General features: G+C 68.6%; 46 protein-coding genes and 3 pseudogenes (2 of these 49 running past the window's edge). 25 read left to right on the forward strand and 24 right to left on the reverse strand.

Features of this window, described 5'->3' with window-relative positions; all coding sequences use genetic code 11:
* From JRI60_RS05405 to JRI60_RS05430, 6 genes are all read right to left on the reverse strand, one after another.
* On the reverse strand, positions 1-921 hold the 5' portion of the coding sequence (locus tag JRI60_RS05405; protein WP_204224792.1) for an NADP-dependent oxidoreductase. The gene continues 6 nt to the left of window position 1, outside the view; the window shows 921 of its 927 coding nt (coding positions 1-921); it begins with the start codon at positions 919-921; its stop codon lies beyond the left edge, outside the window.
* Between the two features lie 37 nt (positions 922-958).
* A complete protein-coding gene (locus JRI60_RS05410) occupies positions 959-1,258 on the reverse strand; it encodes a superoxide dismutase (protein ID WP_204224793.1) in 300 nt (99 codons plus the stop codon).
* Positions 1,259-1,433: 175 nt separating this feature from the next.
* Positions 1,434-2,429: an aldo/keto reductase gene (locus JRI60_RS05415; RefSeq protein ID WP_204228746.1), complete on the reverse strand. Its 996-nt coding sequence runs from the start codon at positions 2,427-2,429 to the stop codon at positions 1,434-1,436.
* Positions 2,429-2,761 (reverse strand): carboxymuconolactone decarboxylase family protein, encoded by a 333-nt coding sequence (locus JRI60_RS05420; protein WP_204224794.1) that lies wholly within the window; start codon positions 2,759-2,761, stop codon positions 2,429-2,431. Before JRI60_RS05420 ends, JRI60_RS05415 begins: the two co-directional genes overlap by 1 nt.
* Positions 2,758-3,162, reverse strand: coding sequence for a DUF2255 family protein (locus JRI60_RS05425; protein ID WP_204224795.1), 405 nt, complete (start codon positions 3,160-3,162; stop codon positions 2,758-2,760). Before JRI60_RS05425 ends, JRI60_RS05420 begins: the two co-directional genes overlap by 4 nt.
* A 325-nt stretch (positions 3,163-3,487) precedes the next feature.
* Positions 3,488-4,594 carry an aldo/keto reductase gene (locus JRI60_RS05430; protein ID WP_343213396.1) on the reverse strand — a complete coding sequence of 369 codons (1,107 nt, stop codon included), beginning with the start codon at positions 4,592-4,594 and terminating at the stop codon, positions 3,488-3,490.
* Between the two features lie 272 nt (positions 4,595-4,866).
* On the opposite strand from JRI60_RS05430, the gene JRI60_RS05435 reads away from it, so the two are divergent.
* Both JRI60_RS05435 and JRI60_RS05440 read left to right on the forward strand, forming a co-directional pair.
* Positions 4,867-5,772 (forward strand): LysR family transcriptional regulator, encoded by a 906-nt coding sequence (locus tag JRI60_RS05435; RefSeq protein ID WP_204224796.1) that lies wholly within the window; start codon positions 4,867-4,869, stop codon positions 5,770-5,772.
* Between the two features lie 144 nt (positions 5,773-5,916).
* Positions 5,917-6,753 carry a carboxymuconolactone decarboxylase family protein gene (locus JRI60_RS05440; protein WP_204224797.1) on the forward strand — a complete coding sequence of 279 codons (837 nt, stop codon included), beginning with the start codon at positions 5,917-5,919 and terminating at the stop codon, positions 6,751-6,753.
* 894 nt (positions 6,754-7,647) lie between these two features.
* Here JRI60_RS05440 and JRI60_RS53060 read toward each other — a convergent pair.
* Positions 7,648-7,854: pseudogene (locus JRI60_RS53060) on the reverse strand (transposase); the annotation flags it as partial.
* Positions 7,855-8,286: 432 nt separating this feature from the next.
* Between JRI60_RS53060 and JRI60_RS05450 the strand changes: the two are divergent.
* Complete coding sequence (locus tag JRI60_RS05450) at positions 8,287-10,410, forward strand: recombinase family protein (protein ID WP_204221984.1); 2,124 nt, start codon at positions 8,287-8,289, stop codon at positions 10,408-10,410.
* 164 nt (positions 10,411-10,574) lie between these two features.
* Here the strand turns inward: JRI60_RS05450 and JRI60_RS05455 are convergent, their stop codons facing one another.
* On the reverse strand, positions 10,575-11,330 hold the full coding sequence (locus JRI60_RS05455; RefSeq protein ID WP_204224799.1) for a hypothetical protein: 756 nt from the start codon (positions 11,328-11,330) through the stop codon (positions 10,575-10,577).
* A 79-nt stretch (positions 11,331-11,409) separates the two neighbouring features.
* Between JRI60_RS05455 and JRI60_RS05460 the strand changes: the two are divergent.
* Positions 11,410-11,649, forward strand: a pseudogene (locus JRI60_RS05460) (GNAT family N-acetyltransferase); the annotation flags it as partial.
* A gap of 44 nt (positions 11,650-11,693) precedes the next feature.
* On the opposite strand, the gene JRI60_RS05465 reads toward JRI60_RS05460, so the two are convergent.
* Together JRI60_RS05465 and JRI60_RS05470 are read right to left on the reverse strand one after the other, a co-directional pair.
* A complete protein-coding gene (locus JRI60_RS05465) occupies positions 11,694-12,746 on the reverse strand; it encodes an SRPBCC domain-containing protein (protein WP_239470362.1) in 1,053 nt (350 codons plus the stop codon).
* 128 nt (positions 12,747-12,874) lie between these two features.
* Positions 12,875-16,324, reverse strand: coding sequence for a LamG-like jellyroll fold domain-containing protein (locus JRI60_RS05470; RefSeq protein WP_204224800.1), 3,450 nt, complete (start codon positions 16,322-16,324; stop codon positions 12,875-12,877).
* A gap of 225 nt (positions 16,325-16,549) precedes the next feature.
* Between JRI60_RS05470 and JRI60_RS05475 the strand changes: the two genes are divergently transcribed.
* From JRI60_RS05475 to JRI60_RS05485, 3 genes are all read left to right on the forward strand, one after another.
* Positions 16,550-18,034, forward strand: a complete 1,485-nt coding sequence (locus JRI60_RS05475) for a hypothetical protein (protein ID WP_204224801.1) — start codon at positions 16,550-16,552, stop codon at positions 18,032-18,034.
* Between the two features lie 216 nt (positions 18,035-18,250).
* Positions 18,251-21,196, forward strand: coding sequence for a tetratricopeptide repeat protein (locus JRI60_RS05480; RefSeq protein ID WP_204224802.1), 2,946 nt, complete (start codon positions 18,251-18,253; stop codon positions 21,194-21,196).
* A gap of 95 nt (positions 21,197-21,291) precedes the next feature.
* Positions 21,292-22,245, forward strand: coding sequence for a GlxA family transcriptional regulator (locus JRI60_RS05485; RefSeq protein WP_204224803.1), 954 nt, complete (start codon positions 21,292-21,294; stop codon positions 22,243-22,245).
* Positions 22,246-22,360: 115 nt separating this feature from the next.
* On the opposite strand, the gene JRI60_RS05490 is transcribed toward JRI60_RS05485, so the two are convergent.
* Positions 22,361-24,547 (reverse strand): di-heme oxidoredictase family protein, encoded by a 2,187-nt coding sequence (locus JRI60_RS05490; RefSeq protein ID WP_204224804.1) that lies wholly within the window; start codon positions 24,545-24,547, stop codon positions 22,361-22,363.
* Positions 24,548-24,713: 166 nt separating this feature from the next.
* Between JRI60_RS05490 and JRI60_RS05495 the strand changes: the two genes are divergently transcribed.
* The 3 genes from JRI60_RS05495 to JRI60_RS05505 all read left to right on the forward strand — a co-directional run bounded on the left by JRI60_RS05495 (position 24,714) and on the right by JRI60_RS05505 (position 27,243).
* Positions 24,714-25,577 carry a ketopantoate reductase family protein gene (locus tag JRI60_RS05495; protein ID WP_204224805.1) on the forward strand — a complete coding sequence of 288 codons (864 nt, stop codon included), beginning with the start codon at positions 24,714-24,716 and terminating at the stop codon, positions 25,575-25,577.
* A gap of 117 nt (positions 25,578-25,694) precedes the next feature.
* Entirely contained in the window at positions 25,695-26,390 is a 696-nt protein-coding gene (locus tag JRI60_RS05500; RefSeq protein ID WP_204224806.1) for a DUF2306 domain-containing protein, read from the forward strand.
* A 223-nt stretch (positions 26,391-26,613) separates the two neighbouring features.
* The gene (locus JRI60_RS05505) at positions 26,614-27,243 is read left to right on the forward strand and encodes a hypothetical protein (RefSeq protein ID WP_204224807.1); all 630 of its coding nucleotides are present in this window, start codon (positions 26,614-26,616) and stop codon (positions 27,241-27,243) included.
* A gap of 10 nt (positions 27,244-27,253) precedes the next feature.
* Here the strand turns inward: JRI60_RS05505 and JRI60_RS05510 are convergent, their stop codons facing one another.
* A complete protein-coding gene (locus JRI60_RS05510; protein WP_204224808.1) occupies positions 27,254-27,841 on the reverse strand; it encodes a hypothetical protein in 588 nt (195 codons plus the stop codon).
* Positions 27,842-27,938: 97 nt separating this feature from the next.
* Here JRI60_RS05510 and JRI60_RS05515 point away from each other — a divergent pair, with 97 nt between their 5' ends.
* Complete coding sequence (locus JRI60_RS05515) at positions 27,939-28,391, forward strand: tetratricopeptide repeat protein (protein ID WP_204224809.1); 453 nt, start codon at positions 27,939-27,941, stop codon at positions 28,389-28,391.
* Between the two features lie 188 nt (positions 28,392-28,579).
* On the opposite strand, the gene JRI60_RS05520 is transcribed toward JRI60_RS05515, so the two are convergent.
* A complete protein-coding gene (locus JRI60_RS05520; RefSeq protein WP_204224810.1) occupies positions 28,580-28,900 on the reverse strand; it encodes a hypothetical protein in 321 nt (106 codons plus the stop codon).
* A gap of 58 nt (positions 28,901-28,958) precedes the next feature.
* Positions 28,959-29,546: a hypothetical protein gene (locus tag JRI60_RS05525; protein ID WP_204224811.1), complete on the reverse strand. Its 588-nt coding sequence runs from the start codon at positions 29,544-29,546 to the stop codon at positions 28,959-28,961.
* Between the two features lie 78 nt (positions 29,547-29,624).
* On the opposite strand from JRI60_RS05525, the gene JRI60_RS05530 reads away from it, so the two are divergent.
* Positions 29,625-30,317 carry a hypothetical protein gene (locus JRI60_RS05530; RefSeq protein ID WP_204224812.1) on the forward strand — a complete coding sequence of 231 codons (693 nt, stop codon included), beginning with the start codon at positions 29,625-29,627 and terminating at the stop codon, positions 30,315-30,317.
* Here the strand turns inward: JRI60_RS05530 and JRI60_RS05535 are convergent.
* The 3 genes from JRI60_RS05535 to JRI60_RS05545 all read right to left on the reverse strand — a co-directional run bounded on the left by JRI60_RS05535 (position 30,292) and on the right by JRI60_RS05545 (position 32,524).
* Entirely contained in the window at positions 30,292-31,083 is a 792-nt protein-coding gene (locus tag JRI60_RS05535; protein WP_204224813.1) for a hypothetical protein, read from the reverse strand. The genes JRI60_RS05530 and JRI60_RS05535 overlap by 26 nt on opposite strands.
* 149 nt (positions 31,084-31,232) lie before the next feature.
* Positions 31,233-31,808, reverse strand: coding sequence for a hypothetical protein (locus JRI60_RS05540; protein ID WP_204224814.1), 576 nt, complete (start codon positions 31,806-31,808; stop codon positions 31,233-31,235).
* Complete coding sequence (locus tag JRI60_RS05545; protein ID WP_204224815.1) at positions 31,805-32,524, reverse strand: hypothetical protein; 720 nt, start codon at positions 32,522-32,524, stop codon at positions 31,805-31,807. The genes JRI60_RS05540 and JRI60_RS05545 overlap by 4 nt, the downstream gene beginning before the upstream one ends.
* Positions 32,525-32,702: 178 nt before the next feature.
* Here JRI60_RS05545 and JRI60_RS05550 point away from each other — a divergent pair, with 178 nt between their 5' ends.
* From JRI60_RS05550 to JRI60_RS05560, 3 genes are read left to right on the forward strand one after another with little or no spacing between them, the layout of a single operon-like run.
* On the forward strand, positions 32,703-33,224 hold the full coding sequence (locus tag JRI60_RS05550; protein ID WP_239470363.1) for a MarR family winged helix-turn-helix transcriptional regulator: 522 nt from the start codon (positions 32,703-32,705) through the stop codon (positions 33,222-33,224).
* Positions 33,211-35,103 (forward strand): chloride channel protein, encoded by a 1,893-nt coding sequence (locus JRI60_RS05555; protein WP_204224816.1) that lies wholly within the window; start codon positions 33,211-33,213, stop codon positions 35,101-35,103. The genes JRI60_RS05550 and JRI60_RS05555 overlap by 14 nt, the downstream gene beginning before the upstream one ends.
* On the forward strand, positions 35,100-36,470 hold the full coding sequence (locus JRI60_RS05560; protein WP_204224817.1) for a DUF2156 domain-containing protein: 1,371 nt from the start codon (positions 35,100-35,102) through the stop codon (positions 36,468-36,470). The genes JRI60_RS05555 and JRI60_RS05560 overlap by 4 nt, the downstream gene beginning before the upstream one ends.
* A 4-nt stretch (positions 36,471-36,474) precedes the next feature.
* Here JRI60_RS05560 and JRI60_RS05565 read toward each other — a convergent pair whose 3' ends face one another.
* Positions 36,475-36,711: a DUF2171 domain-containing protein gene (locus JRI60_RS05565; protein WP_204224818.1), complete on the reverse strand. Its 237-nt coding sequence runs from the start codon at positions 36,709-36,711 to the stop codon at positions 36,475-36,477.
* Between the two features lie 248 nt (positions 36,712-36,959).
* On the opposite strand from JRI60_RS05565, the gene JRI60_RS05570 reads away from it, so the two are divergent.
* The 4 genes from JRI60_RS05570 to JRI60_RS05585 are packed head-to-tail and all read left to right on the forward strand — an operon-like array spanning position 36,960 to position 41,199.
* The gene (locus JRI60_RS05570; RefSeq protein ID WP_204224819.1) at positions 36,960-38,189 is read left to right on the forward strand and encodes an efflux RND transporter periplasmic adaptor subunit; all 1,230 of its coding nucleotides are present in this window, start codon (positions 36,960-36,962) and stop codon (positions 38,187-38,189) included.
* On the forward strand, positions 38,186-38,881 hold the full coding sequence (locus JRI60_RS05575) for an ABC transporter ATP-binding protein (RefSeq protein ID WP_204224820.1): 696 nt from the start codon (positions 38,186-38,188) through the stop codon (positions 38,879-38,881). The genes JRI60_RS05570 and JRI60_RS05575 overlap by 4 nt, the downstream gene beginning before the upstream one ends.
* Positions 38,878-40,038 (forward strand): ABC transporter permease, encoded by a 1,161-nt coding sequence (locus tag JRI60_RS05580; RefSeq protein WP_204224821.1) that lies wholly within the window; start codon positions 38,878-38,880, stop codon positions 40,036-40,038. The genes JRI60_RS05575 and JRI60_RS05580 overlap by 4 nt, the downstream gene beginning before the upstream one ends.
* 3 nt (positions 40,039-40,041) lie before the next feature.
* Positions 40,042-41,199 carry an ABC transporter permease gene (locus JRI60_RS05585; protein WP_204224822.1) on the forward strand — a complete coding sequence of 386 codons (1,158 nt, stop codon included), beginning with the start codon at positions 40,042-40,044 and terminating at the stop codon, positions 41,197-41,199.
* A gap of 32 nt (positions 41,200-41,231) precedes the next feature.
* Here the strand turns inward: JRI60_RS05585 and JRI60_RS05590 are convergent, their stop codons facing one another.
* The 6 genes from JRI60_RS05590 to JRI60_RS05615 form a co-directional block, all read right to left on the reverse strand.
* Positions 41,232-42,266 (reverse strand): rod shape-determining protein, encoded by a 1,035-nt coding sequence (locus tag JRI60_RS05590; RefSeq protein ID WP_043412497.1) that lies wholly within the window; start codon positions 42,264-42,266, stop codon positions 41,232-41,234.
* A 241-nt stretch (positions 42,267-42,507) separates the two neighbouring features.
* Entirely contained in the window at positions 42,508-43,071 is a 564-nt protein-coding gene (locus tag JRI60_RS05595; RefSeq protein ID WP_204224823.1) for a putative ABC transporter permease, read from the reverse strand.
* Positions 43,072-43,196: 125 nt separating this feature from the next.
* Positions 43,197-43,916 carry a glycosyltransferase family 2 protein gene (locus JRI60_RS05600; protein ID WP_204224824.1) on the reverse strand — a complete coding sequence of 240 codons (720 nt, stop codon included), beginning with the start codon at positions 43,914-43,916 and terminating at the stop codon, positions 43,197-43,199.
* A gap of 80 nt (positions 43,917-43,996) precedes the next feature.
* On the reverse strand, positions 43,997-44,368 hold the full coding sequence (locus JRI60_RS05605) for a hypothetical protein (protein ID WP_204224825.1): 372 nt from the start codon (positions 44,366-44,368) through the stop codon (positions 43,997-43,999).
* On the reverse strand, positions 44,365-45,357 hold the full coding sequence (locus JRI60_RS05610; protein ID WP_239470364.1) for a fatty acid desaturase family protein: 993 nt from the start codon (positions 45,355-45,357) through the stop codon (positions 44,365-44,367). Before JRI60_RS05610 ends, JRI60_RS05605 begins: the two co-directional genes overlap by 4 nt.
* Before the next feature lie 320 nt (positions 45,358-45,677).
* Positions 45,678-47,108, reverse strand: a complete 1,431-nt coding sequence (locus JRI60_RS05615) for a pyridoxal phosphate-dependent decarboxylase family protein (protein ID WP_204224827.1) — start codon at positions 47,106-47,108, stop codon at positions 45,678-45,680.
* A gap of 187 nt (positions 47,109-47,295) precedes the next feature.
* Between JRI60_RS05615 and JRI60_RS05620 the strand changes: the two are divergent.
* From JRI60_RS05620 to JRI60_RS05645, 6 genes and pseudogenes are all read left to right on the forward strand, one after another.
* A pseudogene (locus tag JRI60_RS05620) lies at positions 47,296-47,490 on the forward strand (SelT/SelW/SelH family protein); the annotation flags it as partial.
* A gap of 95 nt (positions 47,491-47,585) precedes the next feature.
* Positions 47,586-47,894, forward strand: a complete 309-nt coding sequence (locus JRI60_RS05625) for a PRC-barrel domain containing protein (protein WP_239470366.1) — start codon at positions 47,586-47,588, stop codon at positions 47,892-47,894.
* A 42-nt stretch (positions 47,895-47,936) separates the two neighbouring features.
* A complete protein-coding gene (locus tag JRI60_RS05630) occupies positions 47,937-48,761 on the forward strand; it encodes a 2,3,4,5-tetrahydropyridine-2,6-dicarboxylate N-succinyltransferase (protein ID WP_204224828.1) in 825 nt (274 codons plus the stop codon).
* Positions 48,762-48,904: 143 nt separating this feature from the next.
* A complete protein-coding gene (locus JRI60_RS05635) occupies positions 48,905-52,873 on the forward strand; it encodes a protein kinase domain-containing protein (protein ID WP_204224829.1) in 3,969 nt (1,322 codons plus the stop codon).
* Between the two features lie 102 nt (positions 52,874-52,975).
* Positions 52,976-56,134, forward strand: coding sequence for an ATP-binding protein (locus JRI60_RS05640; RefSeq protein WP_204224830.1), 3,159 nt, complete (start codon positions 52,976-52,978; stop codon positions 56,132-56,134).
* 28 nt (positions 56,135-56,162) lie between these two features.
* Positions 56,163-56,644: the 5' end (the start) of a N5-glutamine methyltransferase family protein gene (locus JRI60_RS05645; RefSeq protein ID WP_239470367.1), read on the forward strand. Its footprint extends 601 nt past the window's final position; 482 of the gene's 1,083 nt are visible here — the first part of the coding sequence; the start codon lies at positions 56,163-56,165; its stop codon lies off the right edge, out of view.

A 56,644-nucleotide genomic window follows, 5' to 3' on the forward strand; every position in this document is an offset into this window, starting at 1 on the left:
GGTCAGGACGATCTTTCCCGGCGGATGACCGCCTGCATAGAGCGTGTGCGCACGCGCCGCCTCCTCGAGCGGGAACGTCTGCCCGACGTGGACGCGCAGTTTTCCCTCGGCCACGAGCGTGGCGAGACGCTCGAGGCAGACGGAGTCTGGCTCGACGGCGAACCCGATGTATCGGCGGCCGGTCGCCTCGGCGCGCGCGACGAGCTCCGCGTTCGTCCGCGAGATCGTCACGAGCGCGCCGCCTGGTCGCAGGATCTCCAGCGTGCGCGCCGTGTAGTCACGCCCGACGAGATCGAACGCGACGTCCACATCGCGCACGGCCTCGGTGAAATCGGTCTCCCGATAGTCGATCACCTCGTCGGCCCCCAGGGAGCGCACGAAATCGTGCTTCGCGCGACTCGCTGTGCCGACGACATACGCCCCGTGCGCCTTCGCAATCTGCACGGCGAGATGCCCCACGCCGCCGCTGGCCGCGTGGATCAAGACGCGTTGGCCCGGCTGCACGCCCGCCGCATCGACGAGCCCTTGCCACGCGGTCAGCCCGGCTAGCGGCAGCCCAGCGGCCTGAATGTGGCCGAGAGCGGCGGGCTTTCGTGCGAGCTGGCGCGCTGGCGCCGCGACGTACTCCGCGTAAGCCCCAGCGGGACGGGGAAAGAACGGCATCCCGAACACTTCGTCGCCGACGCGAAACCGCGTGACGCCCGGGAAGACCTTCTCGACAATACCCGAGACGTCCCACCCGAGGATGCCGGGCGGCTTCACGAGTGGAAGTGCGCCGGAGCGCACCATCGTGTCGACCGGATTGGTCCCGGCGGCGCGGACGCGCACGAAGACTTCCGTGAGGAGCGGCTCCGGAGGCGCGAGTTCTTCGAGCGCGAGCACCTCCGGTCCACCGTACGAACGCATCACGACAGCGCGCATGACAAGCTCCTTGTTCGATCGTTCGTCGACCAGCCGTTCATCTCTCGGCCTTCGCGAAGAGAAGCTCCCAGTTGATAAAGGGGCCGAGCGGGATGACCTCGAACTCGATGAGCCCGGTCCTGACGAGGGGGAACTCGGCGAGTACGTTCTTCGCGGCGTCGGCGCTCTCGCATTCGAGAAAAATGGCGACGCCGGGCCGGTCCTGACGGAAGTAGATGTCGCGGACGATGCCGCTCTTGTACGACTCCCAGGTGTGACGGACTTCGTTCTCCAGGTGAGGCTGGTACTTCTCGAGCGTGGCTCCGGGCAGTGGGCGGTCGAGGCAAAGAAACTTCATGGTCGTTCTCCAATGGCTGGCCGATCGAACGGCGTCTGGACACAGCATGCGGAGCGGCGCCGCAGCTGGGCAGACACCGTGCCATTCATGGGCTGTGAAGCCATCCTCATCAATCAAGGCGTCCGCGGACGACACACGCTCCGACGTCGGGAGCGCTCGCGGCGCGTTCACCCCTTCAGCGATCGATCAGGCGTTGCTGTTGCGGCGGGTAGCGGTCTCCGCTCGGCTTGATACGCGAGGCGCCGTCCTCGAGCTCGCGGAGGTCGCTTGCCGTGAGCACGATGTCGGCGGCGCCCGCGTTCTCGATCATGCGCTCCTGCTTCGTCGTCCCTGGGATCGGTACGATCCACGGCTTCTGCGCGAGCACCCACGCGAGCGCGATCTGACCGGGGGTGGCGTTCTTCTCCTTGGCGATCCGCGCGAGCAGCTCCACGAATGCCCGGTTCGCCTGAAGGTTCTCGGGCTGGAACCGCGGGATGGTGCTCCGGAAATCGCTCGAATCGAACGTAGTGGTCGGGTCGATCTTGCCGGTCAGAAAGCCTTTGCCTAGCGGGCTGAACGGCACGAAGCCAATGCCAAGCTCCTCGAGCGTCGGCAACACGCTCGTCTCGGGCTCGCGCCACCACAACGAATACTCGCTCTGGAGCGCGGTGACCGGCTGCACCGCGTGCGCGCGACGGATCGTCTGCGCCCCCGCTTCGGAGAGGCCGAAGTGTTTGACCTTCCCTTCGCGAATGAGGTCCTTCACAGCGCCTGCCACGTCTTCGATGGGTACCGCTGGGTCGACGCGGTGTTGGTAATAGAGGTCGATCGCGTCGACCTTCAGCCGCTTCAACGACTTTTCGGCGGCCTGCCTGATGTGCTCCGGGCGGCTATTGATGAGGCTCCATCTCCCTTCCCCTTCATGCGCCGGCGCGAACCCGAATTTCGTCGCAATGACGACGCGCCCGCGGAACGGCGCGAGGGCTTCGCCGAGGAGTTCCTCGTTCGTCAGCGGTCCGTACACTTCCGCCGTGTCGAAGAACGTGACGCCGCGATCGACAGCTGCGCGGATGAGCGCGATCATCTCCTGGGTGTCCTTCGGTGGGCCGTAGCTCCAGCTCATGCCCATGCAGCCGAGGCCGATGGCGGAGACCTCGAGTCCTTGCCGCCCGAGCGTACGTTTGGAGATCATGCTTCCTCCTTCTCAAAGAGCGTCTTTGCGCGGTTCACCGCGGACAGCGCGTTCGGCCAACCGACGTAGAATGCGAGGTGCGTGATCATCTCGACGAGTTCCTCCTCGGTGACGCCGTTCTTGAGCGCGTTCGGGAAGTGGAAGTCCATCTGCTCCGTCTTGCCCGTCGCGATGAGCGCCGCGCAGGTGATCAAGCTGCGGTCGCGCTTCGAGAGCTGCGGTCGTTCCCAGACGTCGCCGAACAGGACGTCCTCGGTGAGGTCGACGAGCTTCGGCGCGAAGCCGCCGAGGGACTTGCGCACCGCGCTCTGTGGCTTGTTGTTGCTCATGGCTGTCTCTCCTCGGTAAGGGTTCGCGTCTCTCGCGGCACGACCTTCACGGTCGCGGCGCGCGCGCGTGCCCCAAGCATCGGGGCAAGATAGGGGCTGCTCTGGTATTTCGTCCGGTACGCCTCGTCGACACGGGCGTTGATCGGGCCCTCCACCGGCTCGAAGGCGACCTCCTTCGCCATCCCGGCGGCGGTGATCCGACCCGCCTTCTGCCGCAGCGCCGCCTGGTACCAGCGCGAGTTCCGCCCGTTGTAGGCGCGCACGTAGAGCGTGTCACCGACCGCGACGGACCAGATCCACGTCGGGGTGCCGTACGTCTTCCCGTCCTCGCGGAACGGTGAGATGTGGAGGTCATCTGCCTCGGCGATCCTGCGGAGTTCGTCATTCAACCAAGTGCTCATGCTTGGGTCCTCCTCGAAAGTGCATTGACAGCAGGACGGAAGAAGGCGCCTCGTCAGCACGCCGTATAGCCGCCATCGACGGCCAGCGCTGCCGTCGGGTTGACCGCGCGGCCCGGATGGCTGTTGGGTCGTCGAACCATGACGACACCCACAGAAGTACGCCCCGGGCCCGCCGAGAACCAGACGCCGGGAAGTAAATGGGCTTTGAAGCCCTGGTTGAGAATAGGCCGTGGCCTTCTTTGACGGCGCTGAAGCCCGCGAGCGGCTGTCCGAACGGCGCTTCCCTTCCTGGGCGGTACTCCTCCTCGAACGCCCGTTGAGCTCCTCAGTGATCGATCTGGCCCTCGCCGAACGGCTCGATCCTGGCGCCTCGAGCATGCAACCGCGCCAATCCTTCGTCGAATGCCCGCAGCTCATCCGGCGTGAGTTCGACAGCGGTGGCGCCCAGGTTCTCCTCAAGGTGCGGGATCCGCGTCGTTCCGGGGATCGGCGCGATCCACGGCCTCTGCGCCATCGCCCAGGCGAGCGCGATCTGTCCGGGTGTGGCGTTCTTGCGTCGGGCCCAGTCGCGCACCAGCGCCAGGAACGGCATGTTCGCCGCGAGGTTCTCCGGTGTGAAGCGGGGAACGGTCGCCCGCCGATCGTTGGCGGCGAACCGGCTGCGCTCGTCGACCGCGCCGGTGAAGTAACCGCGGCCGAGTGGGCAATAGGGAACGAAGCCGATCCCGAGCGCTTCCAGCGTCGGGAAGACCTTCGTCTCGGGTTCCCGCCACCACGGGGAATATTCGCTCTGCAGCGCACTGACCGGCTGCACGGCGTGAGCGCGGCGGATCGACTGCGCGCTGGCTTCCGAAAGCCCGAAGTGCAGGACCTTGCCGGCCTGGATCAACTCCTTCACGGTGCCGGCCACCTCCTCCATGGGCACCTCTGGGTCGACACGATGCTGATACAGCAGGTCGATCCGGTCCGTGCGCAAGCGCTTCAACGAGCCGTCGACCGCCCGGCGGATGTGGTCCGGGCGGCTGTTCAGGCGGGTCGGCTGGTTTTCCTCCACGGCAAAGCCGAACTTGGTGGCGATCACGACCTCGTCACGAACCGGCGCCAGGGCCTCCCCGACGCACTCCTCGCTGAAGTATGGGCCGTACACCTCGGCCGTGTCGAAGAACGTGCAGCCGCGGTCGAAGGCCCAGCGGATCAGCGCAACCGACGCGGTTCGATCCAGCCTTTCACCGTAGTAGCCGACCAGCGGTAAGCACCCCAGGCCGACGGAGGACACCTCCAGCGAACCGAGCCTGCGGCGATTGCCTCGTGCGTGGACGTGGCCTTTCGCCGTCATCCCGGGATCGGGCATTCGCTTCGACAGCCCCGATTGCGCGCAGCCGAAAATGCTCGTCAGCGCCGCGCCGGCCGCGAGGGTCAGCCCCGCTTTCATGAACTGACGCCGAGCCAAGCCGTCGAGAGGGCGCTCGCCACTTTGCTCGTGATGGGGATCGTCGCAGTGACTGCACATGCAAGCGTGCCTTTCTCGGTGATGGGGCGCTGCGTGGGCTCGTCCGGCATGTAGCAAGGGCGGGGGGCGTTACGCCGGGCTTGCCAAGAGAAGTACGCGCCGGGCTCGCCGACGACTAGGCGTCCGGGAGCGAACAGGCTTTGAAGCTCTGCTTGATAATGAGCCCGGGTCTGCTCGATAGACGGGCACTCGCGATGAAGACCGCTCTACTTCCCCAGCTCCAGGTGTTCCTCGTCGTGGCGCGTCTGCGCAGCTTCAGCGGCGCGGCGCGCGAGCTCGGCCTCTCCACGGCAGCGGTGAGTCAGTCCGTGCGCCATCTCGAGGAGCAACTGAGCGTGGTGCTGCTCACCCGCACGACGCGCAGCGTGTCGCTGACGGATGCCGGGCGGCGCCTGATCGAGGGCGCGGGCCCGGGACTGGGCCAGGCGCTCGCCGCCCTCCGCGAGGTGTCCGCGCAGCCGGGGGAGGCGGTGGGCCGGCTGAGGTTGTCGGTGCCGCGGATGGCGGTGCCCTTCCTCATCACCCCGGTCCTCCCCACCTTCCGTGAGCGCCACCCGCGGGTGGAGGTGGATGTCATCATCGAGGATCGCTTCGTGGACATCGTGGCGGAGGGCTACGACGCGGGCGTGCGGCTGAGCGAGGCCATTGAGCGCGACATGGTGCAGGTGCGGCTCACCGACCCGTTCCGCTTCGTGGTGGTTGGAGCTCCCAGCTACCTCGCACGCCACGGCACGCCCCAGCGCCCCGAGGACCTCCTGCGCCACGAGTGCCTCACCTTCCGCTCGGAGACGAACGGCGCGCTCTACGCGTGGGACCTGGAGCGGGGCCGCAGGACGTGGCGCGTGCCGGTGCGCGGCGGCGTGGTCACCAACGACATCCATCTGCCGGTCGCTCTGGCGCAGGAAGGCTTGGGGCTGGCGTACGCCTTCGAGCCGGTGGTGGCGGAGCGGCTGCGTACCGGGCAGCTCGTGAGGGTGCTCGAGCCCTACGCGCCCACCGTCCCCGGCTTCTTTCTCTACTTCCCCAGCCGTGCCCAATGCTCCACGCCTCTGCGCCTCTTCGTCGAGGCTGCCAGGGAGTTGGCCGCCAGGAGGGTGTGATGGGCAGTCGCACACTGTCAATCACCGCTTCAAGGCCTATTTGTCCCTGACACGTAGTCATCCGAGCACCTGGGGCGTATCTATTTGTAGACGGGGAGCAACGCCGAGCTCTGCTGTCACTGTTCATTCAATGGAGGGACGTCGATGAAACGACTCACCACAACCGTCCTGTTGCTCCCGCTGCTACTTTCAGGCTGTTCGCATGCGAACGGAGTAGGAGTTGCTCCAGATCTCAGGACGTCGCCGGCAGTAGCCCCTCAGGCGAAGCAGCCCAACATCGAGGGCCGGAGGCTGTCACCTGACGACGTCCGGCGGGTTGCGCCTGCCCTCGAGCAGTACACCCAGGAGCGCCTTTACGGCGAGGTATGGAAGCGTCCCGGCCTCACGCCGCGCGACCGCAGCATCGTCACGATCGCTACCCTGATCGCGCGCAACCAGGCACCGGCGCTTCCCTACTATTTCAACCAGGCCCTCGATAACGGCGTCAAGCCGAGCGAACTCTCGGAGATCATCACGCATCTCGCGTTCTATTCGGGCTGGGCGAATGCCTTTGCGGCCGTCGGGGCGGCGAAGGACGTCTTTGCTCAGCGCGGCATCGGACCTGATCAGGTCCCGCCGGCCTCTGTTGAGCTTCTTCCCCTGGACGAGGCCGCCGAGGCGCGACGCGCAGCTCAGGTCGAGGCGAGTTTCGGGGCGGTCGCTCCGGGAGTCGTGCAGTACACCACTGACGTGCTCTTCCGTGATCTCTGGTTGCGTCCGGCCCTGGCGCCCCGGGACCGGAGCTTGGTGACGGTGAGCGCCCTGGTTGCTTCAGGCCAGGTCGCGCAGATCCCCTATCACCTGAACAGGGCGATGGATAACGGCCTGACGCGAGCGCAGGCGTCCGAGATGCTCACGCACTTGGCCTTCTATGCAGGTTGGCCGAACGTCTTTTCCGCACTCCCCGTGGCCAAGGACGTGTTTGAGAAGCGTCCAAAATGAGGCGCGTGGCCGGTGTGAGTCCGCCGCCGGGGCGGTCTCGCTGCCCTTCAACCCGGCGAAGCTCAAGGGGCTCTCGGCGAAGCTCCTTCGCAGGCGCCACGAGAACAACTACGGCGGGGCGGTGAAGAACCTCAACAACGCTCGTCGGCGATCAGCACGGGCAGCGAACTGCGGATGCCTTGGCCCATCTCCGAGCGGTGGCAGACGATCGTCACCAGCCCGTCGGGAGCTACGTGCACGAAGACGTTCGGGTTCAGCCCCGGGGCGGAGGACTCCTCGGCCGGGGAGCGTATAGGCAGGATAGAGGCGGTGTGGAGGGGGAGGGCTGGTGCAGAGGGGCGGAGGAGGGCCGCTGACGGGTGCCGGCCGAGCTGAGAGCCGGGCCGGTGGAGAGGCCACGCAGCCTCCTTGGGCATGCCTGCCCAGGCCGCCCTCCCATGAGGGGCGCGGCAGGGGCATCAGGTCTCTTGGCTGTGGCGGCGTAAGCCTCAACACCAAGCGCCCTGGGGTGGCGCTCGCGCCGGGGTCAGGCTCGCACCTGCCGTGGGCAGTCCCAGATGCTCCAAAATCGCGCGCACCCCTCTGGCTTGCTTCACGTACGCCAGCACCCGCCGCCTGCCTCCACACCTGACGCAGGTGAAGCCCGTCCACCGCGAATGTCCTGCGCAGCAGCCCTGCCCAGTCTACTGGCGGCGTCCTCTCCTTCCTCCGCTCCTGCCTCGTTCCTGCCTCAGGCGCCACGCTCGCCTCCTCTGCTCCTACCTGGGGGCGCGTCACGCTCCTCTCCTCCGCTCCTGCTTGGGGGAGCTGAAATGGCCGCACTTTCGCGCCTGGAGCGAAGACGCCATGAAACCTCGTGAGGTTTGCCCGAGGCGGAGGCACCAGGGACGCCACACGTCGTAAGAATTCCAGCCCGGTGAAGAGCAGGTGCGTGGTGCCGTCGGGCAGCGGGCGCTTCATCCGCCAGGCGATGCGGCCGTCCTCCGCTCGTGACAAACGCTCCAGCGCCAGCGCGCCGCGCGCCCCGTAGCGGCACAGCCGCTCCACATCCCATTCGCAGACTACGATACATGCAGGGCCGGTTTCGGGCTGCGTGACCATCACCCTGCCGACTCATCCGCTCCAAGGCGTGCAGTTGCCGTTCATCCGCACCGTCCGCAGCCAGGACGGCAGGCGGTACATCGATGTGGAGCACCCACCTGGCTGGTGCATGAGGCTTCCCATCGAGTGGACAGACCGCTCCCCGCCTCAGCTTCCACCCAGCATCGGCGGTCGTGAGGCTCGCCTCGGCATTTCCGACCTGCTCAAGCTCGCTGATGCTGTTGAGGTGGCACTTCGCCAAGAGCCTGCCCCGCCGCCTGATTATGACTCAGCGGCTGCGCATAGCTTTATCCATGTTGCCTCCTCCAGTCCCTCAACCCGCACTGCCCTGGTCAACACTGCCCGCCGCAATCCGACAAGACCTCCTCAGAGCGTGGACGACCCTCCTGCACAAAATGCTTCGCGCCGAGGCCGCAAGCGCGGAGGAAAGCGATGAACGAGAAGATTCGAGCAACCCATCTGGAGCGGCGCGCGATTGTCTACCTGCGACAGTCCACACTCAAGCAGGTCCACGAACACCATGAATCCACCGCTCGCCAGTATGCCCTGCAACAGCGGGCCTTGGAGCTGGGTTGGCCGACCGAGCGGATAGAGACCTTGGATGAGGACATGGGCCAGAGCGGTGCAAGCGCGAGCTGGCGTGCAGGCTTCCAACGGCTGGCCGAGGACGTTGCACGCGGACGAGTAGGAGCCATCTTCTCCCTGGAAGTTTCGCGCCTGGCCCGCTCTTCAGCGGACTGGCACCGCCTGCTCGAACTGTGTGCCCTGGCCGATGTCCTCATCGCAGACGAGGACTCCGTCTTCAGCCCTCGGGATTACAATGACCGGTTGTTGCTCGGTCTCAAAGGCACCATGAGTGAGGCCGAGCAGTACTGGATGCGCCTGCGCCTGCAAGGGGGCAGACTCTCCAAGGCCAGGCGGGGCGAGCTCTTTCTCCCGCCACCGGTCGGCTACGAATGGGATGAAGCGGCTCAGCGCTTGCGCCTCGACCCTGACGAGCAGGTCCAACGCATGGTGCGCCTGGTCTTCGAGCGCTTTCGTATGGAGGGCAGTGCCTTCGCGGTCATGCGCTACTTCGAAAGGAATGGGCTGAAGATGCCTGTTCGCTCTCAAAGCATGCACCAGGTGCGCTGGGGTCCCGCACGTCACGGAACCATCCTCCAGATACTTCACAATCCCGCATACGCGGGTGCCTACGTCTTCGGCCGCCGCGAGGAGCATCTGGCGCTGGTGAATGGTCAGTTGAAGCGACGGCGCATCATCAAAATGCCACAGGAAGAATGGAAGGTATGTCTGCGAGACCACCACCCGGCATATATTTCCTGGGAGGAATACCTGGCCAACCAGAAGAAGCTCCATGAAAACCGCTCCAACTCCAGGTTGCCGGACCAACGTGGTGCTGCTCGCGAAGGGAATGCGCTGCTGCAAGGCCTCGTGCTGTGTGGGCGGTGTGGCCACCGCATGCAGACGCGCTATCACGGCCTACGACGCCATGCGTACTACGAGTGCCGTAGTCCCACACCAGAAGGTGGCGACAAGAGCATGTGCTGGATGGTCGCGGCAGCAGCGATTGATGAGGCCGTTGCCAGGCTCTTTCTCGAGGTAACTCAGCCCCCAGAAATCGAACTCGGGCTCGCCGTGGCCCGAGAGGTGGAACGCCAGGTGGGCGAGGTCCAGCATCAATGGAAGTTGCGCTTGGAGCGTGTCCGCTATGAGGCTCAACTGGCGGAGCGCCGCTATAAGGCCATTGACCCAGATAACCGTGTCGTGGCCCGGACTCTTGAGCGCGAGTGGGACGACCGTCTTCGCGAACTCGAAGAGGCTGAGCACGAGTACCAGGAGGTCCTCAAGCGCGAGAAGCTCGAACTGACGGACAAGGACCGGGCAAGAATCCTTGCTCTCTCAAAAGACCTGTCTCGCGTCTGGAATGCGAAGAGCACGACCCATGCAGAGCGCAAAAATCTCCTCCGTATCCTTGTGCGAGAGGTAACGCTGAGGCCGCTCGAAGTGCCCGAGCGGATGACGCGTATTCAGGTGGTCTGGCAGACGGGGGCGAGCAGTGACCTCAGCATCCCACGTCGTACTCGATTCGAGGCAAGGAAGACCTCCGCCGAAGCTGTCGAGTGCATTCGCACGCTGTTCGAAGAAAAGAGGAGCGATGACGAGATAGCGGTCGAACTCAATCGGCGCGGCTTGCGCTCCGGTGGCAAACGCCCTTGGGATGCGAAGGCAGTGAGTTGGGTCCGCTGGCGCCACGGTCTCCATCACTTGCCCGTGCCACCGCAGGCGGGGCCGCAACCCACTCGCCGAGCTGATGGCCTCTACTCCGTGCGCGGGGTGGCTGAGTACTTCAACGTCACCAGGTGGATAGTGTACTACTGGATAAAAGAGGGCTGGCTCAAGGGTGTCGAGGGCGGTGGGATGGGGCGCTGCTGGTGGTTCAAGCTGGATAGCCAGACAATCAAGCGCCTGACTGATGCCAGGTCCCGAGGGTACGGGCCAGGCGGGCGTAGTCATTCCCAGAGCCGTCTCCGAGAAGAGGGGCATTATGCATAGCGCACCCAGGCCCTGCCTGTCGTTGGCATGCAGATGCGTGTTGGCGTGCAGGGAGGATTCCTCGGAGGTGTTTGAGCCTGGGCAGGGGTGCGATGGACCTCGTCCACCGCGGAGTGGGCTACCTGCTCCAGGGCGGCAAGGTGCTCCTCGGAGCGCCCGGCGGCTCACCGCCGCAGGAGCTCGTTGCCAATGGCCCGCTGTGCCTCGAACGTTCTGGGAACGGTGGAGGGCGCCTGGTGCGTCCACATGCCGAAGTTGAGCAGGCCGTAGATGCGTGGGTCACTGCGGGCGAGGTCGTAATACTCCCAGTTCGCGCGGGCGAGCGCCGCGTCATCGCTGTACGCGCTGACCAGATAGGATTGCGGCACCAGCCAGAGCTTCTGGGAGGGCGTCAGGGTGGCACGCAGCGTGTTGAGATGGCCCACCACCTCCGACAGAGGGCCGTAGTGGTCGAAGCCCACCCAGTCCGCACGCGCGGGAGTGACGAGTGACGGCGACAGCGAGGGCACCGCATGCACCACCATCACCGGGATGGAGGGGAACGTGTCCTTGATGGTGTTCACGCACGTCTCCAGGTCCCTCACGGATACGCCTACCCAGTAGGGCTCATCGATGACGTAGAACCCCCCCACACTCCCCAGGTACGGGGTGATTTGAGTGACGAGCTGGTTCCATGCCCGCGCATGGTCCGGGCGCAGCGTCGAGCCGTTGAAGAACTGCCAGCGCGTCTCCAGCAGGCACTTCACCCCGCGCGCGGCGCAAGCGGCGAGGTCCTCGGGGCGTTGAACGAAGTTGAGGTTGGTATGGGCCGTCACCTCATCCAGGTGGGGGCCATGACTCCCGGACTGGGCCCAATAGTAGCCATGGTGCTTCAGGTGGTTCACCACCGGGGAGACCGCCACGTCATCGAAGCGGGACACCTGTCCGTTCTCCAGGTACGCCCCCAGGTACAGGTACGCCGAGGAGGGAAGTGCGCCCGGCCCGTTCAGCCGGGCGGTCTACCTCGGCTCGCTGGGCGTCGAGCCGTCGCTGGCCGGGCGCGGACACGGGGGCCGGCTGCTCCAGCAAACCCTCACCGGATTGGCGCGGCGTTGGACGACCTGCGTCCTGCGCACCGAGCAGCCGCGCAACATCGCCTTCTACCGCAAGCACGGCTTCAAGCTGGTGGACGAGAGCGTGGTGCCGGTGAGCGGGCTCCCCGTATGGGTCTTCTCACGCCCGCTCGAGAAGACGCGCTGACGCGGGTAGCCCTCACCGCGGTGGGATGAGGGCTCCTGTCCTTCCTATGCGAGGTTTTCGAGCACCCTGGACCAGTGCTCGCGCATCGCCTCGCGGGCCTTCGCGTCTGGCAGCTTCTCCATATGCACGTGGAGGGAGACGCCTCGCGCCTTCGGTACCAGCGTGAGCTGCAGTGTCGCGGGTTTCCTCCATCCTTCCGGCTGCCAGGTCATGCGGATGCGCTGCCCGGGCTTCACCACCCGGACCTCGCCGCGTACGCCGGGTACTCCACGGCGCTTGGGAACCTCGTAGCCCGCCCCCGGCTCGAGCGTCAGCGTCGCGCCGGCACCGAGCCACCGCTCCGCCTGTGTTGCAACCCGCTCCCACATTTCACGGGCACTCACCGGCAGCGTGCGTACCACTCCCACCTGGAAGCCCGTCGCCGCCGTCTCGCCCACGACCCGCTTGCCGCGGGCCTGCTCGTACGCCACGGCAATGGACTGCTGCCACCACGCGGACTCCACCTCTCGGGCCAGGTGCGCGACGAGCTGCTTGTGGTTCAGCTCGCCTGCTCCCGCGGCGTCCAGCGCACGCATCCACCCCTTCCAGTCCCGCCCGGTCTCCCCCTTCACGGCGCTGTCGGTCACGCGTTCGGTGATGAGCGCCTTCTTCGCGGCCGCCTTCTTCGTGGCCGAGGGCTTCTTCCCGATCGCGGCAATCTCCGCGAGCCGCGCCTGCACCAGCGTCTTCACCAGCTTCGCCGGGAGCGGCTTGTCTGGCGGGAAGGTCACGCCACTCTTCGACGTGGCATAGCCGTCCAACTGCGCCTTCAGCGCCGGCACCACGCTGCCGCTGAACGGGTAGTAGCCGCAGTGGGTCTTGAAGAAGGCGAAGCCGGCCACGGCCTTCCCGTCGACCTTGAAGGTGGGCATCTGGTAGCTGATGGTTTCGACCGCCCCCGGAAGCAGCTTGCGGAGCTGCATGCGCAGCGCCCCCAACGTCTTCTTCGCCGCCGGGTCCTTCAGTCCCGCCAGGTATGCGTCGATGGGCTGCAACCCTCTCGGATTCGTCGCCATGGTCTTCGAGTCCCCGTGGTGTTCTCGGAACGCGGTACGCATCCGCACTCCGTCTTCGTGTGGAGCATAGAGCATGGGACGGATGGGCGCCCGGTTGATGCACGAGGGCCCGTGAGCCGCGCGGCTCCGGGCCGGAGCACCCTGTCTCCGGCCCGGAGCCACTCAGGACCTCAGAACAGCGTCAGCCCGTCCACCCAGATGTCGTACGGGTCCGCGCCCCAGGTGTCCGTGCGGATCTCCACGTAGTCCACCTTCGAGAAGGTGGGCGAGCCGCTGGCGGTGCGCGTCCAGCCGCTGCCCCCGGCGAGCGGAAGCTCCACGTAGACCCACTCGTCCGGCGAGGTGGGCAGCAGATTGGCGCTCGGCGTGTAGACGTACTCGCCGCCGCCGGTGGTGCCCAGCACGACGACCGGGAAGGTGCCCTGCCAGCCGTACTGGTTCGGGTTGCGCGCGCGGAGGAAGACGCCCAGGCGCGTTCGGCTGGAGGCGTTGAGCGCGAGGTTGCGGCCCGCGGGCGTGAAGACGGCCAGCCCGAAGCCCTCGTTGCTCGCCACCTTCACCGAGCCGCTCCCGAACAGCTTGCTCACCGTGTCATCCGTGAGCGTGGTGGTGCACGTCGAGTTGCACCGGAAGCCCCATTGAGAGGCCGTGTCCCCGAGCGCGGTGCCGTTCGGCGCCACCGCGACGAGCCGCGAGGCGAGGCCGCCGGTCGTGCCGTCGTTGACGAACACGTCCACGTCATACAGGCCCGCGGAGGGGAAGGTGACGGACGGCGTGGCGGTGCCAGCGCCCAGCAGCTGGTAGGGCGGGAGCGCATCCGGCACGAAGCTGGCGCCCGCGCGCTGCACCAGCCAGTGGAAGCCGAGCGGATCGTTCTTGTCGGAGGAAGCGGAGGCGTCCAGCGTCACGGGCTGCCCGGCCACGGCGCTCACCGGCGCGAGCTGCGCGTCGGGGCTCCCGTTGTTGGGGTTCAGGCCGCAGCCGCCCACGGTGAAGACCCCCTCCACCTGGCAGCCCAGGCGCGGCGTGGGCATGACGTTGCCGCCCGTGCAGTTGGAGGCCAGCATCACCCCGCGGGTGGCTTCCAGGTACACGTCGCAGTTGCCCGTGCAGCGGCTGGTGTTCGTGCCATTGCTGGCGAAGGTGTTGCGCTGGATGAGCAGGTGGCTGGAGTTGGCCAGGCTGCTGCGCGGCTTGCAGACGTCCAGCACGTCCCACTCCTGGATTTCGCGGCCCGTCAGGAGGATGCCCACCCGCCCGCTGTGGGCGATGCGGTTGTTCTCGATGACGGTGTGGCGGTCCTCGCCAATCTGGATGGAGATGCCATCCACGAGGTTGCGCTCCACCGTGTTGCCGGACACCACCGCGTTGTCATTCCCGCCGAGCCACAGGCCGTAGTTGCTGTCCGACGCGATGTTGCCAATGAACTTGTTTCCATCGCACCAGGACTCGATGGCGTTGTGCGGGCTGAACGAGGTGTCGTTGTTCTGGAGGGTGTTGTTCGGGGCGCAGGCGCCGATGACGGCGCGCAGGAAGATGCCATCTCCGCCGTAGCGCGTGTCGTTGCCATAGAGCAGGTTCCCGCTGCTGCCCGCGTCCACGATGATGCCCGCCGAGTCCCGGGTGTCCACGCCGTACCAGTTGGATGGATACACGAGGTTGTCGCCGCGGATGCCCCAGCTGAAGTCATTCCGCGCCAGCACATTGTTATGCGAGTCCACCAGCGTGGCGCCGGTGTTGGAGCAGTGGCTGGCCACGTTGCCCACCACCTGGTTGTTACGGCTGTTCGAGCGCAGCTCGAAGCCGTTCCAGTTGCGCGACAGGGTGCTGGCATTCACGGTGCTGTCCGTGACGCCATCGAAGCGCACGCCGCCGCCCTGCACCGAGTCCTGCACCCAACCGGCCGCGGGGTCGGTGAAGTTGTCATCGAACGCCGCGTCCTCCACCAGCAGCCGCGCCGCCGAGGAGGCCGTGAGGCCGTAGCGGAACCCCTTCGCGCCACAGCCGCGCACGGTGACGTCGTTGACGCCGCTCACGGAGATGCCCACGGTGGGCGCCGCCGTGGTGCCCGTCCCGGAGCTGCTCCGGAACACGGTGCCGGGCGCGCACTCCAGCGTCACGCCGCTCGCGGTGATGCGCACGGCGGGCGTCCCGGACGAGGACGGCAGGTCATACGTGCCGGCGCACACGCGGGTGGATGCGCCCACGACGAGCTGCTGGCCCGCCACCGGGGTGACGCACGGCGGCTGCAGTCCGGAGGTGAGGTACGCGAGGTTGACGACCTGGGCCTCGCTGAGCGCGACGTTGAAGAGGCGCACGTCATCGATGAACCCCTGGAAGGCATTGCCCGCGGGGTAATTGCCAATCTCCACGGACTTGTTGGAGTTCTGCAGGGTGCCACTGACGCTGGCCTGGGCCACGCGCTGGCCGTTGACGTAGAGCCGCATCGTCTGGCCGTCATACGTCCCGGCCACATGGGCCCACTGACCGGCCGTGGCGGGCGCCGCGATGTCATGGGGCTGGCCCCAGGTGCCACCGGGCAGGACGATGGTGAAGTGGTACTGCCCGCCAGAGACGGACAGCGAATACGAGTCATAGGCGTACCACTTGTTGACGATGACCTGGCTCACGTCCACGCGCGAGGGCTTCACCACGGCGGCCAGCGTGAGGCTGGTGGTGAAGTGGAGCTGCGGCTTGTCCGCCACATCCACCACGCCGCCCGCGAAGGAGATGGCCGATCCGGACAGGCCCGTGGCGCAGGTGGCCGCGCCGCTCTTCTGGCCATCCGCCGGGCTGGCGTTGCCGGAGGTGTCCCGCAGCAGCGTGCTCGTGTCCGAGCAGTCGTCGAAGTCCCACAGCGCGGTGGCCTGGGGAATGCCAAGGAGCGCCGAGGCCAGCCGCTTCACCTGCGTGCCATCCAGCGCGACGTTGAAGAGGCGCACGTCGTCGATGAGGCCGTGGTAGGCGTTGCCGCTCGGGTGGTCACCGATGGCGATGGGCCGGTTGGAGTCCTGCAGCGAGCCGGTGACGCTGGCCTGGGCCACCCGCTGGCCGTTGACATAGAGCCGCATCGTCTGGCCATCGAAGGTGCCGGCCAGGTGCGCCCACTGACCGGCGGTGGCGGGCGCGGACAGGTTGTACGTCACGCCCCACGTGCCCCCGGGCAGCGCGATGTCGAACTGGTAGCGCCCGTTGCGGATGGCCAGCGCGTACGAGTCGTAGAAGTACCACTTGTTCACGATGGCCTGAGAGCCGTCCACGCGCGCGGGCTTCACCAGCGCGGAGAGGGTCATCGCGGTCGTGAAGTGCAGGTTCGGCCGGTCCGCCGTCTCCACCTTTCCCTGCCCCGTGAAGCGCCCCGCGGCGCCCGAGGGCGAGCGGAAGGCACAGCCCACCTTCCCGCTCCAGACTCCGGTCTTGCCCGTCGAATCGGCGATGAGGTCGGACGTGTACGAGCAGTCGTCGAAGCTCCACACCGCCACGGGTGCGGGCAGTCCCGGGATGGTGACGATGGCGGAACGTTGGGATTCGGTCGAGTTCTCGGCGGCGCGCTCTTCCCCCACCACGCCGCAACCGATGGCGAGCCCCAGCGACAGCAGGGCAGCAACAAGCCTTGACATGAACAGCCCCCTCTCGGCTCGCGCACGGCTCCTCCGTGGAACTCGGGGCGCGAGCACAGGCGCCGCGTACCTCCGCCCCGGAAGACTGTCAACGCCATCCAGTCACAGTCGACAGGAAGTTGCATGTGACCGCTATTCCCACGCCCGCATGCTCGATGGCTCTCCTGGGCTCTTCCGGGGTAAGCCGCAAGAATGATCCGAGCCTTTCTTCTTGGAGCAGTGCTCTTGCCGCTGTCCGTGCTCGCCGAGACGCCTGTGCCCACGCGGACGGCCTCGGCGGATCTGGACGCAGATGGAAAGCCTGAGTCCATCACGCTCGACGTGAAGGACTCCACGTTCGTGCTGAGCGCCGGCAAGGCACGGGCGGAGGGACGCTTCGAGGGGCCGGTGAAGGGCTTCACCGTGGTGGATCTCGCGAGCGATGACCCTCGCCGCGAGGTGCTGCTCCAGGGCCAGGGCGCTGGGGGCGTCCCCGCGTACCGTCTCTTTCGCCTGACGGGTGGCGCTCTCCAGGAGCTGGCACTGCCTCCGGGCCAGCCAGGCATCTCCGGAAACCGTATCCTCCTGGCCGATGTCCCCATGGCCTTCTGGGTGCGGCGCGACAAGTACCTCTATGACGCGGCGAAGCCGGGCTTCACCGAGGTGCCCCAGCCGCTGTACTTCGTCGGCAAGGGCGTGGTGCCGGAACAGCCGCTGAAGCTGCTCGTGTCTCGTGAAGGCAACAGCGTGGTGACCGAGGTGGCGGCGAAGACTCCGGTGGTGGTGCTCGCCTTCAGCCCCGCACCGGACGCCGCTCGGGATGACGACTCCCAGGGCTGGTACGTCGTCCTCACGCGCCAGCACCTGCTCGGCTGGGTGCGACGCACGGCCCTGGGAGCCACCCCGCTGGTCCAGGACACGCCCGACTTCCCCTTCATCAAGTCAGGGGCTTTCCACGAGGAAACCGAGCTGAAGGAACTTGTCAGCAGCCTCGAGGCGGACCTGAACGGCGACGGGCAGGCGGAGACCCTCCGCATCGAGAAGCTGCCAGAGAAGGCCCACGCGCCATCCCGCAACTCGGATGAGGCCGCCTGCTGGCAGGACGACAACTCCTTCAAGGTCTCCATCGGAAAGGCGAGCCTGAAGACAGACAGCGGCCCCTGCCTCGCGGTGTCCTATGCCGGCATCGTCGACCTCGACACGCGAGATCCACTCAAGGAGCTGGTGGTGGTCGCGGAGGGACGCCCCTCGTTGGAGAACCAGTACTTCCTGTTTCGCTGGACGGGACAAGCGCTCGAGCCGGCCTTCAGGCCATGGCCGGGCCCGGACCAGCTGGGCGCGTTCCCGGGAAACGGCACGGTGCTCTTCGACGCGGACGGCTTGCGCTGGCGGAGCATGGAGCGCTGGGTCTACGACGCCCAGCAGAACAAACTGCTCTCCCCGCCCCAGGAGTGGACGTACATCGGCTGGAACCACACCGTGAAGCAGTCCTTCGCGCTCTCGTTCGCGCCCGCGAAGGGCAGTGCGGTCGTCGCCAATGTCCGCGTTGGCAGCACCGTCACCCTGCTCGCCCGAGCGGAGGTGGGGGCGACGGAGAAGAAGCCTCACCGGGTCTCCGGGAGCAACGCGGCTCCTCGTGGCGGAGAGATCTGGCTGCTCTTCAAGTCGGAGACTGGCCTGGTGGGATGGGTGCTCGACAAAGGCCTCAAGCTGGAGCCTTCGTTGGGCTGAGCGCGGCGGGCCCCGCGCTTTCTGGGGCTCAGGTGCGGCGGTTGATGCGCTCGGTGCGCAAGCTGAAGGCGTCCCAACTCCGGACGCTGAGCCTCATGGTGGTCGCGCTCAGCGGGAGCGGTGGGCGGTTTGCTCACGCTACAGCCAGGCAGAGTAGAGTCCCCCTTGGAACGGGATGACCGTGACATGTGTCCCATCCGCCGCGAGGGGGTGCATATGAGCGACGAGGTTCCCGAAGGAACGGACGGCCCGGCATCCGGGCTCCAGGACGAAACCTCCACCCTGCTTCGGCTCCCCATCAACCAGGACAAGGCCGCTACCCTGCCCCTGGCGGCGATGACGGAAGAGATGTTCCCCGCGTTGGCGTCGGGACGCCTCCTGGTGGGTCGCTACACCGTGCTCGACATCCTGGGGCAGGGTGGAATGGGTCTGGTCCTGGCCGCCTATGACGCACGGTTGGATCGGCGCGTGGCGCTCAAGGTGTTGCGTTCCCGGAAGGACTGGGAAGATGGCGGCGAAAGGGAAGCGCGGCTGGTGCGTGAGGCCCAGGCCATGGCACGCCTCTCCCACCCTCATGTGGTGTCCGTGTACGACGCGGGCTCATTGGAGGACGGCTCCGTCTTCATCGCGATGGAGTACGTAGAGGGGACGACGCTGCGGCGCTGGGGCGAGCAGCGGTCCCGCTCCTGGCGCGAGGTGTTGGAGGCATTCCTGGCCGCTGGAAGGGGACTGGCGGCGGCGCATGCGGTGGGCCTCGTCCACCGCGACTTCAAGCCGGAGAACGTGCTGGTGGGGAAGGACGGGCGGGTGCGGGTGACGGACTTCGGTCTGGCGCGCGTCGGGGCCGCCTCGCTCCCCACGGGACGGGTCCCCGTCTCCCCTCCCGAGGGCGGGAGTAGCTCCGTTCTCACCCAGCCCGGGACGCTGATGGGCACGCTCCGGTACATGGCCCCCGAGCTGCTCCAGGGGGCGCGAGCCGATGTGCGCAGCGACCTGTTCGCCTTCTGCGTGTCCCTCTACGAAGCCCTGTATGGACAGGCTCCCTTCGCGGGCGACACCCAGTCCGAGCGCGCTCGCGCCCAGGAGGAGGGTCGGGTGACTCCGCCGCCCAAGGGCTCCGAGGTGCCGGCCTGGGTGGAGCGCACGGTGCTTCGAGGTCTGCGTGCGGACCCGGGCGAGCGTCACGCCTCCATGGAGGAGTTGCTGACGGCGCTGGCGGATGACCCCGAGGTGAGGCGCCGGTCCTGGCGGCTCAATGCCGTGATGGGGGGCCTGGTGGCCGTGGTGCTGGTGGGGCTCGCCTCGGGAGGCTGGGTGTTCCTCCAACGCCAGGGGCAGGTGTGCGGCCGGATGGAGACGCGGCTGGCGGGTATCTGGGACGAGGATGTGAGGTCAAAGGTCAGGGAGTCCCTGCTGGGCACGGGACTGACCTACGCGCGGGACACCTCCGAGCGCGTCTCCGTGCTCCTGGACGACTACGCGGGTGAGTGGGTGAAGCAGAGGACGGAGGTGTGCGAGGCGGCGCGTCAGGAGGGCCCGGCACAGCCCCGGAGCCTGACGGTGCTGCGGGAGTACTGTCTGGAACGGAGGCGGGGTCAGCTTCGCGGTTTCACGGAGCTGCTGGGGCGGGGGCCGGACCGGGAGTTGGTGGACAAGGCGGTGCAGGCGGCGTTGGCCCTCCCGTCACTGGACTCTTGCGCGGATGTGAAGGCGCTGACGATGGCGGTGCCACCGCCGGAGGATGCGGTCGTTCGGGCGCGAGCTCAGGTATTGCAGGAGCAGGTGGACCTGCTGGAGACACTGGGCAATGCCGCCAGGTACAAGGAGGGGTTGGCGCTGGGCGAGGAGTTACTGCGCCAGGTGGAATCCGTGGGCCATGCGCCGTTACATGCCCACACCCTGTTCCAGGTTGCCGCATTGCAAAAGGGGGCGGGCGACTACAAAGGCGCCGAGGCGCGGATGCGGCAGTCCATTGCCATGGCCGCGCGGGGGAAGGATTTCGAGTTGTTGGCCAAAGCGTGGAGCCAGCTGCTCTTCATCGTGGGGTATCATCAGGGCCGTCATCAGGAGGCGCTCGAACTGGAGCTGGTGGTCGAGGCTGCCGTCGATGTGGCCGATGACGCTCTGACGCGTGTCTCCTCGCTCCTCGCTCATGGGCACGTGCTCATGCAGATGGGGAGGAGTGAGGAGGCAAGAGCAAGATTCGAGCGCGCACTGGCATTGGGGGAAAAGACATTGGGCCCGGAGCATCGCTCTGTTTTTATCGCGCTCGACAACCTGGGCCTCCTGCTCATGACGATGGGAAGGAACGAGGAAGCAAGAGCGAAACTCGAGCGCGCTCTGGTTTTACGGGAGAAGGCATTGGGGCCGGAACACCCGGATATGGGTTATGCACTTGAATCCCTGAGCACTGTGCTCCTCATCATGAGGAAATACGAGGAGGCAGAAGAGAAGTCCACGCGTGCGCTAGCCTTGAAGGAGAAGGCACTGGGGTCGGAGCATCTCGAGGTCGCTCAGTCGCTCAGTACCCTGGGCAGCGTGCTCATGATGATGGGCCGGTATGAGGAGGCGAGACAGAAGCACGAACGCGCGCTGGCTCTCAGTGAAAAGACGCTGGGGCCGGAGCATCCTCACATCACCATGCCACTCTTCAACCTGGGCGTCGTGCTCGAAAAGATGGGGAGATACGAGGAGGCCCGGGAGACGTTCGAGCGTGCTCTCGCGGTGCACGTGAAGGCCCAAGGGCCAGAGCATCCCAAGACGGCGTACGCGCTCACCCGTCTGGGCAATGTGCTCGTGGCTCTCAAGAGGTATGGAGATGCTCGGGAGAAATTCGAGCGAGCGTTGGCACTACGAAAGAAGGTGCTGGGGCCAGAGCATCCTGAGCTCGCTCTTCCACTCCTGGGGTTGGCCAGACTCGCGCAGCTCCGTGGCAAGCCCTCCGAGGCCATTTCGCTGATCGAGCGCGCCCTGGGTCTGGCCGTAGGCGAGAGTCTCGCCGAAGCACAGCTCGCGCTGGCGCGTGCGCTCTGGGACTCGAAGCAGGACCGCTCACGCGCCGTGCAATTGGCCACCCAGTCACGGGAGTACTGGGAGCGTATCGGCGATGCGTCGAAGCTCGCCGAGTCCTCCCAGTGGCTGGCCATCCATGCCAGTCCCTGACGAGAAAGAGACAAGAATCGACGGCTTCTGGCCAGACGTCCGGCGGCTCACCCGTCCCTCTTGGCAGGAAGTGGAGGCTCGTTCATCTTCGCGCCATGCACGTCGTGGCCATCGTCGCGATGAACGGAGTCGTCCCGTTCGATCTGTCGATCCCCTGTGAAGTGTTCCAGCGTGTCCGGCTGCCTGGCGGCCGGGCCGGTTACCAGGTCCGCGTCTGTGGGGTGACGCCCGAGGTGAGCGCCGGAGCCTTCACCCTCCGGACCCACTCGGGTCTGGAGGAGCTGGCGCGGGCGGACACCCTCGTCCTTCCCGGCGTCGCGGACCTGAATGCTCCCATTCCCGAGGAGCTCCTGCGGGCGGTCCGCTCGGCGGCGGCCAAGGGGGCCCGCGTGGCCTCCATCTGCTCCGGGGCCTTCCTGCTCGCCGCGACCGGGCTGCTCGATGGACGGCGCGCCACGACCCACTGGCTGGCGACGGACGAGCTGGCGCGCCGCCATCCGGAGATCCAGGTCGACCCGGACGTCTTGTATGTCGATGAGGGGCAATTCTTGACGTCGGCGGGCGCCGCGGCGGGGCTGGATCTCTGTCTGCACATGGTGCGGCTCGACCATGGTGCCACGGTGGCGGCGGATGCGGCCCGGCTCGCGGTGATGCCGCTCGAACGCGACGGGGGACAGTCTCAGTTCATCGTGCACGCGCCGCCCGCCCCGGACGGCTCGTCGCTCGAGCCGCTCCTGCGCTGGCTCGAGGAACGCCTCCACGAGCCGCTCAGGCTCGAGGACATCGCGCGCCACGCGGCGCTGAGCGTGCGCACGCTCAACCGCCGCTTCCGTGAGCAGATGGGCACCACACCCCTCCAGTGGCTCCTCCGTGCCCGCGTGCGCCGTGCCCAGCAACTGCTCGAGACGACGGGACACTCCGTGGAAGTCATCGCGGAGCGGGTCGGCTTCGGCTCGGCGACCGCCTTTCGTGAGCACTTCCAGCGGTTCGTGACCACGAGCCCACAAGCCTACCGTCGCTCGTTCCGCTCCGCTCAGGTCAGCCACTGAGCCGCTGGGGGAGCGGAACGATCAATTGAACGGGGCAGCGGGTTTCAACCCGCTGCCCCGACAGGTCCCCCAGTCCCTCCCTCCTACGAGCCGCGAACCGCGCCGCGGGTCCGGCTCAGAGCGACTCGAGGAACGCGAGCACCGCGGTCCGATCGTCCTTGCTCAGCGCCTCGAACCGGGTGCGGCTGTTGGTCGCCTCGCCGCCGTGCCAGGCGATGGCCTCCATGAGCGTGCGCGCACGCCCGTCATGCAGGTAGCGCACGTTCTGTGCTCCCCCTTGGACGAACTTGAGCGAGCCGATTCCCCACAGCGGCGCGGTGCGCCACATGCTCGGTCCGGCCTGTCCCTCGGTCAGCGTATCGGCCAGCCCCGGCCCCATGTCGTGGAGCAGCACGTCGGTGTACGGATGGATGGTCTGATTGCGCAGCTCGGCGAACGGATGATTCGCGCCGGTCTTCATCTGGGGCGTGTGGCAGGTCCCACACTGAGCCTGGACGAACAAGGCACTGCCGCGATTGATCAGCGTGGGGTTCATGTCATGCTCGGGCGAGACGCGCATGCCATCGGGGTAGCCGCTGCGCAGGCTGCGCTGGGCCGGTACCCCCAGCAGCGCGAGGTAGGAGGCGAGTCGCTCCATCTCGGTCTCGGAGATGGCCGTCGCGGCCGTCGTCGCGCTGCAATTGGCCGCGCCACGCTGGCAATCGAGCGTCTTGTAGACGGGCGAGGTGACCCCCATGTCCTTGAGAAGCGCGGTCGCCGACTGCTGGCGAAGGGTTGCCTTGCTCGCCTTCCAGCCGAAACGGCCGAGATGCCGGTTGCCGTTTTCCGGGTTGATGGCCCAGTTCGGCACGCCCCGCACGCCGTCCCCGTTCGCATCATTCGGGTCGGCGAGGTTCAGGATCGTCGACTCGTCCACGGCTTCGAGCAGGCCCAGGCCGATGACCTGGGGCGCCTGCCGGACGGAGAATTGCACGGGCACGGGCCCCTTGAAGGCATAGACGGGTTTCTGCAACTCGATGGTCTCGCCATCGGTCAACGTGCGCACCGTCTTCTCGTACGACTTCACGGAGACCGAGTAGTCGGGTGCGCCCGCGGCCTGGGCCCGTTGCTGCACATTCAATCCGTAGGTGGGATCTGGAGTCAGCTGGGTGCTGGAGCTCGATGCGGCGGTGTCGATGGACAGGGTGTACAGCGGGCCGCCCGGCGTCGGAGCCACGCTGCGCCCATTGAGCGCGTGGCACGCGATGCAGCTGACGTTGTTGTAGCGCGGCCCCAGCTGATTGGCGTGCTTCGTGAACACGGGGTTGATGTCCGGGCTCTCGGAGTGTTTCCCGTCGACGAACGAGGTGTGGAACAGTCTCCGTCCTTCAACGAAGCGCCTGGTGTTGGCGATACCGATGTTGTTGGCCATCTGCTGGAACACCCGATGCGGCTCCTCGGAGTAGTTGTAGGAGACGCTGGCCATGCCACCCAGCAGGGTGCTCTCGGGCAGAGGGGCGGAGTCGAGGGTGGGGGCAATGCCATACCACGGGCGCATGCCCACGCCGACCTGGTACAGCTGCTCGAAGGAGTAGTAACGGATGCCCCCGCCGTCGATCACGGCCTTGTTGTCGGCCGTGTACTGGAGGAACGGCGCGGGGGTCACCTCGATCACATCGCCGAGCTTGAGGGGAGTGCCTGGCTGGGGGGCGCGCCAGTTGTCGGTGATCACGACCATGCAGTCTTCCCGAGCCGAGGTCGCGTGACAGATGTTCTTGCCTCCCTCCAGGGGATTCTCGAAGCCGACATTCATCTTCCAGCCGTAATCGCGGATATCCGGATCCACGCGCCGGAACGCGCTGAAGCCCGACTCGACGAAGGTCCCGTCGTTCACCCGCAGGGAGAACTCGATGCGCGAACGCCCGGCGGGGACCTGGTCACGGACCAGAATGCCGAAGGTCCGGTTCTGGAAGTACCACGTCGGAAAGGTGAAGTAGTTGCCCGGGCCGACGTCGGGCGCATCCCAGGGTTCGCCTCGCTCGCGGGCATGCCGGTTGGTCGGACGGAAGCCAGCGAGGGTGACCAGTGTTCCGTCGGCCTCGGTGTACTGAATCTGTTCGAACACCTGGGTGCCGGCGGTATGGAGCGGGACATAGTCCGTCGCTCCCAGCCCGGGCGTCGTTGCCACGGGGGCGGGCCCCGACGGGGGCGGGGACTCATGGCTGGCCCGCGACGAGCCATCGCTGGCTTTCGAGTCGCCGCCGCACGCGGTGAGGGACAGAATGGCGGCGAACAACCCAGCGGATGCGGTTCGGACCTTCATTGCCTGTTCTCCTCGAATGGAATGCGTCGGAGTCGCTCCTGTCTTTTTAACGACCGGCGATCGAGAGAAACAAGAAGTCTGCCATTTCTCGGTTTGCTGGAAAGCAAGCGGGGTGGGGTACACGTTGGCCATGGCCACCGACCACGCGCTGGTTATAGAGGGCCCCATGAAAATCGCCATCGTTGGTCCCGGCGCCATCGGCAGCACCTTCGCTTTTCATCTCGCCCGAGCGGGCCATGAAGTGACGGTCGTCGCGCGCGGTGCGCGCCTCGCGCAACTCGAGAAGGAGCGCGCCATCGTCACCACGGATGAGCAGCGCGCACCGGTCGAAGTGAGCGCCGCGCTCAAGCCCACCACCCCGTGGGACCTGGTGCTGGTCACGGTCCTCGAATCACAGGTCGATGCGGTATTGCCCGCGTTGCAACGCAGCGCCGCGAAGCAGGTGATGTTCATGTTCAATACCTTCGCGCCGCTCGACCGGTTGCGCGACGCGGTAGGTGCCAACCGTTTCGTCTTCGGTTTTCCAGCCATCCTCGCCGAGCTCAAGGACGGCAAGCTCCAATCCCAAGTCATCCCTCGCGCGCTCTCCGCGCTGCAGATCACGATCGTCACGGATGAGGCGTGGGCCGCGGTCTTCTCGAAGGCTGGCATTGCCACCGATACGCAGGTCGACATGCACAGCTGGTTGCGCACCCACGCCGCACTGGTGGTACCGGTGATGATTACCTCTTTTCGTGCCTACGAGCGCGGCTCCGGGCTCTCGTGGAACGAATCGCGCGAGCTCGCTTCAGGCATGGCCGAAGGGCTCTCGCTCGTTCGCTCGTTGGGTCATCGGCTGACGCCCTCGAACGTGGCGCTCCTCGACAAATTGCCGGCTCCTGTCCTCACGCTTGGGCTGTGGTTGCTCAGTCGAAACCCCGCGATCGTCGCACTCGGAGGAAAGGGGCCCGGTGAGGCGCGCACGCTGATCGACGCCATGGTTGCTTCCGCGCCGACACGGAGCGCGAGGCTTCGGTCGCTGCGGCCGTGATGCCAGAATCGGGCTCGCATGTCCGGTGGAGGGATGATGGGGCTTGGCGGCGGGAAGAGGGTGGGTGTGTACTACGCGGAGGCTGTATTCCTCCCCTCGCTTGCCTCCGGAAGAGACATGTCGCACACGAAAATCGCCAGGATGGGCCGCTACGTTGTCTTCTATCTCGCCTTCCTGGGCATCTTCAGCGCGCTCTCTCCGTACATCATCCCGAAGGCGTTCTACGACCAGATCATGGTGGTGCTCTACGGGAGCCAGATCGCGACCGAGATGATCCCCAAGCAGTTCGAGTGGCCCATCCAGAACATGCTCCACCGGCTGGGTGGCACCCTCTACATGGTGATGGGGGTGTTGCAGTTCAACAAGACCTTCCGGGCCCGCCGCCCGCGGGTGCACCGCTGGGTGGGCCGGGCCTTCATCCTCTTGAGCTTCACCGCCGCCATCTCGGGGGGGACCATGGCGTATACGCACGGCATGGCCGGGACCGTCGAGCTGGTGCCGAGCATCGTCTTCGGCGTGCTGATGATCCTCTTCACGGCCAGGGCATACCTCTCCGCGCGCAAGCGCGAGTTCGCCCAGCACCGCGAGTGGATGATCCGCAGTTTCTCCATCGGCCTGGGCGTCGCGACGATTCGCATCCTCTACGGGGTGGGCATCGCGACCACGTCGCTGACGCCGACCCAGCTCATCGGGGTGACCTTCTGGTCGGGCTGGCTCGTGACGATGGCCGCGGGGGAGTGGTGGATCCACCAGACGCGGCCGGCGCGGCGGCTCGACGTGGAGGCACAGCCCGTTTCGCCGCAGGGCGCATGAAGCGTGTGCACGCGGGCGTTTGCGCTCCAGGGAGAGGGGAGGCGGCGTCCTCCTTGCCGCCTGGTGGGACATGCGCTCCCTCGCGTCCTCGCGCCTTCAACCCACCCTGGCACTGTCCTCACAGGGCGCGATGCTCGGATCGAGGGGCTCCTTCTCATCGCGATGTCCGGCCGAGAGGGTGAGGTGGGGTCGCTGAGCGCTTCCTGTAGAATGCGCCCCGTCCATGCCCCTCGACCTGACGAGCTACGTCCCCCGCCTGCGAGGAGAGTTCCCGCTCTTCCCGTTGGAAGACGCGCCCTGGAACATCGTGGCGAAGCTGCCCCTGGTGCTTCCCCGGTACCTCCAGCAGTTGGACTCGAAGGATTACGAGGACAGGGCGGGCGTCTACATCCACCGCTCCGCCCGGGTAGAAGACGGAGCCATTCTCAAGGCACCGGTGCTGATCCGAGAAGGTTGCTTCATCGCCGCCCATGCCTACCTGCGCGGCGGTGTCATCCTGGGCCCCCAGGTCACGGTAGGCCCGGGGTGTGAGCTCAAGACCAGCATCATCTCGAGCAGCTCCGTGCTGGCCCACTTCAACTTCGTTGGCGACAGCATCATCGGCCGGAGTGTCAACCTGGAAGCCGGCGCGGTGATCGCCAATCACTGGAACGAGCGGACGGACAAGACCATCCGCGTCCGCATCAACGGACAGAAGATCAGCACGGGCTGCACCAAGTTCGGTGCGCTGCTCGGCGATGGGGTGCGCATCGGCGCCAATGCCGTCCTGTCCCCCGGTACCCTCCTCGCAGCCGGCGCGGTGGTGGGCCGGCTGCAACTCGTCGAGCAGGATGGGGCGGAGCCTCGAGGATAGGCTTCCTGGCTTACGGAGGGCCGTAGCCCTGGCGGAGGGAGTTCAGCTCCACCGCGGTGGCGTAGATCTGCGCCCAGCTCCGGTACTTCCAGCGGTCCGCCAGCCCCTTCTGGTCGTTGGCGTAGTGGAAGAGGTCTTCGCGGAAGAGTGCGTCCGCGGCCTTGCGCGCCTCCGGTCCGAGCGGCGTGCCCTTGCGCTCGTAGTACCGCAGCAGGTCGTAGCCGTAATCGTGCGTCTTGGCCGCGGGGTCGAACTCCTTGTCCGGGCCAATCTTTCCAGGAGCGGAAGCGGAGCCGAATGGGTCCTGCATCCGAGTCCCGTGCCGGGTCTGAACGGTGTTGGGCGTGTAGCCCATCACCTTCGCGAAGTCCGCGGGCGGGGGGCGGGCACCGGTGAGGTAGTCCCGCATCAGCTTGCCATGGTCACCCGCGGGCGCCGCCGCGATCTTCGCCGTGCGCTGCACCGTCGGCGCACCCGTGGTGAAGGAATCGCGCAGGTGGCTCGGAGTCTCGGGCGTGGCGGGCTGGGGGGGCGCGGACGGTCCGGGGCGGGAGGTCAGCGGACGGAGGAGGGGGGCGCGATCATTTCGGATGATCATGACGGTCGGGGGCGAGGGCTTTTCTCTATTCTCGTAAAAGGCGGGTGCGCGGTTGCGCGTGGGCGCTCGCCGCACCGCGTAGGAGGGAGGAACCACCATGGGAGAGCGCGAGTACCAGGACGGAATGGCCCGGCTGGAGGCGGGAGACGTGGAGGAGGGGCGCAGGCTGCTGGAGGCGGCCTTGAGGGCCTCGCCCGGGTCGGTGGAGGTGATGCACGGTCTGGCGCGGGCGCTGGATCTGGCGGGGGAGCGCGGTCAGGCACGGGCGTTGTTGGAACGGGCCCATGCCCAGGCGCCGGGCGAGCCGGGGCCCGCGTGTGACCTGGCGATGCTGTACCTGGAGGAGGAGGAGGGGACCCGGGCGGAGCGTGTCCTGGCCCCCGTGCTGGCGGCTCACCCGGAGCACCCGCGCGCCAACCTCTGCATGGCGATGGCCTTGGCGAAGGCGCAACCGGAGCGCGCGCGCGGGCACGTGGTCAAGGCACTCCAGGAGACGGAGCCCGAAGGACGGCGGCAGGCCGAGGCGCTCCGGCGCGTGCTGGGTGCCTGAGGAGGTGGGCGCTCGTGGCGGAAGTGCCTGAGCTTCCTCCTGTTCTACACGAGGGGGTGCAATGACGAGTCGGCCCGGCTGGGCAGCCAGCGGATTTTCTGCCCGCGTTCCTGGGGAAAAGACCCTCACCCCAGCCCTCTCCCAGAGGGAGAGGGAGCGGCCAGTGCTCAACGCCCACTTGCAAGCCATCATTTCCCCGCCGTCTCTTGTCGGTGCGAGGCCAGGAACTCGGCGACGAAATCGAGGTACTTGCGGATGGCCTGCTCGGGATTTCCACCGCAGTCTCGCAGGTATTTAGCTTCCCAGCCTTCCGTAGGGAATTCACCTCTATCCCGTAGCCACTCTCGAAATTGGCTATACTCGACATCATTTACACCCTGGTCGAGCTGGCACATGTGGTAGCCAACGATGAGTCCTTGAAAGCGATCCACATTGGGCTCCCCAATATGCATGCCCAAGCGCCCGGCTTGTGCATCTCGGCGGACTCGCATCAGATAATCGAGCAGCATGCTGGGAACTTTGGAGGCCTTAGGGGCAGAAGTCATGGGAGTTCTGGGGCGCTTGTTCTCAGGGACTCTTGACGATCTGCCAATCAACGCCAGCAATCGCGTGAAGTCTGGCGAGATAGTCCGACAGCTTCATTCCGAGCGGACCTGTGTAGGCATCACGAATCAGGTCCCCCACTTTGACTGCGACGTGGTAGCCAGTTCGCGTTACGGACGTGTTCTTACCGTTCACCAGATCGAACGTCATGTAGTCGATTCCATTCCTGGCCCTGAACGCGATGTACTCGGGCTTCTGGTCGAGCCGGTCGTAGGCCATGTAGATGGTGCGTGCCACCTCCTGGCACTTGCCGACGACCTGGCTTGCCGCGCTGTAGGCCGTCTGTAGATTCGTCAGCCACGTTGGAGCCTGGCGGCCCGTGTCCGCTTCGTACGCGACGATGGCCGCTGAGACGTCACCACGAGCCAGCGCCGCCACCAGTCTGGCGCGTGTGGACTCCATGATGGTGGGCACGGCACGTGCCGCCGTGGACATCACGGGACTGGATGCCTGGGCGAGGAGTACGGGCGGCTCCGCCGTGCTGGGGGCGGCGCACAGGCAGAGCATCAACCAGAAGGCGAGCGGGATATTCGACTCACGAGGACCCTTCATGTGGGCATGATACCGGGCTTCTCCGAAGTGGAAGGCTCAGCACCGGAAGGCGCCAGAATCGCTAGAGTCGTGCCCGCCATGCCTCCTCGCGCACCCCTCGTCCACATCCACGACCATGCCCTGCCCGACGCGGACTTCGCCCGCCTGTGGCGCAAGGTCCGCGCCCTGGGCACCGAGCGTCTGCGCCAGACCTACCAGACGACGTTCTGGTTCGACCTCGGCCAGCCCTCCAACATCGTGGAGCAGGTGATTCTGGAACTGCGCCCGCGTGTGCCCCCGCGCCGAGGCCTCGCCGGCGTCGAGTGGTGGTTCTCCCGCATGCGCACCACGGACGTGCAGGTGGACTTCCACCAGGACCGCGACGAGAAGCTCGCCCTGCGCGGCGGCCCGCTCGTGCACCCACGCTTCACCTCCCTGCTGTTCATGAACAGCGTCCGCGGTGGGGCGCTCGCGGTGACGAAGGCCCTGCCCTGCGAGGACAACCCCTCACTGGCTCCCGACACCAGCGACTTCGACCTCGCGATGCCCAGGCCCAACCGCTTCGTCTACTTCCGGGGCGATCTCACCCACGGCGTGCTCGACGCGGACAACCAGATTCCCAACGGGAAGCTGCCGGGCAGCTCGCGGTTGCGCGTCACCCTGGTGATGAACTGGTGGGCCCAGCGCCCCACGGACATCCCCACCTTCGCCGAGTCCAAGGTGTACCGCTCCCTCGCGCTCGCGCCGCGCGCCCCTGGTGCGCGGCCTACTTCCGCGGGTCGGAGGCGATGAAGAAGACCGAGGCCGCGCCCACCACCAGTGCCGCGCCTCCCGCGTACACCCAGGGGCTCTCGTACCAGGGCTTCTGCTCGATGACGGCGAGCTGCAACGGCGCCAACGGGTTGGCCGCCCGCGCCACCGTGTTGCCCTGGGCGTCGAGCGCCTCGACGAAGTACCACGCGGTGAACGAGGCCTCGCGGCTGGGGGAGGGCAGCTCGCCCTCGCACGTGCCCTCCTGGCACTCCATGGGCGCGGCGCGGTAGGGGCCCCCAGGAACCAGGGCGTGGCGCAGCATCACCTGGCTCGCCCTGCCCTGCGGGTCCCTCAAGGTGGCTCGCACCTGCTTCGGGCGGCTCGCGTCCTCGCGCGGCAGCAGCTCCAGCCGGGGCCGGGCGGCCAACATCGCGCGCACCCGCTCCACCAGATCCTTGTGCTTCTGCGGGGCGTCGGCGGGAGGCCGCACCCAGGCGTCCAGCTCCAGTGCCTCGCTGGTGCGCTGCTCGGCGTTCACCGTGTCGTCCAGCAGCAGGTGGATGAAGCCCAGCTCCAGCAGGGCCTGGGCGCGCTCGGCCGTGGGGCGGTTCGGCTGGCCGAGGTAGCGCTGGTACTCGACGACGGCCTCCTCGTAGCGCAGGGCGCTGGCGAGCGCTCGCGCCTGGGCGAGGTCCGCCTGGGCCTCTCCGGGCGCGGGGGCCTGGGCGAGCACGAGGGAAGACGCGGCGCGCGAGGGCACGCCGGGAGCGGCGGTGGCGAGGGCGAGAATCGTGAGCGAGAGCACCGCCCCCGAGCCTACCCGGGCTCCCGGGACTTGTCAGACCGGTGCGCTAGGAATCTCCCCGCGGGCCGGTCGTCGGGGGGGCCCGAACCGCGTGTCGTCGAGGGGAGCCGGGTCCGGGCGGGTCTCGGGCCCGGCTCCTCCACTTCGCCTCAGAGGCCGCCGGGGCCCAGCGCGCCTTCCAGCCCCTGGAAGGGTTTGGTGACGACGGCGTGCAGGACGACGTCCCGCAGCTCGATGTTCAGCGGCAGCGCCTCGCCGATGGTCGCGCGCGTCACCGTGTTGCTGACGATGACCCAGATGCGCTTCTGGCCGATGGCCTTCACCAGCCCCGGCGTGTCGATGACCACCGGCGTGCTCGTGTTGGGCGCGAAGTTGCGCGGGGCCAGCAGCACCTCGGCGGTGGCGTAGTACGGGGGCAGGTTCTGGTCGGTGTAGGTGATGGGCTCGTCCGGCGTGGCGGTGCCGGTGAAGGACAGCCGCGCGGACGTCTCCAGCGTGAACGCCTTCGAGGGGTTGTGCACCGTGAGCGTGGCGGTGATCTCCTTCACGGTGACGTCCAGCCCCTGCGTCTCGAGGGGCAGGTCGATGGCCACCTCGGCGTAGACGGGTTTGAGCACCGAGGTGATGGGGATGGTCTGCGACATGGGCTCCGTCTCCACGGCGACCTCGGCGGAGCACGCGGAGAGCAGGAGCGGGCAGAGCAGGGCGAGGAGCTGGCGTCTCATCGGAAGGTCCAGGACAGGTCGAAGGCGGGGACGACGGGGATGCGGCCGTCGTTGTAGGGGAGCATGGGCTCGGTCAGGTCCACGTAGGCGGCTCCGAGCGAGAGGCCGAGGTTCTCTCCGGCGTAGCGGATGCCGGCCGCGCCGCGCAGGGGCAGGCCCTCGCGCAGCACGGTGCCGAACTCCCCCACGATGGACCAGTTGCCGGCGACGTTGACCACCACCGCGCCCGTCACCGAGGTGGAGGCGGTCTGGTAGCGGGAGTGACGCGCCTCGGCCTGCACCAGCACCCGGCCGAGCGACACGCCGTACAGCGCGTAGAAGCTGGGCCCGCTGAAGCTGGCGTCGTAGCGCTTCACCGCGGGCTCCTGGGAGGTGACGACGTCGGAGAGGAGCGAGGCGCCCATGAACTTCGCGTAGCGCGCGCCGACGACGAAGCGGTGGGGCCCCGCTTCCAGCCCCCAGCGCAGGCCCAGGTTGGGCGTGAGCGCCAGGTCCGCCAGGACGGAGGTGTCCAGCGCGAAGCCCAGGGCCAGCGGCAGTGCCGAGCGCTGCAGGCCGATGACGGGGTACTTGATGGCGGCGGCCTCGTCGGTGGTGAGCAGCCGCGCGTTGCCGGCGCGAGCCTCCGCCGGCTGGAGGAGGGCGACGAGCGCCCAGAGGACGAGCCCGGCCGCGACGGGACGGCACAGGCGGGGGGATGTGTGTCGAGGTTTCAACCCACTCACTCCTTGAGAGGACGGGGAGGGCTCCGATGTACCGCGCCCGGGCCCGCTTTGTCATACGCACTCCCGGTGTAGGCCCGTGCATGAGGGCGCTTCCCCGCCGGGGAGGCAGCCACTCCCGCCGCACGTTCACCTTGCGAAGTACCCCGGCCGGGCATATTCGGTGAATTGTATGGGCTCCCATACAAATCGCGAGGACGTCCAGACGGTGATGGACGCCATCCGGCGCATCGTGCGTCTGCTGCGCGTGTCGGCTCGCGCCTCCGAGGGGCTCGTCGGCATCAGCGGCGCCCAGCTCTTCGTGCTCCAACAACTCGCCGAGGCGGGCACGTGCTCCATCAACGAGCTGGCCGAGCGCACCTTCACGCACCAGAGCTCGGTCTCGGTGGTGGTGAGCCGGCTCATCGAGCGGGGACTGGTGTCCCGGAAGCCCTCGGAGGTGGACGGGAGGCGGGTGGATATCTCCCTGACGCCCGAGGGCCGGGAGCTGATGCGCAGCGCTCCGCCGATGGCCCAGGCCCGGCTCATCTCCGGGTTGCGGAAGCTGGAGCCCACGAAGCGCGCCGCGCTCGCCGAGGGACTCGCCACGCTGGTGCGCGAGCTCGGCCTGGACGCGGAGGCCGCTCCACTCTTTTTCGAGGACGAGGCGCCCCCGCGGCGCCGTCAGGGGAAACGACACCATGAAGAAACCTGAGCTCACCTCGGTCTCCGAGGGCACTGGCGACCGCGAGTCCCTGCCGGTCGCGCCCTCCATGGGGCCCACGCTGGAGAACGAGCCGCGTGCACCCCTGGCCACGGGGCCGATGGATGGACGCGTGGTGGTCATCAGCGGCCTGTGCATCCTCATCGCCATCGCCGCGGGGCTGGTGGCCCAGTTGCTCGGAGCGCTCATCGCGCTCATCACCAACCTGGCCTTCTACGGCCGGCTCTCCCTCCAGGAGGTGTCCCCGGCGGACCACACGCTGGGGCTCTGGGTACTCGTCATCCCCGTGCTCGGCGCGCTCGTGGTGGGGGTGATGGCGCGTTACGGCTCCAAGGCCATCCGCGGCCACGGCATCCCCGAGGCCATGGAGCAGGTGCTGCTCAACCGCAGCCGGATTCCGCCGCGGGTGACGTTCCTCAAGCCGCTGTCGTCGGCGGTGGCCATCGGCACGGGCGGGCCGTTCGGCGCAGAGGGCCCCATCATCGCCACCGGCGGCGCGATGGGCTCGTTCCTGGGCCAGGTGCTGAAGGTGACGGCGGACGAGCGCAAGGTGCTGCTGGCGGCGGGCGCCGGGGCGGGCATGGCGGCCACCTTCGGCGCGCCCGTGTCGGCGGTGCTGCTCGCCATCGAGCTGCTGCTCTTCGAGTTCCGCCCGCGCTCGGTCATCCCGGTGGCGCTGGCCACCTCCACGGCCACGGCGGTGCGCATGGCCTTCGTCGGAGGGGCGCCGGCCTTCGACATGCCGGACGTGGCGGCGCCGGGTGGAGGCGCGTTGGCCTTCTACATCGGCATGGGCGCGCTCATCGGCGTGGCCTCCGTCATCGCCACGCGGGCCGTGTACCGCATCGAGGACGCCTTCGAGAAGCTGCCCATCCATTGGATGTGGTGGCCGGCGCTCGGCGCCATCGCCGTGGGCGTGGTGGGGTATTTCGAGCCGCGCACGCTGGGCGTGGGCTACTCCAACATCGAGGCCATCATCTCCGGCCGGCTCGTGGGCACGGCGGCGCTCGTCTTCTGCCTGCTGAAGTTCACCTCCTGGTCCATCGCGCTGGGCAGCGGCACGTCGGGCGGTACGCTGGCGCCGCTGTTCACCATCGGAGGCGGGCTGGGCTCGGCGCTGGGCGCGCTGGCGGTGTGGCTGGTGCCGGGGCTGGGCGTGGACGTGCGCATCGCGGCGCTGGTGGGCATGGCGGCCATCTTCGCCGGGGCCTCGCGCGCGCTGCTGACCTCGGTGGTGTTCGCCTTCGAGACGACGCGTCAGCCCCTGGGCCTGCTGCCCCTGCTGGGCGGCTGCGCGGCGGCCTACCTGGTCTCGTCGCTGCTCATGCGCCACTCCATCATGACGGAGAAGCTGGCCCGGCGCGGGGCACGGGTGCCCTTCGAGTACTCGGCGGACGTGCTGGCCAACACGCTGGTGAGCGCGCACGGGCTGCGGCCGGTGGTGACGCTCACGGCGGATGACACCGTGGCCTCGGCGCGGGCGTGGCTCGCCACGGGAGGCGAGGGTACCCGGCACCAGGGCTTCCCGGTGGTGGATGGCACGGGGCGGCTGGTGGGCGTCATCACCCGGCGCGAGCTGTTGGAGGGCGAGCCGGTGGCGGGGCGGCGCGTGCGGGAGCTCATCCGCAAGCCCCCAGCGGTCGTCTTCGAGGACAGCACGCTGCGCGAGGCGGCGGACCACATGGTGCGCGAGGACGTGGGGCGGTTGCCGGTGGTGACGCGGCGGGAGCCGTGGAAGGTGGTGGGCATCCTCACGCGGAGCGATCTGCTGGCCGCGCACCGGCGGCGGCTGGAGGAGGCGCACCAGGCCGAGCAGGGCATCGGAGGTGGCCGTCCGCCCTCGAGGCCCCAGTCCCCCCTGCCGGTATGAGTGGCATCCCCCATGACGCGCACCCGCGGGTGCTGGCGCTGCTGCGGCGATACGGCTGGAACGCGACGTCCTTCCAGGTGCTGGAGCCAGGGTACTCGTACTGGTTCGACGGCGAGGACGCGTGCGTGGCGTACGTGGACACGGGCGGGGCCTGGGTGGTGGCCGGTGCTCCCATCGCCCCCGAGGAGCGCCTCGCCGAGGTGGCGGAGCGCTTCGAGGCGCACGCGGCCGCGTCGGGCCGGCGCCTGTGCTTCTTCGCCACCGAGCAGCGCATGCTGGAGGCCGCCGCGCTGAGGGGACTGTCCATCGGCGAGCAGCCCGTGTGGGACCCGAGGCGGTGGGAGGAGGGCGTGCGCGAGAGCCGGAGCCTGCGCGAGCAGCTGCGCCGCGCGCGGGCCAAGGGCGTGAGGATTCGCGAGGTGACTCCCGCCGAGCTGAAGGACCCCGGCCACCCGATGCGGGCGGGGGTGGACCGGCTGATGGAGCGCTGGCTGCGCTCCCGCCGCATGGCGCCGATGGGCTTCCTGGTGCAGCTCTCCCCGTACGCCTGGGCCGAGGAGCGCCGCTCCTTCGTGGCGGAGCGGGACGGGGAGGTGGTGGCCTTCCTGTCGGCGGTGCCGGTGTACGCGCGCAACGGCTGGTTCGTGCAGCACCTGATGCGGGACAGGAAGGCGCCCAACGGCACCGCGGAGCTGCTGGTGGACGCGGTGATGCGCGCGGCGGCGGAGGAGGGCCGGAGCTATCTGACGCTGGGGCTCGCTCCCCTGGCGGGCGCGGTGGCCGGCTGGCTGCGCGCGGCCCGGGTGGTCGGCACGCCCCTCTATGACTTCGAGGGCCTCCGGTCCTTCAAGGCCCGGCTGCGCCCGCACGCGTGGGACCGCATCCACCTGGCCTGGCCCGCGCGGCGCTCCACGCCCTGGCCCTGGCCGTTGTACGACGCCCTCACCGCCTTCGCCCGGGGCAGCCTCGCGCGCTTCGGCGTGGCCACGCTCCTGCTCCGGCCCCTGCTGCTCGTCTGGCTGCTCGCCGTGCTGCTGGTGCCCTGGACGGTGCTGCTCGCGCTGCCGGCCAACGCGCCCCGCTTCCCCTCACCACTCGTGCAGTGGGGCTGGGTGCTCTTCGACGTGGGGCTGACGGTGGCGCTCTTCTCGCTCGTCCGCCACTGGCGCAAGTGGCTCGCCACGCTGCTGGCCTCGGTCATCACCGGGGATGCGTGCCTCACGCTCCTCGAGGCACTCCTCTACAACGCCCCTCGCGCACGAGGGCCCGGCGACTGGCTCGTCATGTTCGTGGCGGTGCTCGCTCCGGCCACGGCGGCGGTGCTGCTCTTCTGGGCGCGCCGCCACCCGACACTCGAGCACGTCTGAGCCTTCATCTGTTCGGAAGGGATTCGTCCTCGGGCGGCACGGGCGTGGGCGCGGGCGCGAGGTACACGTCCCGGCCCTGCACGCGCGCCACTCCGTGGTAGCGCACCATGTAGTCCCGTCGGGCGGGCCATCCCTGCTCCAGCTCGAAGTGGGTCTCCCCCACGTTCGCCACCGTGCCGAGCTTCCGGCCTTCCAGGTCCCTGACCGTCATGCCTTCCTGGATGTCATCCGGGCTGATCATCGCCGTCCCTCAATCATGGTCGTCCCTCACGGATTCGTTCCCCCTCGTCCCCTACATGTCGTGTCTCCCAGGGGAGAAAACACTCGGGGGCGCGCGCCTCGATCGGTACTCGTCCCCTCCCACGGGGAGGGAGCAGCGCCCGTCCATCTCGGCGGAGGAGGGGACGGGCGGCCAGCGGAGCCGGTCACACCCCGTGGTCTCCCCCTACCTTTCTCACCGAGGTCTCATGACGCACGGGGGTGATGTCCATGGCGCAGGCGCAAGCCCAGAGGTTGGACGCGCTCAGGATTGACCGTTCGGCCCACCCCCGGCGGAGACTGGGACGCCGGTGGCTCTGGTGGGGAGCGCTCGCCGTCGTGCTCGCCCTGGTGGTGGGCGCGCTGGTGGTGGGCCGTGCCCCCAGCGTGCGCGTGGCCGAGGTCCGTGAGGCCCGCCCCGGCGAGCAGCAGACCGAGCTCTCCGCCGCTGGTTTCGTCGCCTCGCGTCGGCGCTCCGTCATCGCGCCCCAGGTGGCGGGCCGCCTCGTGGAGGTGGCGGTGGAGGAGGGCGATGCGGTGAAGAAGGGGCAGGTGCTCGCCCGCCTGGATGACCGGGACGCCCGTGTGACGGCCGCGCGGGCCCGTGCGGAGCTCCAGGCGGCCTACCAGCGGCTCCTCGCCGCGCGGGCCACGGCGACCCGGGCGCGGAGTGACCTGGTCCGGGCCGAGCGGCTGGCGCAGGCGCAGGTCATCACCCGGGCGAGCTTGGAGGAGTCGCAGGCGCTCGCCCAGGCCTCCTCCGCCGAGGAGCTGGCCGCGAGTGCCCAGCTCACCGCGGCCCAGCGCGCGGTGGAGGCCGCGGAGCTGCAGCTGTCCCATACCGTGGTGCGGGCGCCCTTCCAGGGCACGGTGGTGCGCAAGCTGGCGGATGAGGGCGCGGTGCTCGCGCCCGCCGCGCTCGAGCAGGAGAACATCGGCGGCATCGTCGAGCTGGTGGACCTGGGGGCGCTCGAGGTGGAGGCCGAGGTCAGCGAGGAGCAACTGCCGCGCATCGAGGTGGGGCAGCCCGCGCTCATCTTCCTGGATGCGTACCCGGACCAGGCCTTCGCCGGAGAGGTGCGCTCGGTGCGCCCGGCCATCGACCGCTCCAAGGCCACCGCCGACGTGAACGTGGCATTCGACGAGATACCTCCGGGCGCGCTGCCGGACATGGGCTCGCGGGTGGCCTTCCTGAAGGAGGAGCTGTCCCCGGAGGCGCTCACGAAGAAGGACGGGGCGCTGCGAGTGCCGGCCTCGGCGGTGGTGCCGAGCGAGGGGCAGTCCGTGGTGTGGGTTGTGCAGGACGGGCGGCTGAAGCGCCAGCCGGTGCAGGTGGTGGAGAAGGTGGGGGACGAGGTGGCGCTGGCTCAGGGGCCGAAGCCGGGGACGCAGGTGGTGGTGTCGCCGGACGAGCGGTTGCGCACGGGGCGCAAGGTGAAGGTGCTGACGGAGGGCGGATGAGCACCGTGCCACTGGAAGTGACGCCTCCCATCATCCGGCTCCGGGGGGTCTCCAAGTCCTACCGGCGCGGCGACCTCGTCGTGCCCGTGCTGGAGGGGGTGAACCTGGACATCGAGACGGGGGCCTTCGAGGCCTTCATGGGCCCGTCCGGCTCGGGCAAGTCCACGCTGCTCAACCTCATCTCCGGATTGGACCGGCCCACCTCGGGGGTGGTGGAGGTGGGCGGGCACGACCTGGCGCGCATGAGCGACAAGGAGCTGTCCGACTGGCGCGCGGGCCACGTGGGCTTCGTCTTCCAGATGTACAACCTGCTGCCCGTGCTCACGGCGGCGGAGAACGTGGAGCTGCCGCTGCTGCTCTCACCGCTCTCGCGCTCGGAGCGTCGCGAGCACGTGGCCGCCGCGCTGGGGGTGGTGGGCCTGGGGCACCGGATGAGCCACCGCCCGCCGCAGCTGTCCGGAGGCGAGCAGCAGCGGGTGGCGATCGCCCGGGCCATCGTCACGGACCCGGACCTGCTCATCGCGGACGAGCCCACGGGAGACCTGGACCGCAAGTCTGCCGAGCAGGTGTTGGACCTCTTCGCGCTGCTGCACCACGAGCTGCACAAGACGCTGGTGATGGTGACGCACGATCCGCATGCCGCCGAGCGGGCGGACCTGGTGCGGCACCTGGAGAAGGGGCTGCTGCAATGACGTTCGGGCGGCTCGTCTGGAAGGACCTGCTGCGCAACCCCTTGAGGCTGGGCCTCACGGTGCTGGCGGGGGCGGTGGGGGTGATGGCCTTCATCTTCCTGCGCACGGTGGTGGACCTGTTCTACGTGGGGGCGGCGGCGGCGCAGGCGGACCGCCTCTTCACCCGTAGCAAGGCGTCCATCACGGAGGACCTGCCGCTGTCCTATCTGCCGCGCATCGCCGCGGTGCCCGGCGTGAGCGACATCACCTTCTATGGCTTCTTCGGCGGGAGGTATGGCGAGTCGCAGAAGGACTTCTTCGGCTCGGCCTTCGTGGACCCGCCCTCCTTCATGAAGGTGTTCGACGAGGTGGCCGTGCCTCCGGAGCAGGTGGCGGCCTTCACGGCGGACCCGTGCGGTGCGCTCATCGGGAAGGACCTGGCGGCGCGTTACGGCTGGAAGGTGGGAGAGCGGGTGACGCTCAAGGGCACCATCTATCCGGGTGATTGGACCTTCACCGTGCGCGGCATCTACGACGTGCGCAGCGGCGGCATGGACACCGCCACGTTCTTCTTCGGCTTCCGCTGCCTCAACGAGAAGATGCCGGAGGATCGGAAGGACCGGGTGGGGGCCTTCATGATCCGGGTGGAGGATCCGTCGCGCTCGGCGCTGGTGTCCTCGACGGTGGACGCCATGTTCGCCAACAGCCCGTACCCCACGCGCACCGAGAGCGAGCGCGCGGCCACGCTGGGCTTCATCTCCATGCTGTCGGCCATCATCACCGCGGTGCAGGTGGTGTCCACCGTCATCCTGCTCATCATCCTGCTGGTCATCGGCAACACGCTGGCCATGAGCGTGCGCGAGCGCACGCGCGACCTGGCGACGCTTCGGGCCATGGGCTTCAAGAGTGGACGGGTGGTGATGCTCGTCCTGTTCGAGTCGCTCGTCATCGGTCTGGCCTCGGCCGCGCTGGGGGTGCTCATCGCCCCGCAGCTCATCCAGGGCTTCATCGGGGCGGTGGGCTCGCAGCTGGGCGGCATCCCCAAGGACTTCATGCGCGAGAGCACGCTGCTGCTCGGGGCGCTGGCGGCACTGGGGGTGTCGCTGTTGGCCGGGGCGATTCCAGCGATGCGGGCCGTGCGCATTCCCGTGGCCGAGGGGCTGAGGAAGGTGGCCTGAGCGATGATTCCCCTCTACTACAACACGCGCAGCCTCTGGGCCCGGCGGCTGTCGACGGGGCTCACCGTGGTGGGCCTGGGGCTCGTCGTCTTCGTCTTCGCCGCGGTGCTGATGCTGGCCAACGGCATCGAGTCCGCGCTCGCCTCGGGAGGAGACCCGCGCAACGTCGTCCTCCTCAACAAGGGCTCCACCAGCGAGCTGATGAGCACCGTGGAGCGCGATGCCCTGCGGGCCCTGGGCAGCGCGACGCAGGTGGCCTCCTCGGTGCAGGGGGACCCGCTGGTGGCCGGCGAGCTGGTGGTGCCGGTGCTGCTGCCCCGCCCGGACGGCAAGGAGTCCAACGTCAACGCGCGAGGCATCGGTCCCCAGAGCTTCGCCATCCGGCCCGTCGTGCGGCTCATCGCGGGACGGCCTCCGAGGGTGGGGACGAACGAGATCGCCCTGGGCGAGGCGCTGGTGGGTCGCTCGCCGGGAGCGCGGCTGGGAGGCGAGCTGCGCTTCGCGGAACAGCGCTGGCCCGTGGTGGGCGTCTTCTCGGCGGACGGCGGGGCCTACGAGTCCGAGCTCTGGGTGGACGTCAACCGGCTGGGCTCGGCCTTCGACCGGCCGGGGCTCAGCTCCATCGTCGTGCGGACGGGCTCGGTGCCGGCCCGGGATGCCTTCATCCAGGCGGTGGAGGGAGACCCGCGCTTCACGCTCGAGGCGAAGCCGGAGCCCGAGTACTGGGCGGAGCAGGCCACATGGCTGGCCACCTTCATCCGGGTGCTCGGCCTGTTCGTGTCCTTCATCTTCAGCGTGGGCGCGGTGCTGGGGGCGATGATCACCATGTACGCGCAGGTGTCGGCGCGGATCACCGAGCTGGGCATGCTGAGGGCGGTGGGCTACCGGCGCCGCAGCGTGCTGGCGAGCATCCTCATCGAATCGGCCGTGCTGGGCGCGGCTGGAGGGGTGCTGGGCGCGCTGGGGGCGCTGGCCACGCGGTGGATGGAGATCCGCACCCTGAACTTCCAGACGTTCGCCGAGGTGCGCTTCGGCTTCACGCCGACACCGGGCATCGTGGTGGCGGCGCTCGTCTTCGGGACGCTGATGGGCACACTGGGCGGGATGTTGCCCGCGCTGCGCGCCTCACGGCTGTCCATCCTGGATGCACTGAGGGCCTAGCTCCCCTCTCCCGAAGGGAGAGGGGAGGGGGCTCAGCCCGGCTGGCAGACCTGGCGCAGGATGTCGAGCGACTCCAGCGCCTTGCCCGCTCCCATCACCACCGCCGACAGCGGATCCTCCGCCAGGAACACCGGCAGGCCCGTCTCCTCGCGCAGCAGCGTGTCCAGGTTCTTGAGCAGCGCGCCACCACCGGCCAGCACGATGCCGCGGTCCGCGATGTCTCCGGCAAGCTCCGGCGGCGTGCGCTCCAGCGTCAGCTTCACCGCCTCCACGATGCCGTTCACCGGCTCGCTCAGCGCGTCGCGCACCTCGTCGCTGCTCACCGTCAGCGTGCGCGGCACTCCCGCCACCAGGTCTCGACCCTTGATCTCCATGGTCATGACCTCCTCGGTGGGGTACGCCGTGCCGATGCCCATCTTGATGAGCTCCGCCGTGCGCTCGCCGATGAGCAGGTTGTACTTGCGCTTGACGTACTGGATGATCGCCTCGTCCAGCTTGTCGCCGCCGATTCGCACGCTCTTGGCGAACACGATGCCCGCCAGGCTGATGACCGCCACGTCGGACGTTCCACCGCCGATGTCGACGATCATGTTGCCGCTCGGCTCGGTCACCGGCAGGCCGGCTCCAATGGCCGCGGCCATCGGCTGTTCAATCAGGTAGACCTCGCGGGCACCGGCATTGGCGGCGGCTTCACGCACGGCGCGGCGCTCCACCTCGGTGATGCCCGAGGGGATGCCGATGACGATGCGCGGGCTCACCAGCGACTTGCGGTTGTGCGCCGTCTGGATGAAGTAGCGCAACATCGCCGCGGTGATCTCGAAGTCGGCGATGACGCCGTCCTTCATGGGGCGGATGGCCACGATGTTGCCCGGCGTACGGCCGAGCATCTCCTTGGCCTCCTTGCCCACGGCAAGCACCTTCTTGCCGCCCCGCGCGTCCTGCTGCACGGCGACGACGGAAGGCTCATTGGAGACGATGCCTTGACCGCGGATGTAGATGAGCGTGTTGGCCGTGCCCAGGTCGATGGCGAGGTCGCGCGAAAAGAGAGTGTGGAGCCAGTCGAACATACGGGGGCGGAAACTTTCGGTGGTGCGGCGTCATTTCCCTGCACTTTCAGGGAACGCGCGGCAACCTACTACGCAGGGCTCTCAGCAGGAAGAAAAGGCAACTGTCAAGTGCACGGCCCGGCCGGAGAGCGTCCGGGCCTCGGGGCCCCCCGTCCTCTCCCTCCATCCGCCCTTCCTCCCTCTGAGAGATGGTCCGGGGTGAGGGGTTTCCCCCACATGCTCGCCGCTCGCCCGGCTCCTCTCAGTAGGAGGGGCGGGGCTCGGTCTCCTCGGCCAGGAGGAAGGTGTCCGCCGCTTCCCCGGCCTCCTGCTCGGTGGAGACGGGGCCGAGGTGGAAGGGCTCGGCCACCGCGCCGGTCTCCACCGCATGCCGGTACTCGGGTGTCTGGCGGAGGGCCTCGCTGGTGATGCGCAGGAGGGCCTCGCGCACGGGCTCGAAGAGCAGGCCGGCGGCGTACCAGAAGGGGGCGTAGTCCAGGCGGACGAGCCCCTTCACGTTCAAACCCCGCTGCTCGTAGTCCCAGGGGCAGCGGCCGAGCGCCTTGCGCAGCACCCATCCCGTGGCGAACTCGGCGCCCAGGATGACCGTGGTGTAGGCAAGTGCGCGCACGGGCCGGGGAAGGAAGCGCAGCCGGTCATGGAGGAACTCCAGCCCCAGCGCCGTGGCGCCGTAGATGGGGTGCATCCAGAGGTACGTCGTCGCCGTGGCGTTCCTATCCCGCTCGAAGAGAGCCGCCCCCATGCCGGTGAAACACACCTCCATCACCCAGCCAGCACACCCGTACAGCAGGAATCGCGGTAGCACTCTCGGAACCTAGGAACCGGATTCCCGATGGGCACCTGGGACAGGCGGTCGGTGAGTCACCGGGCGGACGAGCGGGCCCAGGGCGGGCCGGAGGGTGTCGGCCGCCCGACACCCTCAAGGGGTACTCAGCGTTTGATGGCGTACTTGCCGATGGCGTAGAGGGCCCGGACGCCATCCTTCCAGCCGATCTTCTTGCCCTCCTCGTAGGTGCGCCCGTGGTAGCTGATGGGCACCTCGAAGACGCGCCAGCCCCCGCGAGCCACCTTGGCGGTGATTTCCGGCTCGATGCCGAAGCGGTCCTCCTCGATGTTGACCGACCGGATGACCTCGGCGCGGAAGGCCTTGTAGCAGGTCTCCATGTCCGTGAGGTTCAGGTTGCTGGTCATGTTGGACAGCATGGTGAGGAAGTGGTTGAGCACCGAGTGCCAGAAGTAGAGGACTCGCCGGGGCGTGCCGGTGAAGCGGCTGCCGAAGACGACGTCCGCGTCGCCATCGATGATGGGCTGGATGACGCGGGGAATCTCCTTCGGGTCGTACTCGAGGTCCGCGTCCTGGATGATGACGATGTCCCCGGAGGACTCGGAGAAGCCGCGGCGCAGGGCGGCGCCCTTCCCCTGGTTCTTCTCCTGGAAGAGGATGCGCAGCTCGTTGCGGTTCTTCGGGGTGCCGTCGAGGGCGGACAGGCCCTTGTCGGCGAGCTGCTGGAGGAACTCGCGGCTCCCATCCCGGGAGCAGTCGTCCACGATGACGAGCTCCTTGGGGAAGTCCACCGCGGTCACGCGGCGGAGGATTTCGGCGAGGGTGGCAATCTCGTTGTAGACGGGGATGACGACCGAGACGAGCATGGCGGGGCCGGCTCTATCCGATTTCCGAGCCCCGCGCGACTCTTCGGTAGGGGGAGCCCCTGGAAACGGGGACGCCCCTCCTACCAGTACCGGCGCTGCGCAGGGGGCGGAGGGGCCGGCGCGGGCACCGGCTCGAGCATGCCGCACCCCAGGAGGCGATCCACCGCCGCCTTGACCTCCTTCGAGGAGGCACAATCCTCCAGGCCGCGCGCCGCCTCCGAGACGGTCCTCTCCCCCATCCCGAACTCCACGAGGAAGAGCCCATCCTCCGAGGTGAGCCCCCGGGGGCTGCTCCAGGCCTCACGGGCCGCGTCGAACTGGGCTCGCCCCGCCCCCGCACGCGCCTTCTCCACCATGAGGGTGTACGCCGACACGGCCTCGCTGCCCTTCGGGGAGAGCCGGAACTTCTGCGCACGCCCGAAGCGAACCTTCTCTGGAGTCTCGTCGTTCATACCACCGCCTCCACCATGACCGCTTCCACGACCTCTGGCTGGCCCATCCGCTTGAGCCAGCGCACGTGGCTCCCCAATGCCGCGCCCACGCTCTCCTGCGCGCGGTAGCGCACGCCGTGCTCCCGGCACGTCTCCTCGACGAGCCGCGAGAGCGCCGGGTAGTGCAGATGGCACACCCTCGGGAACAGGTGGTGCACCACCTGGAAGTTGAGCCCACCCAGATACCAGCACAGCAACCGATTGCCCCGCGCGAAGTCCACCGTCGTCTCCACCTGGTGCACCGCCCACTCGCGCGCGAAGGTGCCGCCGCCTTCGGGCACCTCGGAAAACTCCGCCTCCTCCACGCAGTGCGCGAGCTGGAACACGCTCGCCAGCGTCAGCCCGAGGACGAACGAGGTCAGCGCGTAGCAGAGCGCCACCTTCCACACGGGATGGAAGAGGGCCGGCACCACCAGCGCCCAGCCGATGAAGAACAGCTTCCCGCCGAGGACCCCGGCCAGCTTGCGCCCGGTGGGACGCGGCATCTTCTGCCGCCCGACGCTCCCGTTGAGCACGTCCTTGAAGTCATCGACGAAGTGCCACTTCACCGCGAGCAGCCCGTAGAGCATCCAGATGTAGACATGCTGGAAGCGGTGGGCCGCGTGCAGCCGCTGGCCCGGCGCCACCCGGCAGAAGGGCTGGATGTCGATGTCCGCGTCGAGCCCGACCACGTTGGGATGGCTGTGGTGGAAGATGTTGTGCTTCCAGCTCCAGACATAGGAAGACGCACCCAGGACATCGAGCGTCCACGCGAGCAGCCGGTTGATGCTCTTGCGCTCCGAATAACCTCCGTGGTTGGCGTCGTGCTGGATGCTGAAGCCGATGCCGGCCATCGCCAGTCCGAGCGACACGCACCCGAGGACCGCGCTCCAGGGACCCGTCGCCACGAAGACGAGGAAGGCATACGAGGCCGCGAACCAGCCGAGCAGCGCCGCCGTCTTGGCGTACATGCCGGGCAGATCGCGCTGTGCTCGCCCGCTCTCCTGGAAGTACCGCTCTACCCGTGTCTTGAGAGCCTGATGAAAGGGTCCCGCCTCCGGAAACTTCGCCTTCGTCGCCTGCGACAACGTCCACCCGCTCTCGGGCCACCGATGGGTTCGCGGTCCGCGCGGGGCAAATCCCGGCGCGGTCGTACCCCAGCTCGTGGTGACGCCACCTTCGTAACACGTTCGGACCTCGTGGCGGTCACGTGGTGGTCACGAGGTGGAACTTTATCGGTTACCGGAAGTTCGGAGGCTCCCCCACCAGCCGAGAGCCCCGGCGGCGAGCCTCAGGCCGCCCGGCGCAGTGCCTCCAGCAGTGCGTCCAGGTCCCCGTCCGTGGTGAGCGGGTTGATGATCGTGGTGCGCAGCCACACGCGCCCACCGAGCGTCGTCTGCACCAGGTAGAAGTCCCCGCTCGTGACGAGCGACTCGCGCAGGCGCACCTGGAGCGCGTCCAGCTCCGAGGCCGGCACCCCCTGGGGCGTGTGCCGGAAGCAGACGATGTTGCAGTCCGGAGGCACCGCCAGCTCGAAGTCCCCGGCGGCCTGGAGGCGCTCGGCGAAGCGGCGCGACAGGTCGAAGGTACTGGTGACGGAGTCCGCGAAGAGCTTCGTGCCCAGCACGCTCAGGCTGGCGTACAGCTTGAGCGCCATCATCTCCTTGGTGCACTCCAGCGTGCGCAGCGCCACGTCGCTCCACGGGCGCGTGTCCTGGCCCGTGAAGAGATAGGAGGCCTCCTGCGCGAAGGCCTCGAAGGAGCGGTTGCCCTCGCGGAAGAGCACGGCGGTGATGAGCGCCGGCATCATCATCAGCTTGTGCGCGTCCCACACCACCGAGTCCGCGCGCTCGATTCCCTTCACCCGGTGGCGGTACGTGGGGCTGAGCGCCGTCGAGGCACCATGCGCCCCGTCCACGTGGAACCACAGGCCGTGCTTCTCGCAGAAGTCGGCCACGGCCTCGAGCGGATCGAACGCGCCCGTGGCGGTGGAGCCGGCGCTGGCCACCACGGCGATGGGACGGCGGCCCGCGCGCTTCGCTGCGGCGAGCACCTCCTCCAGCGCCTCGGGGCGCAGCCGGTAGCGCGCGTCCACCGGCACGGGCGTGACGCCCTCCGCACCCCAGCCCATCACCTTGGTGGCCCGCGAGACGCTGTAGTGCGTGGACTCGGGGACGAGCACCGTGAGGGGCGGCCCCGCCGTGGCGCCACCGTTCCACGCGTCGAAGCCCGCCTTCGCCTGGCGCGCGGCCAGCAGCGCGGTGAGGTTGCCGGCGGAGCCACCCGAGGTGAGCACGCCTCGCGCGCCCTCCGGCATTCCGAGCACCCCGGCCATCCACCGCAGCACGTTGTGCTCCATGGCGGTGGAGACGGGCCCCATCTCGTACACGGCCATGCCGTTGTTGAGCAGCGAGGAGGCGAAGTCGCACAGTGCCGACAGCGGCACCGGGGCCGACACCTGGTGGCCCACGTAGCGCGGGTGGTGCAGGTGGTGCGAGCCCTCGATGACCCGCGAGAGCAGGGCCGTGAGGTCGCCGGAGGGCTCCTCGGGGAAGTCCGCGGGGAAGCGCTCGACGTTGGTGGCGGGCGGGGCCCAGGGCAGCACCGGCCCCTCGCGGCGGAGGGTGCGCGCGAGGTGGTCGGCGAGCTGATCCACCAGCTGATGCCCGAGGCGGCGGAAGTGCTCGGGGTCGTAGGCGGCGGCGAGGCGGGAGGATGACATGGGGCCTGCATGGCCCCGTGGCGTCCGGGCGTCAATGGATTCGTGGTCCATGGGACGAGGAGAGGGGTCTCCTGCTTGCACCCTGGTCGTCACGCGTGGTTTCAGTCCCTATCCACACCGTGAAAGGAGGCCCTCCATGGCCGCCCGTATCACCATCACGTACTGCAATTCCTGAGGCTACAAGCCTCGGGCCGCCCGTGCGGCGGCCGTGCTGAAGAAGGAGCTGAACCTGGACGCGGAGTTGAAGCCCGGTCCCTCGGGCAGCTTCATCGTGGAAGTGGATGGCAGGCCCGTGGTGAAGAAGGAGTCGCTCGCCTTCCCCACCGAGCAGCAGATCGTCGAGGCCGTGTCCAAGGTGCTCGGCTCTCCGGGCAGCTCCTGACCCCCGGCGTGCGGGCGGCCGGGGGCTCGCCACCCGGTGCCACGCTCCCCAGCCAGGACCCAGGGCCCCACCTTCGTGTCACGGGAGGTGTGGTCATGGGTGCAGCCTGGATGGAGTCCCCTTTCGAGCGGCGCTCGATTCAGCACGCGATGAAGGTGCGGGATCAGGACGGGAAGGTGCTGGGGAAGGTGGCGTGCATCGGAGAGACGGTCCTGTTCGTGCGCCAGCGCTTCTCCCGCAGGCTCTGGGCGGTGCCCCTGTCCCATGTGGAGCGGGTGACGGGGCAGGGCGTGTACGTTTCGGGCCGGGAGCACGCCGCCGTGGAGCCGGTGGGAGACCGGCTGCGCACGGAGATCATCACGGCAGTCCATCCGTTGGCCGAGCCCCCGCGGACGCACGCATGAGGATGGTGCGCCGGGCGGGGTTTCGTGCTTGAAGGAGCGGTCATGTCCTCCATCGAGAGTCTTTCCCAGAGGGTGTCCGCGGCCTTCGCGGACCGGGCGAAGCTGAAGGAAGCCGATTACGCCGCGGCGGTGCGCGAGACGCTGGCGCTGCTGGACGCGGGCGAGCTGCGGGTGGCCGAGAAGGGCCCCGAGGGCTGGAAGGTGAACGCCTGGGTGAAGGAGGCCATCCTTCTGTTCTTCGCCATCTCCGACATGAAGGTGATGGAGGTGGAGCCCTTCGAGTTCTTCGACAAGATTCCGTTGAAGAAGGGGCTGGAGGGGGCGGGCGTGCGCGTGGTGCCGCCGGGCGTGGTGCGCTATGGGGCCTTCGTGGAGCGCGGGGCGGTGGTGATGCCCGGCTATGTGAACATCGGCGCGCGCGTGGGCGCGGGGACGATGGTGGACACCTGGGCCACGGTGGGCAGTTGCGCGCAGGTGGGGCGTGACGTGCACCTGTCGGGCGGCGTCGGACTGGGCGGGGTGCTCGAGCCACCCACCGCCTCGCCGGTCATCATCGAGGACCGCGCCTTCATCGGCAGCCGCTGCATCGTGGTGGAGGGCGTGCTGGTGGAGGAGGAGGCGGTGCTGGGCGCCAACGTGGTGCTCACGGCCTCCACGCCCATCATCGACGTCTCCGGCCCCGAGGAGAAGGTCTACAAGGGCCGGGTGCCGGCGCGCAGCGTCGTCATTCCGGGCATGAAGGAGAAGCAGTTCCCCGCCGGCCGCTACATGGTGCCGTGCGCGCTCATCATCGGGCAGCGCAAGGAGAGCACGGACAAGAAGACGAGCCTCAACGCGGCCCTGCGCGACTTCGCCGTGCCGGTATAGGCCCCGTCGCAGGGCCCCTCTGTCTGGCCTCGCCCGCCCGCTGTGTTGCCTCGGGGTGAGGCCGTGCACATGTCCAGAGGGGATGGGGCGAATCCCCGGACGGGCAGCAGGGGTGGCGCGAGCCCGTCCGGAGGCAGCCTCGGATGGACTCGCTTCAGGAAGACACGGACTTCGGCGACTCCTTGATGGAGGAGGTGGTGCACGCCGAGGAGCCCTGGCTGCCCAGTCCCGTCCCCGGAGAGAAGCTGGGGGGGCCCACCGGCCGGCGCTTCGAGATACAGCTGGCGCTGGGCCGCGGCTCCATGGGCGAGGTGTTCCGGGCCTGGGACTCGGAGCTGCAGCGCGAGGTGGCGCTCAAGTTCCTGACGCCCCGCTCCGCGTCTCTCGGGAGCCGGGCCACCGAGCTGCTCCAGCGCGAGGCCCGGGCCATCGCCCGGCTGAACCACGAGAACATCGTCCGCCTCTTCGACGTGTCCGAGTGGCGTGTCGAGCACGGAGGACAGCGGCTGCCCTTCCTGGTGATGGAATATCTGGAGGGTCAATCGCTGGCGGAGCTGCTGCTCAGGGGCCGCCCGGAGCTGAAGCAGGCGATGATGCTCATGGAGGGCGTGGCCGCTGGCCTGGCCCACGCCCACCTCCGGCATCTCATCCACCGGGACCTGAAGCCAGCCAACGTCTTCCTCACCCGCGAGGGGACGGTGAAGCTGTTGGACTTCGGCCTGGCCCACCTGGTGGCGAGCACCCTGCCCGTGCCGGAGATGTCCACGGCGGGCACTCCCCTGTACATGGCGCCAGAGCAGTGGTTGGGCCGGCCCCAGGACGCGCGGACCGACGTCTGGGCCGCGGGGCTGCTGTTCTACGAGCTGCTGACCGGCGTGCGGCCCTTCCCCTTCCTGCGTGCCGATGAGCTCCGTGCCCGGGTGACCTCTCCGGAGCCGCTGCCCTCGGTGCGCGCTCTCCGCCCCGAGTTGTCGCCGGAGGTGGAGCAGCTGCTCGCCTCGGCGCTGGCCAAGGACCCCACCCGGCGCATTCCCTCGGGGCAGGAGCTGTTGGAGGAGCTGCGCGAGCTGGGTGAGCACCTCGGGCTGCGCCGCGAGCAGGGACAGAGCTCCCTTCCCCAACGTCGACAGGTGACGCTGGTGTGCTGCGTGCTGACCGGCCTCCCGGCGGCGCTCGACCCCGAGGATCTCGATGAGCTGGAGACCGCCTTCCATGATAGCTGCGCGGAGCTGCTCGGCCAGCAGGGGGGCTCGGTCACTCCGGCCATGGGCTCCCAGGTGCTGGCCTGCTTCGGCTACCCCCATGTCCAGGAGGAGGACTCCAGGCATGCCGTCCACGCGGGATTGCTCCTGATTCGTGAGCTCCCCCGGGTGCTCCAGCACAAGCTGCCTCACCCGTCCACGCGAGGGCTCTCCGTGGCGGTCGGCATCCACACGGACAGGGTGGCGCTGCACGAGAGCGCGGGGGGGCCCGTCCTGTCGGGCGAGGCCCCCGATGTGACCGCCTGGCTGGCCCGGCAGGCCGAGCCCGGCACGGTGCTCCTCAGCGAGGCCACCCGGGCCCTGGTGCGTGCCGCCTTCGAGCTGGAGTCGCTCGGGAGCCGGAGCCCCACGGTGCCGCCGGCCCAACACCCGGTGCGGGTGTTCCGGGCGCTGAGCGAGCGCAAGGGGGGCTCGCGCTTCGAACGGACGCGCGAGGCCTTCGGGCTGACCCCCCTGGTCGGGCGGGAGCGCGAGCTGGGAGAGGTGCTCGGCTTGTGGGAGCGGGCCCGGCGAGGGCAGGGCGCCGCCCTCCTGCTCCGTGGCGAGGCCGGCCTGGGCAAGTCCCGCCTCATCCACGAGGTGCGCTCACGGCTGGCTCCCGAGGCCGACTGCCGCCTGAGTGCCCAGTGTGGCTCCTCGTTCTCCACCAGCGCGCTCTATCCCATCATCGAGCTGCTCCAGCGCCTGCTCGAGGACGCACGCGCGGAAGGCTCCTCGTCCTTCTCGCTTCGTGGGGTGGAACAGCGGCTGCGCGCGCTCGGCCTCTCGGTCGAACACCGGCAGGCGCTCGTCTCACTGCTGTCCCTCCCTCCCCTGGAGACGCTGCCCTCCACCCAGCTCACGCCGGAGCGGCGCAAGTCCCTGGTCTTCGAGGCCCTGGCCCTCCTGCTGCGGAGCCTGGCTCACGAGCGCCCGGTGCTGGCCGTGGTGGAGGACCTGCATTGGGCGGACCCTTCCACCCTGGAGCTCCTGGCCTCGCTGCGCGAGTCGGTGACGCAGTCCCGGGTGCTGCTGCTGCTCAGCTCCCGCCCCGAGTCGCGCGACGCCGCGCCCCTGTGGCCCGGGCTCCACGTCCTCTCGCTGGAGCGGCTGTCCGAGAAGAACACCCAGGTGCTGGTGCGGGAGATGGTCCGGGGCCGGTCCCTGGCCTCGGACGTGGTGCGGCAGCTCGTGAAGAGGACGGAGGGCGTTCCGCTCTTCGCCGAGGAGCTGACGCGCATGATGCTGGAGCGGCAGGCCGCTGGAGATCCGTCCGCCTCCATTCCCCTGAGCCTGCACGAGCTGTTGCTCGCGCGCCTGGATGCGCTGCCTTCGCGGCAGAAGATGCTGGCGCAGCTCTGCTCGGTGATGGGGAGGAGCTTCTCGAGTGCCCTGGTGGCGGCGCTCACCCAGCAGTCCGAGGCCGCCAGGCACAGGGACCTGGAGGGGCTGGTCGCCGCGGGCATCCTGGAGCGGGAGGGGCCGGGCGAGGGGCCGACGGAGTACCGGTTCCGGCACGCCCTCATCCAGGACGCGGCCTGTCAGTCGCTGCTGCGTGGCACCCGGCGCGAGTACCACCAGCGCATCGCCGAGGTGCTGGAGGAGTCCTTCCCCGACGTGGCGGAGTCCCATCCGGAGCTGCTGGCGCATCATTATACGGAGGCGGATCAGCCCGCGCGGGCCCTCGAGTGGTGGGCTCGCGCCGGGGAGCTCGCCAGCCAGCGCTCGGCCAACCAGGAGGCCATCGAGCACCTCACGCGGGCGCTGAAGCTGTTGCGCTCCCTGCCGGACGCGAGCCAGCACCGGGGCGAGGAGCTGCGGCTCCTGGTGATGCTGGGCATTCCCCTGGTGCAGGCTCGGGGCTATCAGACCCCGGAGGTGGAGCAGATCTTCTCTCGCGTGCGCGTGCTGTTCGGCGCGGTGGGCGACGAGCTGTCCCGGTTGGAGCTGTCCTACTGGTGGGTCTTCTCCTTCTATCTGGCGCGCGGCGAGCTGCCCCTGGCGCGGGGGCTGGCGGATCGGCTGGTGGACCTGGGTCAACGCCAGCACCACCGGGAGCTGCTCGCCCTGGGGCACTGGATGGTGTGCATGGTGGCCTTCTCCCGAGGGGAGGGCCGCGCCGCGCGGGAGCATGCGGAGCTCGCGCTGGAGTGCTCGTACTTCACCCTGGAGGAGCACCGGGTGCTGGCTCTCCGGTACTGGGTGGATCCGCGAGTGGCGGCGCTGGCCTCCGGCTCGGTCATCCTCTCCTGGGGAGGTGAGTGGGAGCAGGCCCGCTCCTGGGCGCAAGAGGCGCTATCGCTGGCCGGACGGATCGGCCACCTGCACACCTCCGCCTTCGCCCTCTACTCCGTGGCACTGGGCTCCCAGTTCCGGGGGGATGTGGCCAGCACCCTGGAGCTGGCGGAGCGATGCCTGGCGCTCTCGAGCGAGCACGACTTCCGGTTCTGGCGGGGCGGCTCGGCGCTCCTGCGCAGCTGGGCCCTGGCCGGGCTGGGGTGGGCGCCGCAGGGCCTGGCGCTCATGCGGCAGGGGTTCGAGCAATTGCACGCCTCCGGCATCCAGGCCAGTCGGAGCCACTCCCGCGGCATGCTGGCGGAGATCCACCTGCTGCGCAGACAGCCCCAGCAGGCGCTGGAGGTGGTGGACCAGGCGCTGGCCGAGCTGGGCGAGGAGCGCTTCTACGCCTCGGCACTGCACCGGCTGCGGGGAGAGAGCCTGCGCCGGCTCGGCCGTGAGCAGGAGGCCGAGGCCAGCTTCCGGTGTGCGCTCGCGGTGGCCCATGAGCAGGGGGCCCTCAACTTCGAGCGCCTCGCGCGGCAGAGGCTCGAGCAGTCTCCCGCTCCCTCCGCGCCGCCGGTGCCCGCATGACACGCGCGCCGCTCATCACGAAAGTTGCTTTACGGCTCCCTCTTCTGAGTGGGCGCGTTCCATGAGGTCCCGACCGAGGAACCGATGAGGTGATGACCGCGTATGAACCCCCGACCGACCCGGTTTCGTCTGCACTTCCACGGCAAGTTGCTCGCGGCCTTCGTCCTGGTGCTCCTCCCGGTCCTGGGGCTGCTGATCGCCGGCTTCCTCTCCGACCTGCGAAGGACCCAGGCGTTCATCCTGGAAGCCCAGTCGCTGACGGCCCAGTCCGTCGCCGTGCAGGTCTCCGAGGTCTTCGATGGCGCCATCGGGCTCGGCTGGGCCGTGGCGCAGGACCCCATGATCCGCGCCCTGGACCCCGGCGTGCTGGACTCGCACCTGAGGACGATGGTCGAGCACAGCCCCCTCTATGAGTCCATCGGGGTCTACGACGCCCAGGGCATCCAGCGAGGGTGGGGAGGCCCGGCCGGCTTCGCCGAACCCGGACCCGACATCCACGACCGCCCGTACTTCCAACAGGTGATGGCGAGCAATTCCCCCGTCATCTCCGACGTGCAGGAGATGGAGCACACCCGGCGCGCGGGGTTGATCGCCATCATTCCCATCCATGGCGACGGAGGACGGTCCATCGGGGTCGTCACCATCCGGCTCAGGTCCGAGCAGCTCGCGGATCGCTTCCTGGATGCCCGCTTCCAGCAGCGGCAGGTCATCCTCCTGGTCGACCCCAGCGGCAGGCTGGCCTTCCATACCGGCGCCGCCTACCTCCCCTACCGGCAGAGTGGTTCCTACCTCCACTTCGACGCCGTGCATGAGGCGCTCAAGGGACTGCCGAGCCGGTTGGCCCGGTTCAAGAGCCCCTTCCTGGGAGACGAGCACCTGGGGGCCTTCACCCCAGTCCCCCGGTATCCCTGGGCCGTGGGGGTGTCGGTCGAGCGCGACCTGGCCCTGGCACCCATCTACGCGCAGATGCGCCTGAGGCTCGGCGTCTTCGGGGGCATCCTCGTGCTGAGCCTCCTGCTGGCCCTGGGGCTGACGCGCTTCTATGCCCGCCCGGTGCGGCAGCTCCGGGCGGCCGCCCTGGCGCTGGGACGGGGCGACCGGGAGGCGCGCGTGCACATCCAGACGGGGGATGAGATGGAGGACCTGGGCACGGCCTTCAACACCATGGCGGCCGAGGTCGCGCGGCGCGAGACGGAGGTGAACGCCCTGCACAAGGAGGCCGAGCACCAGGCGCTCGAGCTGGCGGCCATCATCAACAGCGTGCCGGATGCCATCTTCCTCGCCAGCCCGGAAGGGCGGGTGGTCAGCACCAATCCCGCGGGCGCCCGGCTGGTGGGGTTCAAGGGCCAGGCCACGTTCGACGAGATTCCCCTGTCCGAGAGCCTCCAGCGCTACGACCTCCGGCACCCGGATGGACGCCCGATGGCGCAGAAGGAGCTGCCACTGGCTCGCGCGCTGAGGGGGGAGACCTTCACCGACGCGGAGATGCGCCTGCGCAGCCTGGATGGCAGACAGCTCCTGCTGAGCACCAATGGCGCTCCCGTCCGGGATGCGTCCGGGCAGATCATCCTCGGGGAGATCGTCATGCGCGACATCACCCGGCACCGGCAGGAGGAGGAGGCCCTGCGCAGGAGCGAGGAGAGCCTCGCCCAGGCGCAGCGCATCGCGCACCTGGGCAACTGGGATTGGGACCTGGCGAGCAATCAGTTCCACGGTTCGGATGAGGTCTGCCGCATCCTGGGTCTGGCCCCCTACGCGTGCGCGCTCTCCTATGAGACGCTCCTCTCCCTCGTTCCTCCCGATGAGCGGCAGGGCATCGAGAAGGCGATGGAGGCGGCGCGGGAGAGGCTGGAGCCCTTCCGCCTGGACCATCGCATCCTCCGCCCGGACGGCACGGAGCGCATCGTCCACCAGGAGGTCGAGGTCCTCCAGGACGAGGAAGGCCACCCGGTGCGCATCCTGGGGACGGTGCAGGACATCACCGAGCACAAGCGGGTGGAGGACGAGCTGGAGCGGCTGCTCGACCAGGAGCTGGCGCTGGCGCGGGTCGGCCAGGCGCTGGTGAGCGAGGTGGAGCTCGAGCGCATCGCCGAGGTGGTCATCGAGCAGAGCCTGCACAGCCTGCGCGCCGATGTCGTCGCGCTCTGGCTGGCCGAGCCGGAGCGCCGGGAGCTCACCCTGCTCGCCTCGCACCATCTCCCGAAAGACGAGCGTCTGGGGCACCTCTCCTTCGATGCTCCCGTGCTCGCGGCGCAAGCGGCCCGGACGGAGCTCATCCAGGTCGTCGAGGACGTCCAGACGGAAGGACAGCCCGGCGTCTCGTGCATCTGGGCGGAAGAGGGGGTGCGCGGCGTGGCGGCGTTTCCGCTGCGCTCGCGCGGGCGCCTGGTGGGGGTGATGACCTACGGCACCTACGCCACACGCACCTTCTCCTCTCGCGAGCTGGAGTTCCACTCCACGCTGGGCCAGCTGTTCGCCGTGGCCATCGAGAAGGCCCGCCTGTTCCAACAGGTGCGCGACGCCCTGCGGCTGCGCGAGGAGTTCATGGCGGCCGCCGCCCACGAGCTGAAGACTCCCGTCACCGCCATCCAGACCTGGGCGGAGGTCCTGCTTGAGAAGGAGGCGCCCACTCCCCGCCAGAGCAAGGGGCTCGCCGCCATCGCACGCAACACCCGGCGCATCACCCGGTTGGTGGAGCACCTGTTCGCCGCCGTGAAGATGGCTCCCGGTGTGCCGAAGCTGAAGCGCCAGCCGTTCGAGCTCCACGCCCTGATCCAGGAGCGGGTGGAGAAGGCGGCGGGAACCACGGAGTGCCCGATCCACGTCGAGGCCCCCGACTCGCTCGTCGTCGATGGCGATGGCTACCTGCTGGGCGAGGTGCTGTCCCATCTGCTGGAGAACGCCATCCGGTACTCCCCCCAGTCCGGTGGAGCCATCGAGCTGGAGGCCCGGAGGCAGGGAGGCGAGGTGGTGGTGTCCGTGCACGACCACGGCCCGGGCATTCCGCCGGAGCGCCAGCCCCATGTCTTCGAGCCCCTCTACGAGCCGGTGCCACCCGGGTCGCCGGGCTACACGGGGGTGGTGGGGCTCGGGCTGTACCTGTGCCGGCAGATCATCGAGGCGCATGGGGGACACATCTGGCTGACGAGCTCCCCGGGAAAGGGCTCGACGTTCTCCTTCCGCATCCCCCTGGCGGAGGCTTCGTCCGGGGAGCACCTTCCCGTGTCCGGTCCCGAGCGGGAGCTCCTCCTTCCAGGATGAAGGGAGGAAGGGAGGTATGGTGCCCGCCGTGAACTCATTCAACTGGCGTTCGGAGAGCGACGAGCCCGCTCCGTCGAGACTCTCTCCCGTCGATGACCGCCTCACCGCGGACGCGGCGCTGCGACGGGTCCGGCGCGGCGAGCACCTGCTGTACACCGGCGATTTCCACAACGCGAAGCAGCTCCTGGGCGCCATGGGGCGCCGCCTCCCCGAGCCTCCCTCGGCGCGCTCGCCCCTGGAGGCCTTCCGGGCGGAGCGCCGCGCGCGTCAGCTCGAGCACGAGACGCTCTCGCGCATCGTGGTGGCCCTGGACCGCTCCTACCGGCTCGAGCTCAAGCGCGCTCCCGACGTCGCCGAGGCCTGCCGGTGGGTGTGGGGCGAGCCCGAGGCCGACACGACGGTGGTCTCCTTGAAGACGCTGCTCGGCATGCTCGGCGCGGCGGAGTGGCGCCGCAAGGGCCTCGCGGTGCCCGGTCTCGAGGGGAAGATCCACCCGCATTACGGCGTCTA

The sequence above is a fragment of the Archangium violaceum genome, assembly GCF_016887565.1.
GTDB classification, from domain to species: domain Bacteria; phylum Myxococcota; class Myxococcia; order Myxococcales; family Myxococcaceae; genus Archangium; species Archangium violaceum_B.

What these genes read in the sequence shown, in the direction of transcription:
- JRI60_RS05515 (WP_204224809.1), top strand. Translation starts at nt 27,939, where the DNA reads ATGGGAGAGCGCGAGTACCAGGACGGAATGGCCCGGCTGGAGGCGGGA.
- JRI60_RS05510 (WP_204224808.1), bottom strand. Translation starts at nt 27,841, where the DNA reads ATGATCATCCGAAATGATCGCGCCCCCCTCCTCCGTCCGCTGACCTCC.
- JRI60_RS05485 (WP_204224803.1), top strand. Translation starts at nt 21,292, where the DNA reads ATGCACGTCGTGGCCATCGTCGCGATGAACGGAGTCGTCCCGTTCGAT.
- JRI60_RS05520 (WP_204224810.1), bottom strand. Translation starts at nt 28,900, where the DNA reads ATGCTGCTCGATTATCTGATGCGAGTCCGCCGAGATGCACAAGCCGGG.
- JRI60_RS05580 (WP_204224821.1), top strand. Translation starts at nt 38,878, where the DNA reads ATGACGTTCGGGCGGCTCGTCTGGAAGGACCTGCTGCGCAACCCCTTG.
- JRI60_RS05490 (WP_204224804.1), bottom strand. Translation starts at nt 24,547, where the DNA reads ATGAAGGTCCGAACCGCATCCGCTGGGTTGTTCGCCGCCATTCTGTCC.
- JRI60_RS05410 (WP_204224793.1), bottom strand. Translation starts at nt 1,258, where the DNA reads ATGAAGTTTCTTTGCCTCGACCGCCCACTGCCCGGAGCCACGCTCGAG.
- JRI60_RS05480 (WP_204224802.1), top strand. Translation starts at nt 18,251, where the DNA reads ATGAGCGACGAGGTTCCCGAAGGAACGGACGGCCCGGCATCCGGGCTC.
- JRI60_RS05470 (WP_204224800.1), bottom strand. Translation starts at nt 16,324, where the DNA reads ATGTCAAGGCTTGTTGCTGCCCTGCTGTCGCTGGGGCTCGCCATCGGT.
- JRI60_RS05625 (WP_239470366.1), top strand. Translation starts at nt 47,586, where the DNA reads ATGGGTGCAGCCTGGATGGAGTCCCCTTTCGAGCGGCGCTCGATTCAG.
- JRI60_RS05565 (WP_204224818.1), bottom strand. Translation starts at nt 36,711, where the DNA reads ATGATCAGCCCGGATGACATCCAGGAAGGCATGACGGTCAGGGACCTG.
- JRI60_RS05420 (WP_204224794.1), bottom strand. Translation starts at nt 2,761, where the DNA reads ATGAGCAACAACAAGCCACAGAGCGCGGTGCGCAAGTCCCTCGGCGGC.
- JRI60_RS05425 (WP_204224795.1), bottom strand. Translation starts at nt 3,162, where the DNA reads ATGAGCACTTGGTTGAATGACGAACTCCGCAGGATCGCCGAGGCAGAT.
- JRI60_RS05570 (WP_204224819.1), top strand. Translation starts at nt 36,960, where the DNA reads ATGGCGCAGGCGCAAGCCCAGAGGTTGGACGCGCTCAGGATTGACCGT.
- JRI60_RS05500 (WP_204224806.1), top strand. Translation starts at nt 25,695, where the DNA reads ATGTCGCACACGAAAATCGCCAGGATGGGCCGCTACGTTGTCTTCTAT.
- JRI60_RS05530 (WP_204224812.1), top strand. Translation starts at nt 29,625, where the DNA reads ATGCCTCCTCGCGCACCCCTCGTCCACATCCACGACCATGCCCTGCCC.
- JRI60_RS05630 (WP_204224828.1), top strand. Translation starts at nt 47,937, where the DNA reads ATGTCCTCCATCGAGAGTCTTTCCCAGAGGGTGTCCGCGGCCTTCGCG.
- JRI60_RS05635 (WP_204224829.1), top strand. Translation starts at nt 48,905, where the DNA reads ATGGACTCGCTTCAGGAAGACACGGACTTCGGCGACTCCTTGATGGAG.
- JRI60_RS05575 (WP_204224820.1), top strand. Translation starts at nt 38,186, where the DNA reads ATGAGCACCGTGCCACTGGAAGTGACGCCTCCCATCATCCGGCTCCGG.
- JRI60_RS05605 (WP_204224825.1), bottom strand. Translation starts at nt 44,368, where the DNA reads ATGAACGACGAGACTCCAGAGAAGGTTCGCTTCGGGCGTGCGCAGAAG.
- JRI60_RS05585 (WP_204224822.1), top strand. Translation starts at nt 40,042, where the DNA reads ATGATTCCCCTCTACTACAACACGCGCAGCCTCTGGGCCCGGCGGCTG.
- JRI60_RS05615 (WP_204224827.1), bottom strand. Translation starts at nt 47,108, where the DNA reads ATGTCATCCTCCCGCCTCGCCGCCGCCTACGACCCCGAGCACTTCCGC.
- JRI60_RS05640 (WP_204224830.1), top strand. Translation starts at nt 52,976, where the DNA reads ATGAACCCCCGACCGACCCGGTTTCGTCTGCACTTCCACGGCAAGTTG.
- JRI60_RS05450 (WP_204221984.1), top strand. Translation starts at nt 8,287, where the DNA reads ATGAACGAGAAGATTCGAGCAACCCATCTGGAGCGGCGCGCGATTGTC.
- JRI60_RS05495 (WP_204224805.1), top strand. Translation starts at nt 24,714, where the DNA reads ATGAAAATCGCCATCGTTGGTCCCGGCGCCATCGGCAGCACCTTCGCT.
- JRI60_RS05610 (WP_239470364.1), bottom strand. Translation starts at nt 45,357, where the DNA reads ATGTACGCCAAGACGGCGGCGCTGCTCGGCTGGTTCGCGGCCTCGTAT.
- JRI60_RS05560 (WP_204224817.1), top strand. Translation starts at nt 35,100, where the DNA reads ATGAGTGGCATCCCCCATGACGCGCACCCGCGGGTGCTGGCGCTGCTG.
- JRI60_RS05525 (WP_204224811.1), bottom strand. Translation starts at nt 29,546, where the DNA reads ATGAAGGGTCCTCGTGAGTCGAATATCCCGCTCGCCTTCTGGTTGATG.
- JRI60_RS05505 (WP_204224807.1), top strand. Translation starts at nt 26,614, where the DNA reads ATGCCCCTCGACCTGACGAGCTACGTCCCCCGCCTGCGAGGAGAGTTC.
- JRI60_RS05550 (WP_239470363.1), top strand. Translation starts at nt 32,703, where the DNA reads ATGGGCTCCCATACAAATCGCGAGGACGTCCAGACGGTGATGGACGCC.
- JRI60_RS05430 (WP_343213396.1), bottom strand. Translation starts at nt 4,594, where the DNA reads ATGAAAGCGGGGCTGACCCTCGCGGCCGGCGCGGCGCTGACGAGCATT.
- JRI60_RS05600 (WP_204224824.1), bottom strand. Translation starts at nt 43,916, where the DNA reads ATGCTCGTCTCGGTCGTCATCCCCGTCTACAACGAGATTGCCACCCTC.
- JRI60_RS05440 (WP_204224797.1), top strand. Translation starts at nt 5,917, where the DNA reads ATGAAACGACTCACCACAACCGTCCTGTTGCTCCCGCTGCTACTTTCA.
- JRI60_RS05590 (WP_043412497.1), bottom strand. Translation starts at nt 42,266, where the DNA reads ATGTTCGACTGGCTCCACACTCTCTTTTCGCGCGACCTCGCCATCGAC.
- JRI60_RS05435 (WP_204224796.1), top strand. Translation starts at nt 4,867, where the DNA reads ATGAAGACCGCTCTACTTCCCCAGCTCCAGGTGTTCCTCGTCGTGGCG.
- JRI60_RS05555 (WP_204224816.1), top strand. Translation starts at nt 33,211, where the DNA reads ATGAAGAAACCTGAGCTCACCTCGGTCTCCGAGGGCACTGGCGACCGC.
- JRI60_RS05540 (WP_204224814.1), bottom strand. Translation starts at nt 31,808, where the DNA reads ATGAGACGCCAGCTCCTCGCCCTGCTCTGCCCGCTCCTGCTCTCCGCG.
- JRI60_RS05465 (WP_239470362.1), bottom strand. Translation starts at nt 12,746, where the DNA reads ATGCGTACCGCGTTCCGAGAACACCACGGGGACTCGAAGACCATGGCG.